Annotated in this window: 39 protein-coding genes and 1 tRNA gene (1 of these 40 only partly in view); 18 read left to right on the top strand and 22 right to left on the bottom strand. The window is 60.9% G+C overall.

Annotated elements, in window-relative coordinates; all coding sequences use genetic code 11:
- A protein-coding gene (locus HMPREF2894_RS06570) for a 2,3-butanediol dehydrogenase (protein WP_049362194.1) crosses the window boundary here: on the top strand, positions 1 to 81 show its end. Its footprint begins 1,005 nt before the window's first position; only the last 81 of its 1,086 coding nucleotides appear in the window; the start codon falls outside the window, past its left edge; the stop codon is at positions 79 to 81.
- Positions 82 to 283: 202 nt separating this feature from the next.
- Here HMPREF2894_RS06570 and HMPREF2894_RS06575 read toward each other — a convergent pair.
- A tRNA-Leu gene (locus HMPREF2894_RS06575) sits at positions 284 to 369 on the bottom strand.
- Positions 370 to 591: 222 nt separating this feature from the next.
- On the opposite strand from HMPREF2894_RS06575, the gene pepN reads away from it, so the two are divergent.
- Both pepN and HMPREF2894_RS06585 read left to right on the top strand, forming a co-directional pair.
- Positions 592 to 3,264 carry an aminopeptidase N gene (pepN, locus tag HMPREF2894_RS06580; RefSeq protein ID WP_070678400.1) on the top strand — a complete coding sequence of 891 codons (2,673 nt, stop codon included), beginning with the start codon at positions 592 to 594 and terminating at the stop codon, positions 3,262 to 3,264.
- Between the two features lie 388 nt (positions 3,265 to 3,652).
- Positions 3,653 to 4,909, top strand: coding sequence for an HIRAN domain-containing protein (locus HMPREF2894_RS06585; RefSeq protein WP_049347610.1), 1,257 nt, complete (start codon positions 3,653 to 3,655; stop codon positions 4,907 to 4,909).
- A gap of 171 nt (positions 4,910 to 5,080) precedes the next feature.
- Here HMPREF2894_RS06585 and HMPREF2894_RS06590 read toward each other — a convergent pair whose 3' ends face one another.
- From HMPREF2894_RS06590 to HMPREF2894_RS06615, 6 genes are all read right to left on the bottom strand, one after another.
- Positions 5,081 to 6,271, bottom strand: a complete 1,191-nt coding sequence (locus tag HMPREF2894_RS06590; protein WP_070678404.1) for an LCP family protein — start codon at positions 6,269 to 6,271, stop codon at positions 5,081 to 5,083.
- Positions 6,272 to 6,597: 326 nt separating this feature from the next.
- Positions 6,598 to 6,852 (bottom strand): type B 50S ribosomal protein L31, encoded by a 255-nt coding sequence (locus tag HMPREF2894_RS06595; RefSeq protein WP_005506069.1) that lies wholly within the window; start codon positions 6,850 to 6,852, stop codon positions 6,598 to 6,600.
- A gap of 252 nt (positions 6,853 to 7,104) precedes the next feature.
- Entirely contained in the window at positions 7,105 to 7,983 is an 879-nt protein-coding gene (locus tag HMPREF2894_RS06600) for a TrmH family RNA methyltransferase (RefSeq protein ID WP_012903560.1), read from the bottom strand.
- A complete protein-coding gene (locus tag HMPREF2894_RS06605) occupies positions 7,980 to 8,768 on the bottom strand; it encodes an ABC transporter ATP-binding protein (RefSeq protein WP_012903561.1) in 789 nt (262 codons plus the stop codon). The genes HMPREF2894_RS06600 and HMPREF2894_RS06605 overlap by 4 nt, the downstream gene beginning before the upstream one ends.
- A 226-nt stretch (positions 8,769 to 8,994) precedes the next feature.
- Positions 8,995 to 9,738, bottom strand: a complete 744-nt coding sequence (locus tag HMPREF2894_RS06610) for an SDR family oxidoreductase (RefSeq protein ID WP_005506073.1) — start codon at positions 9,736 to 9,738, stop codon at positions 8,995 to 8,997.
- A gap of 72 nt (positions 9,739 to 9,810) precedes the next feature.
- The gene (locus HMPREF2894_RS06615; RefSeq protein WP_005509097.1) at positions 9,811 to 10,527 is read right to left on the bottom strand and encodes a beta-ketoacyl-ACP reductase; all 717 of its coding nucleotides are present in this window, start codon (positions 10,525 to 10,527) and stop codon (positions 9,811 to 9,813) included.
- 286 nt (positions 10,528 to 10,813) lie between these two features.
- On the opposite strand from HMPREF2894_RS06615, the gene HMPREF2894_RS06620 reads away from it, so the two are divergent.
- Positions 10,814 to 11,041 carry a hypothetical protein gene (locus HMPREF2894_RS06620; RefSeq protein WP_012903564.1) on the top strand — a complete coding sequence of 76 codons (228 nt, stop codon included), beginning with the start codon at positions 10,814 to 10,816 and terminating at the stop codon, positions 11,039 to 11,041.
- Positions 11,042 to 11,196: 155 nt separating this feature from the next.
- Positions 11,197 to 11,925 carry a metal-dependent hydrolase gene (locus tag HMPREF2894_RS06625; protein ID WP_012903565.1) on the top strand — a complete coding sequence of 243 codons (729 nt, stop codon included), beginning with the start codon at positions 11,197 to 11,199 and terminating at the stop codon, positions 11,923 to 11,925.
- Positions 11,926 to 12,712: 787 nt separating this feature from the next.
- On the opposite strand, the gene abc-f is transcribed toward HMPREF2894_RS06625, so the two are convergent.
- Positions 12,713 to 14,311 carry a ribosomal protection-like ABC-F family protein gene (gene abc-f, locus HMPREF2894_RS06630; RefSeq protein WP_049341260.1) on the bottom strand — a complete coding sequence of 533 codons (1,599 nt, stop codon included), beginning with the start codon at positions 14,309 to 14,311 and terminating at the stop codon, positions 12,713 to 12,715.
- Positions 14,312 to 14,603: 292 nt separating this feature from the next.
- Between abc-f and HMPREF2894_RS06635 the strand changes: the two genes are divergently transcribed.
- From HMPREF2894_RS06635 to HMPREF2894_RS06645, 3 genes are read left to right on the top strand one after another with little or no spacing between them, the layout of a single operon-like run.
- Positions 14,604 to 15,245, top strand: a complete 642-nt coding sequence (locus HMPREF2894_RS06635) for a biotin transporter BioY (protein WP_070593270.1) — start codon at positions 14,604 to 14,606, stop codon at positions 15,243 to 15,245.
- A gap of 32 nt (positions 15,246 to 15,277) precedes the next feature.
- Positions 15,278 to 16,165, top strand: coding sequence for an energy-coupling factor ABC transporter ATP-binding protein (locus HMPREF2894_RS06640; RefSeq protein WP_070678407.1), 888 nt, complete (start codon positions 15,278 to 15,280; stop codon positions 16,163 to 16,165).
- Complete coding sequence (locus HMPREF2894_RS06645; protein WP_070678409.1) at positions 16,155 to 16,829, top strand: energy-coupling factor transporter transmembrane component T family protein; 675 nt, start codon at positions 16,155 to 16,157, stop codon at positions 16,827 to 16,829. The genes HMPREF2894_RS06640 and HMPREF2894_RS06645 overlap by 11 nt, the downstream gene beginning before the upstream one ends.
- Positions 16,830 to 16,908: 79 nt before the next feature.
- Here HMPREF2894_RS06645 and HMPREF2894_RS06650 read toward each other — a convergent pair whose 3' ends face one another.
- Entirely contained in the window at positions 16,909 to 17,763 is an 855-nt protein-coding gene (locus HMPREF2894_RS06650) for a DUF4253 domain-containing protein (protein WP_070678412.1), read from the bottom strand.
- A 549-nt stretch (positions 17,764 to 18,312) separates the two neighbouring features.
- Between HMPREF2894_RS06650 and HMPREF2894_RS06655 the strand changes: the two genes are divergently transcribed.
- Positions 18,313 to 18,813: an HD domain-containing protein gene (locus tag HMPREF2894_RS06655; protein ID WP_005509108.1), complete on the top strand. Its 501-nt coding sequence runs from the start codon at positions 18,313 to 18,315 to the stop codon at positions 18,811 to 18,813.
- Between the two features lie 96 nt (positions 18,814 to 18,909).
- Here the strand turns inward: HMPREF2894_RS06655 and HMPREF2894_RS06660 are convergent, their stop codons facing one another.
- From HMPREF2894_RS06660 to HMPREF2894_RS06680, 5 genes are all read right to left on the bottom strand, one after another.
- Entirely contained in the window at positions 18,910 to 19,239 is a 330-nt protein-coding gene (locus HMPREF2894_RS06660) for a metal-sulfur cluster assembly factor (RefSeq protein WP_005506103.1), read from the bottom strand.
- Positions 19,240 to 19,278: 39 nt separating this feature from the next.
- Positions 19,279 to 20,037 carry a Fe-S cluster assembly ATPase SufC gene (gene sufC, locus HMPREF2894_RS06665; RefSeq protein ID WP_005506105.1) on the bottom strand — a complete coding sequence of 253 codons (759 nt, stop codon included), beginning with the start codon at positions 20,035 to 20,037 and terminating at the stop codon, positions 19,279 to 19,281.
- Between the two features lie 19 nt (positions 20,038 to 20,056).
- Positions 20,057 to 21,331, bottom strand: a complete 1,275-nt coding sequence (sufD, locus tag HMPREF2894_RS06670; protein WP_070678415.1) for a Fe-S cluster assembly protein SufD — start codon at positions 21,329 to 21,331, stop codon at positions 20,057 to 20,059.
- Entirely contained in the window at positions 21,331 to 22,788 is a 1,458-nt protein-coding gene (sufB, locus tag HMPREF2894_RS06675) for a Fe-S cluster assembly protein SufB (RefSeq protein WP_070543473.1), read from the bottom strand. The genes sufD and sufB overlap by 1 nt, the downstream gene beginning before the upstream one ends.
- A gap of 221 nt (positions 22,789 to 23,009) precedes the next feature.
- Positions 23,010 to 23,858 (bottom strand): helix-turn-helix transcriptional regulator, encoded by an 849-nt coding sequence (locus HMPREF2894_RS06680; protein WP_070678418.1) that lies wholly within the window; start codon positions 23,856 to 23,858, stop codon positions 23,010 to 23,012.
- Positions 23,859 to 24,034: 176 nt separating this feature from the next.
- Between HMPREF2894_RS06680 and HMPREF2894_RS06685 the strand changes: the two genes are divergently transcribed.
- From HMPREF2894_RS06685 to HMPREF2894_RS06720, 9 genes are all read left to right on the top strand, one after another.
- A complete protein-coding gene (locus HMPREF2894_RS06685) occupies positions 24,035 to 25,168 on the top strand; it encodes an ABC transporter ATP-binding protein (RefSeq protein WP_070678421.1) in 1,134 nt (377 codons plus the stop codon).
- Positions 25,165 to 26,067, top strand: coding sequence for an ABC transporter permease (locus HMPREF2894_RS06690; protein ID WP_012903578.1), 903 nt, complete (start codon positions 25,165 to 25,167; stop codon positions 26,065 to 26,067). Before HMPREF2894_RS06685 ends, HMPREF2894_RS06690 begins: the two co-directional genes overlap by 4 nt.
- Before the next feature lie 703 nt (positions 26,068 to 26,770).
- A complete protein-coding gene (gene tkt, locus HMPREF2894_RS06695; RefSeq protein ID WP_049349671.1) occupies positions 26,771 to 28,873 on the top strand; it encodes a transketolase in 2,103 nt (700 codons plus the stop codon).
- A 171-nt stretch (positions 28,874 to 29,044) separates the two neighbouring features.
- Entirely contained in the window at positions 29,045 to 30,145 is a 1,101-nt protein-coding gene (tal, locus tag HMPREF2894_RS06700) for a transaldolase (RefSeq protein WP_049349673.1), read from the top strand.
- Positions 30,146 to 30,537: 392 nt separating this feature from the next.
- The gene (zwf, locus tag HMPREF2894_RS06705) at positions 30,538 to 32,085 is read left to right on the top strand and encodes a glucose-6-phosphate dehydrogenase (protein ID WP_049347574.1); all 1,548 of its coding nucleotides are present in this window, start codon (positions 30,538 to 30,540) and stop codon (positions 32,083 to 32,085) included.
- The gene (locus HMPREF2894_RS06710; RefSeq protein ID WP_049349677.1) at positions 32,082 to 33,068 is read left to right on the top strand and encodes a glucose-6-phosphate dehydrogenase assembly protein OpcA; all 987 of its coding nucleotides are present in this window, start codon (positions 32,082 to 32,084) and stop codon (positions 33,066 to 33,068) included. Before zwf ends, HMPREF2894_RS06710 begins: the two co-directional genes overlap by 4 nt.
- Positions 33,061 to 34,152 carry a 6-phosphogluconolactonase gene (locus tag HMPREF2894_RS06715; protein ID WP_070678424.1) on the top strand — a complete coding sequence of 364 codons (1,092 nt, stop codon included), beginning with the start codon at positions 33,061 to 33,063 and terminating at the stop codon, positions 34,150 to 34,152. The genes HMPREF2894_RS06710 and HMPREF2894_RS06715 overlap by 8 nt, the downstream gene beginning before the upstream one ends.
- A gap of 120 nt (positions 34,153 to 34,272) precedes the next feature.
- Positions 34,273 to 34,524: a toxin HicA gene (locus tag HMPREF2894_RS08960; RefSeq protein WP_083309920.1), complete on the top strand. Its 252-nt coding sequence runs from the start codon at positions 34,273 to 34,275 to the stop codon at positions 34,522 to 34,524.
- On the top strand, positions 34,517 to 34,861 hold the full coding sequence (locus HMPREF2894_RS06720) for a type II toxin-antitoxin system HicB family antitoxin (protein ID WP_070635253.1): 345 nt from the start codon (positions 34,517 to 34,519) through the stop codon (positions 34,859 to 34,861). Before HMPREF2894_RS08960 ends, HMPREF2894_RS06720 begins: the two co-directional genes overlap by 8 nt.
- Before the next feature lie 138 nt (positions 34,862 to 34,999).
- Here the strand turns inward: HMPREF2894_RS06720 and HMPREF2894_RS06725 are convergent, their stop codons facing one another.
- The 8 genes from HMPREF2894_RS06725 to HMPREF2894_RS06760 form a co-directional block, all read right to left on the bottom strand.
- On the bottom strand, positions 35,000 to 37,621 hold the full coding sequence (locus HMPREF2894_RS06725; protein WP_070678427.1) for a TerD family protein: 2,622 nt from the start codon (positions 37,619 to 37,621) through the stop codon (positions 35,000 to 35,002).
- A gap of 504 nt (positions 37,622 to 38,125) precedes the next feature.
- Positions 38,126 to 41,089, bottom strand: coding sequence for an endonuclease (locus HMPREF2894_RS06730; RefSeq protein ID WP_070678430.1), 2,964 nt, complete (start codon positions 41,087 to 41,089; stop codon positions 38,126 to 38,128).
- Positions 41,090 to 41,167: 78 nt separating this feature from the next.
- Positions 41,168 to 43,933 carry a DUF6493 family protein gene (locus HMPREF2894_RS06735; protein ID WP_070678433.1) on the bottom strand — a complete coding sequence of 922 codons (2,766 nt, stop codon included), beginning with the start codon at positions 43,931 to 43,933 and terminating at the stop codon, positions 41,168 to 41,170.
- 69 nt (positions 43,934 to 44,002) lie between these two features.
- Complete coding sequence (locus HMPREF2894_RS06740) at positions 44,003 to 45,412, bottom strand: SWIM zinc finger family protein (protein ID WP_070593254.1); 1,410 nt, start codon at positions 45,410 to 45,412, stop codon at positions 44,003 to 44,005.
- A gap of 169 nt (positions 45,413 to 45,581) precedes the next feature.
- Positions 45,582 to 45,839, bottom strand: coding sequence for a preprotein translocase subunit SecG (gene secG / locus HMPREF2894_RS06745; protein ID WP_049334137.1), 258 nt, complete (start codon positions 45,837 to 45,839; stop codon positions 45,582 to 45,584).
- 108 nt (positions 45,840 to 45,947) lie between these two features.
- Complete coding sequence (locus HMPREF2894_RS06750; RefSeq protein WP_049342829.1) at positions 45,948 to 46,412, bottom strand: hypothetical protein; 465 nt, start codon at positions 46,410 to 46,412, stop codon at positions 45,948 to 45,950.
- A 271-nt stretch (positions 46,413 to 46,683) separates the two neighbouring features.
- On the bottom strand, positions 46,684 to 47,460 hold the full coding sequence (gene tpiA, locus HMPREF2894_RS06755; protein ID WP_005509126.1) for a triose-phosphate isomerase: 777 nt from the start codon (positions 47,458 to 47,460) through the stop codon (positions 46,684 to 46,686).
- 244 nt (positions 47,461 to 47,704) lie between these two features.
- Complete coding sequence (locus HMPREF2894_RS06760) at positions 47,705 to 48,262, bottom strand: hypothetical protein (protein ID WP_070635262.1); 558 nt, start codon at positions 48,260 to 48,262, stop codon at positions 47,705 to 47,707.
- Positions 48,263 to 48,413: the final 151 nt, after the last annotated feature.

Below are 48,413 nucleotides of genomic sequence, written 5' to 3' on the forward strand. Positions count from 1 at the left end.
GGCTTCGACACCCTGATCAACCACAACGAGACCGCTGTGAAGATTCTGGTCACCACCGACCCGGAGCGTCTGGCTGAGTAATCTCTCTGAGTGCTGAGTAATTCAGTTTCAGCTGATGCAGCTACTCTTCTAGCTTCCTTAGCGTAGCTAGTGTGGGGTGAGGTTCCTTTCGAGGAGCCCCACCCCACTACTTTTTTGTACGCTTTTTACCGGGTGCACAAAACCGGGAATACAAAACCGAGCATACAAAAATCCCCGGTTCCGAAGAACCGGGGATTATCTGTGCGCGAGGGGGGACTTGAACCCCCACCCTCTAATACGAGGACTAGCACCTCAAGCTAGCGCGTCTGCCTATTCCGCCACCCGCGCAGGTGACTTTCGAACGTTTTCCTTTCGGTGCCGTTCGAAGCAACACGTAATACTATACGGGCTTTCTGGATACTCCGCAAATCGAAAGAGTATGTTCTGCATCACATATTCGAGGTTGGTTAGTTCCCCACACCCCGGGTAATCTTCTCGCACCTTGAGTAATATGACCGGCACGCCCACTCAACTGCCATATTTGCGGTCATAACGACTAGAATAAAGAGCATGAATAATGAGAACCTCTCCCGCGAAGAAGCCGCAGAACGTTCGGCTCTCATCAGTGTCGACACCTACGACGTGCATGTTGACCTGACTAACGCCAAGGACCCCGAATTCGAGTCCTACCCCACCGTCACCACCGTCCGATTCTCCTGCGACACCCCCGGTGCAGAAACCTTCATCGACTACATCCACCACAGCGTCGACTCCGTTAAGCTCAACGGCACCGAACTGACCCTGGCCGATGTCGTCAACGGCGCACGCATCACCCTGCCCAACCTGCAGGCAGAAAACGTGCTCACCATCCACGGTCGCTCCTACTACTCCCGCTCCGGCGAAGGTATGCACCGCTACTTCGACCCCTCCGATGGTCGCGTCTACCTGTACACCCAGTACGAGCCCTCCGACTGCCGCCGAGTCTTCCCGAACTTCGAGCAGCCCGACCTGAAGGCAGTCTTCAACTTCCGCATCACCGCACCCAAGGACTGGGTCGTCAGCTCCAACGGCGTACTCGAATCCCAGGTCGTAGACCCCACCGACGACTCCATCACCAAGCGAGTCTTCTCCCCCACCGCAAAGATCTCCACCTACATCACCGCAATCGTTGCCGGCGAATACTTCACCGCAACCACCACCTACAAGCCCAAGAGCAAGGTCAACAGCGGCGACATCCCCCTGGTCGCATACTGCCGCCAGTCCCTCAAGCCGCACTTCGACTACGACCACATCTTCAAGGTCACCGAAAACGGCCTGGACTTCTTCCAGGACCTCTTCGACTACCCCTACCCGTACCCCAAGTACGAGCAGGCATTCGTGCCCGAATACAACATCGGCGCAATGGAGAACCCCGGTCTGGTCACCTTCACCGAAGACTACATCTTCGTCTCCGGCGCAACCGAGGATGACCTCGAAGGCCGCACCAACACCATCTGCCACGAAATGGCACACATGTGGTTCGGCGACCTCGTCACCATGAAGTGGTGGGACGACCTGTGGCTCAAGGAATCCTTCGCAGACTTCATGGGCACCCTCGGCGCTAAGGAAGCCAACAACTTCAACGACGCCTGGGTCACCTTCGCGAACAACCGCAAGGCATGGGCATACATGCAGGACCAGCTGCCCACCACCCACCCCATCGTCGCTGACATCCCTCACCTGGAAGCAGCATCGCAGAACTTCGACGGCATCACCTATGCAAAGGGCGCATCCGTGCTCAAGCAGCTGGTCGCCTACGTCGGCTTCGACACCTTCATCGAGGCAGCACGCGTGTACTTCAAGCGCTTCGAGTGGGGCAACACCTCCCTGAACGACTTCCTGCAGGTACTCAACGAGGTGTCCGGCCGCGACATGCAGGCATGGGCTAACGCATGGCTGCAGACCTCCGGCGTGTCCGCACTGGGCACCAAGCGCGTCTACGGCGAAGACGGCCAGCTCACCGACCTGATCCTCACTCAGGAACTGCCCGCACAGCAGCCCGCAGGTCTGGGCCGCCCCCACGTTGCAAAGCTGGAAACCTTCGCGCTGACCGACGGCAAGCTCACCTCCACCGGCCTGCTCTCCCTCGAGTACCCGGCAGAGCCCGTCTCCGAGCACCGCGTGGAGCTCACCGACGAGCAGAAGAAGCTCGTTGGCGAAGCTGACCTGCTCATGCTCAACGCAGAAGACCACACCTACGCCAAGGTTGCTCTGACCGACGAAGACGGCCTGCAGGCAGCTATCGAAGGTGTCTCCACCCTCGAATCCGCGCTCTCCCGCGGCCTCATCTGGGGCTCCCTCTGGGAGAACGTGCGCGATGCACGCCTGCCCGTCACCACCTACGTCGACGCAGTCGTACGCAACGTCTCCAAGGAACCGAGCGCATCCCTGCTGGGCACCATGGTCAACAACGCACAGGTCGCTATCGCAACCTTCTCCGCACCCACCGGCCGCGAGCGCCTCTACGACGCTCTCTACGACGCATTCGCAGCCGCACTGGCACAGGCTAAGCCCGGCTCCGACGAGCAGCTGATCCTGCTGCGCGGCCTGATTTCGGTCTCCACCAACGCGACCAAGGGTGAAGAGCTCTGCCGCGATATTGCCCGCGGTGCTTTCGAAGACACCACCGGCGATATTGCTGACGCAACCGGCATTCCTTACGACCAGAACCTGGGTTGGAGTGCACTGGGTGCGCTCGCAAGCCGCGACCTGGTGACCGTTGAGGATCTGGACCGTGCGGCGAAGTACAGCCCCTCCTCGATTTCTTCGAATGGTTACGCGTACGCGATTGCTGCCCTGCCCTCTGCTGAGCGTAAGGCTGCGGCGTACAAGACCATCATGGAAGACGAGTCGCTGTCGAACGACGCTCTGGCTTCGACCATTAACGGTTTTGCTCGCGGTCCGGTTGAGCTGCGTGAGTCCTACTACGACTCCTACTTCGAGGCTCTGCTGCCCCTTTGGGCGTCTCGTTCGATTGGTATGGCGACCCGCATTGTGCGTGGCCTGTACCCGAAGGCTCCGTACAACACCGGCTCCACCGAGGGTCTGGGCGTTGAGGGCAACCCCTCCGTGGCGCTGGCTCAGCGTTGGCTGGAGGCGAACCCCGAGGCTCCGTCGGCTCTGCGTCGTCTGGTTCTGGAGGCTCAGGACCACGGTCGTCGTTCGATTGTGGCTCAGAAGTTCAACGCCTCCCTGCAGGACTAAGCTACATGGTTTGAGGGCTTGTGGCGGGGTGTGAGCCGGTATCTAGACTAGGTTCCGCTCTCCCCCGCTAGGTTCTCTAGCCTCTTTGAGAGACTGCCGTTCGGCACGCCCCCGGTAACGTACCGGGACGCGCCGGGCGGTGGTCTTTTTCTGGCTCATCTATAGAATTCATAGCGGCGGTATGCCGTCTAAATATTTCCCTCATACAGTGGTTCACATACTGACAAGGGCACTTATTACCGGGGCAGTTTCACCAGGGCACAAAACTATATGCACCCGGTGCTAAAAGACAGATAAATGTCACCCGTTTTTGTGAGCTGTCCACACTGAAAGCATGAGAGAATAGACTAGGTATCCGCTCGCTTAGACACATCAGAAGGAGTTTTCAGTGGTCGATTACGCACTCGGTGACCGCGGTAGCGTTGACATTGTCACCGATGATTACTACGAAGCAGAAACCCTCCAAATCTTTGAGGAACTGCACATCGACCGTGAACGTATCTGGTACGGTGAAGCGCGCCTCGTTCCCGAACCGGATAACCCTTACGAACCTAATAGCATCGCTGTCTACATTGACGAATTCAAGGTAGGCCGCATGAGCCCGGCAGACTCCGCCGCGTACTGGGATTCCATTACCCGCGTGGTCGCCTCCGGTTACGAACCCATTGCGCACCTGCAGCTTTCCGCCGTTGCCGTGCGTGCTGAAGGCGGCGGCATGCACGTGAAGAGCACCGGTGTGCTCTCCCTGTCCGCACCCGGCTCTCTCTTCCCCCTCAACGACGCACCGACCCGCGCGACCCTGCTGCCCCAGGGCCCGTCCATGAAGGTACTCGACGAGAAGGAACACTCCGAATACCTGCACAGCATCCTGCCGCCCAGCGGTGAAGGTCGCGTGATCCTGACCCTGGAAGCGAACCAGCTCAAGACCTCCGACGGCCGCTTCGTTGACAGCGTGGAGGTGCGCCACGACCGCAAGCTCGTGGGCCGCCTGAGCACCCAGATGTCTGAGCAGCTCGCACCCGTCATTCGTTACGCGTTTGAGAACGACCGCCTCACCAGTGCGTGGGGCACTATTCGCGGTAACACCCTCGAGCTGTCGCTGACCGTTCAGGCTGCACGCCCCGCCGACATTCCGCAGGAATGGTACGAGACTCTGCCCAATAACGTTCCGGCACTGCTACCCGCTGGCGAAGAGTACGAGGTGCCCGCCGCATTCGTACCCACCGAAGGCGAGCGCCACTACCTGGAGTCCTCCGCACAGCAGGCTCCGAAGAAGCGTCGCGGTTTCATGAGCTCCCTGACCGGTGGTTCCATTGCTTCTGAGTCGACCCACCATGAGCCCACCGCCGAGAAGCCGATGATCGAGTACAGCCTGGAAGAAGAGGAGTACTACGAGCCGAACGAACGCGACCGCCTGGTGAACCTGGTCAAGGGTGCAGGCCTCGCCGTTCTGGTCGCCGGCCTGATCTCGATGCTGTGGACCCCGATGCTCGGCATCCTCATCGCTATTCTGGGTGGCGCTGTCGCGGCTGTAGCGTTCTACTTTGGTCGCCAGCCCCACTACGACGACTACGAGGAATACGACGAGTACGAGGAAGAATACGAAGAGACTGACGAGGCTGAAGAAGCAGACTCGAAGGCATAAACTCCTTCCCAACAGGACGTAAAAATACGAAAGGGGCGACTACCCCACCATCACGGTGAGGTAGCCGCCCTTTCACGTACCCTGTTTTCCCAGGAACGGTTAACTAGGAACGGTTAAACACAGCGGGGGTGAAAGCGCATACAAGCGTTCACCCCCGCAAGGAGTTAGATCTTAGTCCTGACCGTAAGTAGCCATGAACTGATCCATCGTGTCATTCTGCAGTGCGCTTGCCAGGTGGGCATTTGCAGCCTGGTTAACCAGAATGATTGACTGACCGTCATAGGACCAACCCGGGCCAGCGTTCGGCAGAGTGGTCATGCGCATCGTAGTGTCACCGCTGGTCAACACCGGAGCCGCAATCTGAGCAATCTGCGCCGCATTCAGACCGGAGTCCACACGCATGTAATCAGTCAGAGACTCGATAGAAGACTGGAAAGAAGCAACATTGCTCAGCGCGCCCTTAGCCTTCATCGTGTTGTATAGGCCGCGCAGGAATGCACGCTGGTTACGAACACGCTGGTAGTCACCATCAGCGAAAGAGTAACGTTCACGAACAAAGCTCAGAGCGCCACTGCCGTTGAGGTGCATCAGACCCGGGGTAAAGGTCCAGACATTACTGGTGAATGCGAAGGGAACCTGGACGTCCACGCCACCAATGGCATTCACGAGAGACTTGAATCCTTCAAACTCAATTTCAGCCACATGGTCGATCTTGACGCCCACCAGGTTTTCGATGGTAGCAACCTGTAGGGAAACACCGCCGTAGTTTAGCGCCGCGTTCACCTTAGCCGTACCGTAACCGGGAATATCAACCCAGGTGTCACGCATAATCGAGATGATGTACACACCCTTGCCGTCAGCCGGGATGTGCATCAGCATGATGGTGTCCGCACGGGAACCGCTCACCAGAGCTGCATCAGCACCAGTACGGGTATCGCTACCGAGCAGCAGAATGTTCTTGCCGGGTCCCTTAATAACGCCGTAATTGTATCCGTTGTCCAAGATACCGTCGCCGTCCTTATCGTGTTCGCTGGCGTTCGCTGCAAGAGCCGCAGCAGCATCGGAGCTGTTCTCACCATTAGCACCGTTCTTGCCGGTATCCGAGTTGGTGACGGTCGGAGCCTTCAGCTCCGTCACGTTGAGCTTCTTAGCCTCGCCAAGCTGCTCCTTAATTTTGCTGAGATCTTCATCCACCTTAGTGATGGAGTCAAACTTCTCGGTCTTGCTATCCCAGGTGTGGCCAGCACGCCAAATAAAGAAACCAATACCGAGGGTAATAACCAGCAGAAGAATCAGCAGGATCAGCAGAATACGCTTGACCCATTTCTTCTTCTGCGACGGTTCAGAGTGAGCGTCGCTCATTAAGTTGTCCTTTGTTTGAGGTGGTGATACGCGAGACGCGCAGCGCATCCAGCGAAGTCTCTCGAGTGCAGAGAGCCGGAGAATACCCGCCGATATGGGGCGGCGCTGGAGGGCACAGAAAATGCACAACTCGCAAAATACTTTCCCATTGTAACGCTGTCAGCGGGTCTGCGCACCGGCGAACGAAAGGTTTTACACTACAACTTTCCTCACGTTCACGCGATTTATTTTGCTATGTGCCGCAGAACGCACAATGCCCCGCCTCCCTGAAAACCAAGGAGAACGGGGCATTGATTTCGCTAAAAAGCAAAACTGGGACAGAAGATTTACTTCTTGCCGAAGTTGCCGAAGCGTGCGTTGAAGCGCTCGACGCGACCTGCGGAGTCCATGATGCGCTGCTTACCGGTGTAGAACGGGTGCGACTCGGACGAGATTTCAACCTCGACGATCGGGTACTCGTTGCCGTCTTCCCACTTCTCGGTCTTGTCCGAGGTCATGGTGGAACGGGTCAGGAAGACCTTGCCGGATGCGAGGTCGCGGAACAGAACCAGGTTGTAGTCCGGGTGGATTTCTGCCTTCATTGATTACCTTCTTCTGCTACTGGATTTTGCCAGTAGCCCTTATATAGATGGAGTAGGTTTTTCGATGTGCAGCTATCGAGAAAATCTCAGAGCGCATCACCATTGTGCCCGCATAGGGCGCACACAACCCATTAAGGGTACCACCTTCACGGATTAAATCCCAGTACGTTCCCTCACAGGCACCAACCGACACGCCGCAAGGGCACCCGAAGAAGGCACTCACGCGGGTTAATAACCAGGTGAGACCTCAGGTTATGAACGCGGGCGGGTCTCCCAGAACGCCACGGCGCTCGCCGCCGCAACATTCAAAGAATCCACACCGTGCGACATCGGAATCATCACCGTATCGTCACACGCCGCCAAGGTGCGGGGCGACAGACCGTGCCCCTCCGTGCCCAGAATCAGCGCAAGCTTCTCATCCCGGCGAGCAGACAGCTCCTCCAGGGTCAGCGAGTCCTCCTCCAAAGCCAACGCCGCGCTCTTAAAGCCCAGCTCGTGCAGGGTCTGCAAGTCAGCAGGCCACGACTCCAGGCGAGCCCACGGCACCTGAAAAACAGTACCCATCGACACTCGAATCGAGCGGCGGTACAGCGGATCAGCGCACCGCGGAGTCACCAGCACAGCATCCACGTTCAGCGCGGCAGCCGAACGGAAAATAGCGCCCACATTCGTGTGGTCCACAATATCTTCCAAAATCGCCACGCGAGAGGCACCCTGCAGCAACTGCTCCAGAGGCTGCGGCTCCGGACGAGCCATCGCCGCCAACGCACCACGATGCAGATGAAAACCGGTCACCTGCTCCAGCTGCTCCTCACTACCCACATACGCGGGAGTGTCAGGATGGGCGCGCAGAACATCCGCCAAATCATCAGCCCACTTCTCACTCATCAGGAAAGAAACGGGCTGATGACCGGCAACGAGCGCACGACGAATCACCTTCGAGGACTCCGCAATGTAAATACCCCACTGCGGCTCCATGGCGCTACGGAGCTTCACATCGGTCAGCTGCGTGTAGTAGCGCAAAGCCTGCTCGGGTGCCTGCGCCAGAGCCGTGACCGACTCGATGGCGTAGACACGCTCGGCACGCTCAGCGATCTGTTCGGCGCTCAGCTGCTTCGGGGCACGGCTCATGCGCGCTTGAACGCGGAGTAACGACCCGCGGAGGTGACGGTCAGAGCCAGGTCCATATCGTAGGTTGCGGCGAGGTTAGCCTCGGTAATGGTGGACAGGATCGGGCCGGCAGCAACCACGCCGCCGTCACGGATCAGCAGGGCGTGGGTGAAGCCCGCCGGGATTTCCTCGAGGTGGTGGGTGATGAGCACGGTAGCCGGTGCGTAGGGGTCAGCGGCAAGTGCGGTCAGACGCTCAACCAGGTCCTCACGGCCAGAGATGTCCATGCCTGCGCCGGGCTCGTCCAGCAGCAGCAGTTCGGGGTCGGTCATCAGTGCGCGAGCAATCAGCGCACGCTTGCGCTCGCCGTCGGAGAGGGAGCCGAAGGTGCGGTCAGCGAGGGTGTCGACGCCCCACTCAGCCAGCAGTTCGGTGGCACGCTCGTCGTCCATGACGTCGTATTCTTCCTTCCAACGGCCGGACACAGCGTACGCTGCGGTCACGACAACGTCGGAAACCTTCTCGTTGGCGGGAATCTGGGTAGCCGAAGCACCGGAGGACAGACCAATGCGCGGGCGCAGGTCGAACACGTCAACAGCGCCGAGGGTCTCGTCAAGGATTTCAACCTCGCCGCTGGTCGGGTGCAGGCGGGCTGCCGCAATCGAAAGCAGAGTGGACTTACCGGCGCCGTTGGGGCCCAGAACGACCCAACGTTCACCTTCGTTCACAGTCCAGGAAACGTCGTTGAGAATCTTGCGGCCGCCGCGAATCACGGAGACATTCTGAAGGTTGAGTACGGTGCTCATGGTTCTTCTTCCAGTGAGTTAGATGGATGGGATGCGCCCCACCCCGCAACCCGTGCCGGGTTATCGGAGCGGTTGGCGCATAGTGCGCGGGTACCCCACATTGGGTTCCTCGCGCTAAACCTTAGGGGCTATAGGTGCCGCCGCGTCAGGGGCGGCGCGCCTCATCAAATGTACCTTGTCAGAGGGGCGGGCGCATCCGCGACGGCACCCATAGCAGCTGAAGTTATTAGTCGATGAAGCCGCGTGCGCCGCCAACCAGCTCAACGTGGCCGGTTTCAACGTCTGCGGTGACCATCTTCGCGATTTCCTGCGCGAACTCGTTGACGGTGTAGAGCTTGCCGGCGGTCTCGCGGCGCTGCTCAATGGCGCCGGGGTGCAGGCGGTTCAGCAGGGTTGCGGTGACGGTGCCTTCAATCATGTCAGCGGACACGACGACCAGGGAGATACCCTTCTCGGAAAGTGCGGGGATCTCGGCGATCAGTGCGTCTTCGCCTGCGCGCTTGGACTCTGCGACGGGCTTGTACTCGTCCATGGTCTCAACCTCGCGGATGAAGTGCGCCTGGTGGCTGGTCACGAACACGATGCGTGCGCCTTCGGGCATCTTCTCTGCAGCCAGGCGTGCCAGGTTCAGCTGTGCGTCACGGTTCAGGCGCATTGCGTAGTCTTCGCCCATGCCGGTTTCCATGCCGCCCGAAGCGTTCAGAATCAGGTAGTCCAGGGAACCGAAGGTCTCCACGGCGGTGTTGACGAGGTTCTGCAGGTCCTCATTGTTGGTCACGTCAGCCTGCACCGCGATTGCCTTGCCGCCAGCCTCTTCAATAGCCTTGACGATCTTGTTCGCGCGCGGTGCCTTGGAGCGATAGTTCACCACAATGTTCGCGCCCTCAGCGGCGAGAATCTGTGCGGTGTCTGCGCCAACACCGCGGGAGGAGCCGGTAATGATAATGGTCTTGCCGGTCAGCTGTGCCATAGTTTTATGTCCTTAAAGTCTAGAAAGGGTGCGCCCACGCTCAGGCGCTTCGTGCAGTCCGTACGGGTGGGGTTAGTGACCCATACCCAGGCCGCCATCAACGGGGATGACAGCGCCAGAAATGTAGCTAGCCTCATCGGATGCGAGCCAGCGAATCACGCGAGCGACCTCTTCTGCCTCCGCGAAACGACCAGCGGGGATGGACGCCAGGTAGTTCTTCTTGGTTTCCTCGGGCAGAACCTCGGTCATTGCGGTGTTAATGAAGCCCGGTGCCACCACGTTAGCGGTGATGTTACGGCCGCCCAGCTCACGGGTGATGGAGCGTGCCATACCGACCAGTGCAGCCTTAGATGCGGAGTAGTTGACCTGGCCGGGGGAACCGTACAGACCCACCACGGAGGAAACCAGGATGATGCGGCCGCGCTTGAGCTTCAGCATGCCCTTGATGGCGCGCTGAACCACGCGGAAAGAACCGGTGAGGTTGGTGTCGACCACGTCGGTGAAGTCGGATTCCTTCATGCGCATCAGCAGCATGTCGCGGGTGATACCTGCGTTGGCGACCAGCACCTCCACGGGGCCGAACTCTGCTTCAATTTCCTTGAATGCTTCGTTAATGCTGTCGGCATCGCGTACATCTGCCTTGACGGCGAAAAATTCTTCGGGGGCTTCACCGCTACGGTAGGTGATGCAGACATTGTGTCCTGCTGCCTGGAATTCCTTGGCAATTTCGTAGCCGATGCCTCGGTTGCCGCCGGTGACCAGCACGGTCTTGGGAGTGTTCTCGCTCATGAGCTTCCTTGATGAGTCGACCCCTCGCGATCGGAGCCGATGCAGCGGCTACGCGGTTGGGGTGTGGACGGATGGACAGACAAACCCTATTTTACCGCGTTTTAGCGCAAAGGTGCCGCAGGCTACACTCCGCTCTTGAACACTGAACACCCGCTCCCCTTCTTTTACATGCCTCATCGGGCGCGTACACTAGCTGAAGCGGAACAGCCCGCACCCCTTTTCTGCCCGGTCTCGCGGGCACGGAATAACACCGCACGTCGAGGCGCAATAGTAAGGATAAGAAGACATGGATCTGCTCGGTTCACTTTCTCAGGATGCACAGCCTGAGTACGCCAAGTGCTCCCGCAAGGGCTGCCAGCAGACGGCAGAATTTCAGCTGCTCTGGAACAACCCGAAGGTGCACACCCCCGAGCGCCGCAAGATTTGGTTGGCGTGCTCCGAGCACGTGGGCTGGCTGGAGAATTACCTGCGCGAGCGCGAATTCTGGAAGCAGACTCTTCCGTTTGAGAGGTAGTGCCGATTGAGAAGTGATGCCGCTTGAGGGGATAACCCCACCTATCGAAAGTAATTTCGATATATGCTATATTTGTTCTAATTAGTTCGAGTGAACATCCCGGAACCCAGGCAACCACACTCGCAGGGCAATCACATTCAAGGAGGCACCTCCCCATGATGGGCTATTCGCACACCGTCAGCGCCGCAGCTGGCTGGCTAGTGCTCGTCGAGACGGGAGTGGTGCAGGTTCCCGATACCCCCACCCTCATCGTGACCACCCTGGCGTGCGCCGGTGCGGGCATGCTCCCGGATATTGACCACCACAACGGCAGTATCGCCAACTCCATCCCACCCCTTTCACGCTGGGTAGCACGTATTGTCGGGGCGGTCAGCGGCGGACACCGCAAGGGAACGCACTCCATTTTGGGTCTGATAGCTTTCTGGGCGGTTGCCTATTTCAGTGCCAACCTGAGCTACAACGGAATCCCCTGGGCTTCACTGCTTCTTGCCGCATTCTCGGGCGGTCTAGCCTTGCGCGTGCTCGGCGCACCGGGTGGATGGATCGGTGCCGTTGCCCTTGGATACGCAGCCTATACAACCGATTCGCTGGCGCTGCTCCCCTGGGCTATTTCAGTTGGCGCCACCATTCACCTGATTGGCGACCTGCTGACAACCCGCGGCCTGCTGCCCCTCTACCCCATTGTCATCAAGCCCCTGGTGGCATCCCCCCTATGGAAAAAGAGCGGCTACATGGCGCTGCCACTCCTGGGTGATGCCGGCAGCGTACGCGAGAAGGCACTCGTTCTAGCACTGACCGGGTACATCGCCTGGTACGCGGCAGCCATGATGGGCTTTACCGAATACCCCCTACAAATGTTCGGACTGGGTATTCACGCCGCATAACTAAATTCTCACTGAGGACAGCAAAGCGCCCCGTCACTTCCCTATGGAAGCGGCGGGGCGCTTTTCTAATCCTTATCCCGACCTATCGGGGTGAGAGATTAAGCGTCCTGGATGGGCCAGAAGACGTCAACCTCAACGTTCTCTTCACCGGAGGTGGGGTACTTCTCGAACTCAGTGTTGTGCATTGGCAGTTCTCCTTCGTGAGCGGGCGGGAATCTCTTCTCCCCCGCGCTAGCTCACCATCGGTAGTGAGCCCTAATGTTTCGCGTTTGCGTCCTCGCAGTGGCGGGAACAGTTACAAGTCTACGCCCCATGTATGTTGTGTTTCTACCATTTTTCCCACAATGTATGTAGAGACACATGAAAAATTCAAAAAGCCCACACAGACCCCCCGAAATATCGCCTGAGAGCTTTTCTTTCCCTCAGAAAAACCCACAAGGCAACATTATTTCCCGTCAAATACGCCGCAAGTTTCATGTGTCAGAACCCACAAATCACATGCACGGGAACGCAATTACACCACATATGATCAGAAAACAATACAACCCCACGGGTCAGGTCACATTTTTCCGCACTATTCGCGAGAAAAATACCGACAATATCTCCGCAACACATTTTCAGAACACAAAAAACACGCCCTGGACAATACACCCCGGCCAATACGCCACAAACAATACGCCCCGGACAATAAAACAACGCGCAATACACGTAAAGAGGCCCCGGCACCACACGGTACCGGAGCCTCCCCCGTACTTTCATGTCGGCTTTGATGTTCAGCGGATATTGCTTACGCCAGCGAAATCAGGTCCTGGTATTCCTTCGACCATAGGTCCTCCACCGCATCCGGCAGAAGCAGCACACGCTCGGGGTCGAGCGCCTCCACGGCACCCTCATCGTGAGAAACCATCACGATAGCGCCCTGGTACGCCTTCAACGCGTTCAGAATCTCCTCACGCGAGGCGGGGTCCAGGTTGTTGGTCGGCTCATCGAGCAGTAGCACATTCGCACTCGACGCCACCAGGGTCGCCAGGGACAGACGGGTCTTCTCACCGCCGGAAAGCACACCGGCAGGCTTATCCACGTCATCACCGGAGAACAGGAACGAACCCAGAATCGTGCGCACGCGGGTGTCATCCAGATCCGGCGCGGCAGACTTCATGTTCTCAAAGACAGTGCGGTCGCCATCAAGAATTTCGTGTTCCTGCGCAAAATAGCCCAGCTTCGCGCCGTGACCGTACACAACCTCACCCGTATCAGGCTCGGTGGAACCAGCCAGCATGCGCAGCAGAGTGGTCTTACCGGCACCGTTCAGGCCCAGCACCACCACTCGCGAACCGCGGTCAATCGCCAAATCAACGTCCGTGAAAATCTCCAGAGAGCCATAGGACTTCGACAGGCCCTGCGCAGAGAGCGGAGTCTTACCGCACGGCGCCGGATCCGGGAAGCGAATCGCCGCAACCTTATCGCTCTGACGCTCCTCCTCCAGGCCGCGCAGAAGCTTCTCAGCACGCTTAATCATCTGCTGAGCAGCAACAGCCTTCGTCGCCTTCGCGCGCATCTTATTCGCCTGCTCCATCAGAGCATTCGCCTTCTTCTGCGCATTCGCACGCTCACGCTTGCGGCGGTGCTCGTCCTGCTCACGCTGAGTCAGGTAGTTCTTCCAGCCCATGTTGTACTGGTCAATCACGCAGCGGTTCGCGTCCAGGTAGAAGACGCGGTTGACGACCAGCTCCATCAGGTCAACATCGTGGCTAATGACCATCAGGCCGCCCGAGAAGTTCTTCAAGAAGTCACGCAGCCACAGAATCGAGTCGGCATCCAGGTGGTTGGTCGGCTCATCCAGAAGCATGGTGTCCGCATTGGAGAAGAGAATACGCGCCAGCTCCACACGGCGACGCTGACCACCCGACAGAGTAGACAGCGGCTGGGCGAGCACACGCTCCGGCAGGTCCAGGTTGGAGGTGATGACCGCCGCCTCCGACTCAGCCGCGTAGCCGCCACCGGCAATGAACTCAGCCTCAAGACGGTCGTAGCGGCGCATACCCTTAGCGCGCACCGCCGGGTCTTCACTCGCCATATCGTCCTGCGCCTGACGCATCTTACGCGCCACACCGTCCAGGCCACGCGCCGAAAGGATGCGGTCACGCGCCAGCTGGCTCATGTCATCCACCTTCGGGTCCTGCGGAAGGTAGCCGATAGTGCCGCTGCGGGTCACCGTACCGTCAGCGGGCAGGGTCAGACCGGCAAGCACCTTAGTCATAGTGGTCTTACCGGCACCGTTGCGGCCCACCAGACCAATCTTGTCACCCTTATCGATGCGGAAGGTGACCTCTTCCATGAGCAGGCGCGCGCCTGCACGCAATTCGAGGTTCTGTACAGCAATCATGGGTGCCTTTCCGGATGGCGGTCTGGTGTGTGGGTTGATAGTGCTCGGTAGGCGGGATTCGCCGGGTTAGAAGCGGCGAGCGCGCAGAGCACCTCATCAATTTTAGTGCAGGCGTGCCGAGTGCGCATGTGGGGCACCTTTTGTTTTTGTGGTATGCGGTGTACTATACATACCGAACACTATTTGTAGAACATTGTTCAAAACTGGGTTGTGACAAGCAAGTCAACCACCGCCACCCTCAACTCTGTAGAAAAATCTGCAGAGCAACACGTATCAAAGGAGTACCACCCCAATGACCGATTCCGTGCGCGAATCAGCCCAGGCACCGCAGGCAACCCAGGCACCGCGCCGTAACGTAGCGGCAAAGACCTCCCTCGCCACCGATCTCTCCCTCATCGCAGTGTTCGCGGGCTTCATCGCCGCGCTCGCCATCATGCCCGCCGTCAGCTTGGGCGGCGTTGCGGTTCCCTTCACCTTCCAAACCCTCGGCATTTACATCACCGCTCAGGTACTCGGCGGCAAGCGTGCCACCGCCTCCGTGGCGCTGTACCTGCTGGTTGGTTTCGCTGGCCTGCCCATCTTCGCTAAGGGCGGCGCCGGCTTGGGTACGCTCGCCTCCCCGAGTGCCGGCTACCTGCTCGGCTTCCTGCCCTTCGCCGCTATTGCCGGTACCCTCGCCTACCTGTTCACCCGCAACACCCGTTCGGTTGGTGCAACCTTCCTCATGGCTCTGGTCGCGAACTTCTGCGGTTTTGTGGTTCTGACCGCCTGCGGTATCGCCGGTATGATGGTGAACGCCCACATGACTTTTGACGCCGCATTCAGCGCGGCAATGGTATTCGTTCCCTGGGATCTGGTAAAGTCCACGATCGCGGTTCTGGTTGGTTTGTCGGTACGCCGCGCCTTCCCGTCCCTGGCTTCTACCCAGCGTTAAAGGCACACGATGTGCCACACGAGAGGATAGCTATGTTTTTTCGCCGCTCCACGCGCCAGCCTGCACCGCAGCAGGTGCAAGGCGAGCAGGCGGTGAGCGCCTCTACCAGCATGCCCGCCCTTGAGCTTGAATCGGTGAGTGTTTTCACCGAGCTGCCCGAAGGCGGGCATCGCCGTATCCTCAAGGATGTGAGCCTGCGGTTCACGGCGAAGCGCACCGCGGTGCTGGGTCTGAACGGTAGCGGCAAGTCCACCCTACTGGGGCTTTTCAATGGGCTCACCCACCCGGATGAAGGTATTGTGCGTGTGAACGGTGTCGACACCCTGGATGCGCCGAGCCGCGGCTCGACGGGCGCTCGCGGTCATTCCCAGGGCGCTTTTGAGGGTGTGGGCATGCTCTTCGCCCAGCCGGAGGCGCAGCTGATTATGCCCACCGTTGCCGAAGATATTGACCTGAGCCTGCGCCGTGCCGCCGCCGTTGAAGGCAGTGCCCTCAGCGGTGAGCAGCGCCTCGAACGGATTCGTGAACTGCTCCGCGAGCGCGGCCTCGAACACCTTGAAAACCAGAGCGTTTTCACCCTCTCAGGAGGCGAAAAGCAGCTGGTCGCTCTCACCAGTGTGCTGGCGGCGCGCCCGCAGATTCTTCTGCTCGATGAGCCGACCACCCTGCTGGATTTGCGCAATCGCGCGCGGCTGCTCAAGCACTTGGAGTCGCTGGATCAGATGCTGGTGCTCAGCACGCACGATCTGGATTTGGCGGCGTCCTGCGATGAAGCCGTCATTATTCACGATGGGCGCCTGCTCGCTCAGGGGGATGCGGAGCAGCTGGTGCAACAGTACCGCACGTGGTGTGCTGAGGGGTTCCCGAACGAGGGTGCTACCGAAGATCTGGATTCGGCAGGAGGCGCCCATGGGCGCTAACACGCCGCGCGTGAATCCTCGCCCCGCCGCCCAAGGCTCGGATTTCAACCCCGGTACTCTGCTGGTGGGTTTCTACCAGCCGTTGAACACGCCGGTGCATCGGGCGCCGCTGTGGTTCAAGAGCACGCTCTTCTTTGGGCTGTTTCTGCTGTTGGCGGTGACCGGTTGGCAGGTGGCGCTGGTGGCTTTGGTGGCGTCCACGTTCTGCGCGTTGTGGGCTGGTGTGCCGGCCTCCCAGCTGTGGCTGGTGGTTCGCACGCTGTCTCTGCTACTACTGATTATGGTCGGCTATTACGTGTTGACGGGTCAGTACGCCTCCGGCGCGGATGCTATCGCGACCATGCTGACGGCTTTTTATGCGTCCCGCGCTCTGCTGGTGAGCACTCCCCTGCCGGTTCTGATTGACGGCTTTGTGAGGCTGTGTTCGCCGTTGCGTTTCGTGGGTCTTTCCCCCGAGCGTCTGGGTCTGCTGATTGCGTTAATGGTCCGGTCGATTCCGGCGCTCATGGACCGTTGGGGTGCGTTGCGCAGGGCGGCGGTGGCGCGTAACCTGCCCAAGCGCATGTATTGGCGGCTGCTGATTCCGTGGGTGGTGCAGGCGGTTGATTACGCGACGGCGACCGCTCGTGCTTTGCGCGCGCGACACGTGGACGAGCTGAAATAACGCAGATACGCGAGAGGGGCGGGGTGAACCGTGTAGGTTCATCACGCCCCTTCGCTTTAACTCGCCTAGCTAGGCTGGTTTAGGGTGTTTCAATGAGGAGCACCGCCGGGAGCTGCTCCCACCACAGGTACCAGTCGTGCTGACCGTAGAGCGCCTCCACAAGCTTGTCGAAGCCGCGGTAGACACGCACCGGCATCGCCGAGGAAACCATCGTATGCTCAACCGCCAGGATCTCGGCGTCGCGGCGGGTCGTGACCGGCACCGGCGTGTAGAACTCGATAAAGTCCGAGGCGATAACAGCCGGGTAGGCGTCATCGCGTTCAAACCAGTAGCGGGCAATGGACAGCATCGCCTCGGGGCTGGGGCTGGAATCCCACCCGCCAAAGGGCAGGTAGGCAAATACCCCGGATACATCCCGCAGCGGCAGATCCATGATGAGCAGTTCCGCGGCACTGTCAATGTCGGTGGTTTTGACCTTCTCATTGATGATGCCGGCGGTCAGCTCGAAGGGGTACTCCGCTTTCAGGGGCGTACCAATATCGTCTTCGCCGAGTTCGCCGTTTTCCATGAGGCGGCGGTAGGTCTGCAGGTAGGTGCTCTCGTTCAGGTGCCGGAACGCCTCGTGCGCGGCAACTTCTACACCGACCTGATCCAGGTAATGATGCTGGTCGGTGATGAGCTCATGTGCGTACCGCTCAACGGTGTCGGCGGTGATGTCCTGCACTGGGGTTGAGGTACGTAGGGAGACGTTATTCTCAATGGTTCCGAGCAGGGTCGGGTCGAGGGCAACCACGATGGGGGTTGTTCCCCGATTCTTGCCCTCGTAGAGGTGTTCGAGGTATCGCCGGTTAAGTTCGGCTCGTGGGGCGCCGTGGCGGATTCGCTCGTGTGGGTAGGGATACAAAGCGACGAAGCGCTCGTAGAGCTCTGCCATGGTGTTCTCCGATGTTTGGTTGCCCCCAGTTTATCGCGTATTTTCGCACAAAAATACGGGTTTTTGGATGTTTTATCAGGGCGTGGAGGGCGTGTAATTTTTTCGTTTGATGAGTGTGTATCGGTGTGTGCTAAACACGCTTAAACTGCCTTAGTGTTGGGCGGTTTGTGCACCGATTTTCGCCAGAAAAAGACAGAAATTTTTTGCCACCATATGAGATTTTGGGCGGTTTACGCTGGGCGGCACCAAAGGGTACGGCGGACACTTTCGTGGAGGTGTCGGGCGCCTCCTGAATGCCTGTTACCAACCGCAGATACACGGCAGAAAGGGCACCAAACCCACAAGTTCAGAGGGAAAAACACCCTATTTTCTTCTTCTGCGCGTCATATTTGACGTATTAGGGGTGTCTCGGGCGAGTTCTACCGCCACCGCGTAGCTGCTGGAGTAAAGTGTTGGTACCAGCTACCGTTCCGTATCGGCTTAGCGCAACGTACCGGCACGGTCGCGGGTGCCGTCAACTCGCAGGAGTCTAAACCAACGGAGGTTCTCATGTCGAATAACTACTACAAAGAGATGGTTCGCCTGGCAGACAGCATCGCTGACAAGGCGCATGAGGGGCAGACTGATCGTAACGGCTGGCCCTACATCTCCCACCCTCGCCGTGTGGCTCTTGGGGCACGTAAGCTTGTGTCTGAAATGGCTGCAGCCACTCATCCCGATTCGTCTTTGGAGGAACTGAAGACTGAGGCTCAGATTGTGGCGTTGCTGCACGACACGGTGGAGGATACCGGTGTTTCCCTCGCATATCTGGCCCGTTACTTCTCGGCGCGTATTGTGGATGCGATTGATGCCTTGACCCGCCGCCCCGGCGAATCCTACGAGGCGTACCTGGGTAGGGTGCGTGTGAATGATTTGGCTCGCCTGGTGAAGCTTGCCGATGTCGCGGATAATACTGACCCGCGCCGTCTGGCTCTGCTGCCGGAGCCGACCCGCTCGACCCTGATGATCAAGTACGAATACTCGCTGAAGCTGCTGCACCTGGACGACTAGGTAGACGCAAAACCCAGAAGACACAAAAATACCCGCCCGGTGCCGAAGGCTTACACCTTCCGCACCGGGCGGGTACCTTATCTGCGAGTCAGGAGCTTAGATGTTGAAGCCCAGCGCGCGCATCATATCGCGGCCGTCCTCAGTAATACGCTCCGGACCCCACGGCGGCATCCAAACCCAGTTCACACGCCAAGAATCAACCAGGTTATCCAGGTTGCTCTGAACCTGCTCCTCAATAACCTCCTGCAGCGGGCAGGCTGCGGTGGTCAGAGTCAGGTCCAGAATGAGGGTTCCATCCTCATCCCAGCGCAGACCGTAGAGCAGACCGAGGTCAACAATATTGACGCCAAGCTCCGGGTCAATAACCTCCTTGAGGGCTTCCTCAATCTCTTCCTGAGGAACACGACCCTGCACAGTCTCAGTCATAGTCCTATCTTTCTGTCAGAATCCGGTCAGGGAAGAAGCTTACTTCTTACCCACGTAAGCTACGTAGCCCTCTTCTTCCAGGCGGTCAGCCAGCTCGGGGCCGCCCTGGTCAACCATCTTGCCGTCCACGAACACGTGCACGAACTGCGGCTTGATGTAGCGCAGGATGCGGGTGTAGTGGGTAATCAGCATGACGCCCATGTCGTTCTCGTCGTGCGCACGGTTCACACCCTCAGACACGATTTTCAGTGCGTCAACGTCCAGACCGGAGTCGGTCTCGTCCAGGATGCCGAACTTGGGCTTGAGCAGCTCCAGCTGAAGGATCTCGTGGCGCTTCTTCTCACCACCGGAGAAGCCCTCGTTCACGTTACGTGCGATGAACGCGGGGTCAATCTCCAGGTTCTTCATGGCTTCCTTAACGTCCTTAGTCCAGGTACGCAGGGAGGGAGCCTTGCCGTCCACAGCGGTCTTAGCGGAACGCAGGAAGTTAGACATGGTCACGCCGGGGATCTCAACCGGGTACTGCATAGCCAGGAACAGGCCTGCGCGTGCACGCTCGTCCACGCTCATCTCGGTGATGTCCTCACCGTCGAGCAGGATCTGACCGGAATCAACCTGGTACTTGGGGTGGCCGGCGATGGTGGAAGCCAGAGTGGACTTACCGGAACCGTTCGGGCCCATGATTGCGTGAATCTCGCCCGAGTTGATGGTCAGGTTAACGCCCTTCAGGATGGGCTTGGTGGTTTCATCGTCGAGGATAACCGAGACGTGAAGGTCCTTGATTTCAAGAGTAGACATTGATTTCTCCTGGTAAAGCTTAGTTGTTGCTGAGGGCGAGCTCTGCCTCAAGGGCCTCGGTGAGCTGCTCTTCAAGTTCGGGAACACGAATCTGCTGAATGATCTCATTCAGGAAGCCGCGCACGACCAGACGGCGTGCCTCAGCCTCCGGGATACCGCGAGCCTGCAGGTACCACAGGTGCTGCTCATCGAGCTGGCCAGTGGTGGATGCGTGGCCGGCGCCCTCAATCAGGCCGGTCTCAATCTCCAGGTTCGGCACGGAGTCGGCGCGGGGGCCGACTTCCAGCAGCAGGTTACGGTTCAGCTCGTAGGTGTCGGTGCCTTCTGCATCCTTACCAATCAGAACGTCACCAACCCATACGGAGTGCGCACCCTTACCCTGCAGCGCGCCCTTGTAGGTCACGCGGGACTTGCAGTTGGGTACGGAGTGGTCCACGAACAGGCGGGACTCAATGTGCTGACCTGCGTCTACGAAGTACAGGCCGTACATTTCAGTCTCAGCGCCGGGAGCGGTGAACTTGGTGGAGGGGGTCACGCGCACCAGATCGCCACCGAGGGACACCACAACGTGCTTGAAGCGTGCGTTACGGCCCAGCTTAGCGTAGTGTGCGGAGGCGTGGATTGCGTCGTCAGCCCACTGCTGCACGGAAACAACGTTCAGCTCAGCCTCGTCGTTCACCACAAACTCAACGTTCTGTGCCAGGACGGTGGAGCCGGTGTGGCGCAGAACCACAACAGCCTTCGAGAAGGGCTTAGCCTCAATCACGATGTGCTGTGCGGCTGCTTCGTTGCCGGTGCCGGTGATGTCGATTTCCACGTGCTCAGCCAGTTCAGCTTCGGCGGGGATGGTCACCACGGTTGCTTCGGTGAAGCTGGACCATGCGTTTGCTGCCACACGGTCCTCGGGGATACCTGCGGAGCCGATGCGTGCATCCTCGCGGGAGACGGTCTCAACCTGAACCTGCTCGGGTGCGGTCACCTTCGGTGCCGGTGCGGTGCCGGTCAGCTTCTCCAGGTGCAGGCCGCCCAGACGCTTCAGCGGGGTGAAGCGCCAGTCCTCTTCACGACCGGTCAGGGGTGCGAAGTCCTCCACGTTGTAGGAGGTCTTACGCTCTGCACGGGATGCTTCGAGTACCTTCTGGATGTTGTTCGGGTTGGAGCCCTGGTGGTGTGCCTCGGTGGCGCGCATCAGGGTGTCATCGTGGGCGAACTCGGTGGCGAGCTTCTCGCCCTCCTGGTCCATGCCGGGGATGATCGGGGAGTGGTAACCCAGGGTTTCTTCGTTGGTCGGCATTAGCCCACAGATCCTTCCATCTGAAGTTCGATCAGGCGGTTCAGTTCGAGTGCGTACTCCATCGGCAGCTCGCGGGCGATAGGCTCAACGAAGCCGCGGACGATCATCGCCATTGCTTCTTCTTCGCTCAGGCCGCGCTGCATCAGGTAGAACAGCTGGTCCTCGGAGACGCGGGAAACGGTCGCCTCGTGACCCATGGTCACATCGTCCTCGCGCACATCCACGTAGGGGTAGGTGTCGGAGCGGGAGATGGTGTCCACCAGCAGTGCGTCACAGACCACGGAGGACTTGGAGTGCTTAGCACCCTCACGAACCTGAACCAGGCCGCGGTATGCGCTACGGCCACCGTTACGTGCCACGGACTTGGACACAATGGTCGAGGAGGTGTTCGGTGCAATGTGAACCATCTTCGAGCCGGTGTCCTGGTGCTGACCCTCACCCGCGAATGCGATGGACAGGGTCTCACCCTTAGCGTGCTCGCCGACCATGTAAACAGCCGGGTACTTCTGGGTGACCTTGGAGCCGATGTTGCCGTCCACCCATTCCATGGTGGCGCCCTCGTGCGCAACCGCACGCTTGGTCACCAGGTTGTAGACGTTGTTCGACCAGTTCTGGATGGTGGTGTAGCGAACGCGTGCGTTCTTCTTCAGCACAATCTCAACCACTGCGGAGTGCAGGGAGTCGGACTTGTAGATGGGGGCGGTGCAGCCCTCAATGTAGTGAACGTAGGAGCCTTCGTCCGCGATGATCAGGGTGCGTTCGAACTGGCCCATGTTCTCGGTGTTAATGCGGAAGTACGCCTGCAGCGGGATCTCCACGTGGACTCCCGGGGGAACGTACACGAAGGAGCCACCGGACCATACGGCGGTGTTCAGCGCGGAGAACTTGTTGTCACCAATCGGGATGATGGAGCCGAAGTATTCCTTGAACAGTTCGGGGTATTCGCGCAGACCGGTGTCGGTGTCGACAAAGATCACGCCCTGCTGCTCCAGGTCCTCACGGATCTGGTGGTACACGACCTCAGACTCGTACTGTGCAGCCACACCCGCGACGAGGGAGTTACGCTCCGCCTCGGGAATGCCCAGACGCTCGTAGGTGGTGCGGATGTCCTCGGGCAGTTCCTCCCAAGAAGCCGCCTGACCCTCGGTCGAGCGCACGAAGTACTTGATGTTGTCGAAGTCAATTTCGGAAAGATCCGCGCCCCAGGTGGGCATGGGCTTACGCTCGAAGAACTTCAGCGCCTTCAGACGCATATCCAGCATCCACTGGGGTTCGTTCTTCTTCGCAGAGATGTCGCGCACGACGTTCTCGTCCAGGCCGCGCTTTGCTACCTGGCCTGCTTCGTCGGAGTCTGCCCAACCGTACTCGTAGTTGCCAATGCCCTCGAGTTCGGGGTTCATCTCCAGGATCTCTGAAATGACGGTGTCGTTGGCGTTCTGCCCAACTTTCTCAGTCATTACGGCCTTTCTTCGATGGTTATTACATTTCTCTCCGCCACCTGCCGGTTGCAGGCGCGGTAGTTTTAGGGGCTGATGCCGCTCTCGACCACGGCGTTTAACGCAGCGTGGGACGGGCGGGTTTCAGCGTGCGAGTCGCGCCCCTTGAGGGGTTCATCGGGGTGCGCCGCGGGGTACTGCGGTAAGCGTTACGCGGAAGGTTTCTCTAGGAATAAGTTTCTCTAGGATTCTTCTGCGTTCTTCTCACCCTCGGCGGTGACACGGTTCAGGGGCACGTGCGTGGTACACACGTGAGCACCCGAAGCCATGGTTGAAAGCCTACGGACATCAACGCCGAGCAGGTCAGAAATAATCCCGGTTTCCTGCTCGCAGAACACTTGGAAGTCTCCAGCGAGGTCGCGTACCGGGCAGTGACCCTGACAGAGCTGAATACTTGCCAGAAAATGCTCGGGAACGGTTCGCCCTGCAGGAGGCGCGGTGACCTGAGCGGTCGCCACGAAACCGTCCTTGCTCATTGCCTCTGCGAGCGCCTGCGCTCTGGCTGCCACGTCATCACCGGCGGCTTCTACGACGGGTCGGTAGCGGGCTTCCATTTCTGCGGCGCGGGCGGAGGCGAAAGCTTCGAGGGCTTCCTGCCCAACCGTGTCGCGGAGCATTTGCAGGGCGTCGCGGGCGATGATGAGGTAGTCGTTGCCGAGGCGTTCGTGGCCCTGGGGGGCGATCACGTAGCGGCGGGCGGGTCGTCCAGCTCCGGCGCCGTGCTTTTTGATGGGCGCGACCTCAATCATGTTGTTGGATTCGAGGGCGTCGAGGTGGCGGCGTACCGCTGCGGGGGTGAGGCTGAGGAGCTCACCGAGGGTTGCTGCGGATACGGGGCCGTTGTTGAGGACTTCGCGCAGGACGCGGTCCCTAGTGCGTTCTTCTGCCTCGGCTTTGCGCTTGGATGTGCGTGCCGCGGAGGACTTGGTGCTGGGAGCACCAGTAGAGCCCGAGGCGGCGGTTCGGGTGCCGTTTCGGGTCTGCGCCTCGTTCGTTGAGGCGCGCTGAGGGGTCTTATTCACGGAATACACAAATAAAGTATGTCCTAATTAGTTTTTCTTTGGCTAGTTAGGTACCCCTACTTGCTAACTTTTCTACCTTAAGGTGAACTTTTGAGTCGTTACGGGTGTGCTTTAAACGTGAGTTAGGGCATAAGATGAAGGGGGCACACACGCTCCTTCATCGAAAAAATCGAAAGTGACTGTCTATGGAGACCACCACCGCGGGCCAGCAGGACCACCCTGGGCGTGCATCCGCCGCGCCAACGGCACACGCTGAGCACCACACGGAGCCCAGCGCCTCCCCCATCGCACGACGACGCATCGTCGCCGAAGAACCGGCGCTCACCATTAAAGACCTCATCAAAGAGTTCAAACCCTCACGCGCCTTCCGCACCAAATACCCCGAACGGCTCACCGCCAGCGGGCTCTACCGCGCCGTCAACAAGGTCAACCTGCGCGTCTTCCCCGGTGAAGTGGTCGTCCTGCTCGGTGCTAATGGCGCTGGCAAAACCACGACCCTCGCCTGCGCTCAGGGCCTGCTCAAGCCAACCCGCGGTACCGTGCGCCTCCTCGGCGAAAACCCGCTGCAGGCGGACCCGGAGCTACGCGCCAAGGTCGGCATTATGCTCCAGGACGGCGGCCTGCCCAACGCCATGCACCCCATCCCGCTGCTCGAGCATATTTCGACCATGTACACCGACCCGTACCCGGTCGAAGAGCTCGCAGAACGCCTGGGCATTGACGCTTTCAACGGCACCATGATTCGCCGCCTCTCGGGTGGTCAGAAGCAGCGCGTCTCTCTCGCCGCCGCCCTCATTGGCCGCCCGGACGTGCTCTTCCTCGACGAACCCTCCGCAGGTCTGGATCCGCAATCCCGCAACGTTGTCTTCGACATTATTCGTGAACAGCGTGAACTCGGAACCGCAATCGTGCTCACCACGCACCTGATTGACGACGCGCAGAAGCTCGCCGACTACGTCTACATCATTGAAAACGGCACCACGGTTCAAGAAGGTACCGTCTCCGAGCTCATCGCCAGCGACGGCACGAACCGCCTGCAGTACACCCTGGATGCACCCACCCCCACCCGTGAGCAGCTGCTGCCCGCGCATCTGCGTGCCGGTGTGGAGCTCATCGAGAAGGTGCCCTACACCCCGGCTCGTGACGGTGCACCCTCCGTACCCGGCGCGTATGAGCTGGTCGGCGCACTGCGTCCCGAGCATCTGGCGGCATTCACCTCAGCGCTCGCCGAGCGTTACCTCATGCCGATTTCCCTCACCATGGAACCGAAGACTCTTGAGGATGTCTTCCTCGACATTTCAGGACGTGATATCCGATGAGCAACACCGCACGCACCGAGAACAACCGGGCTGCAGAAAATCCGGTAGAAGAGAACCGCGCAGAGGGGATCCGAATGGAAGAACGTGCCGCGAACACCCGCCCCAAGGTCTCTTCTATTGATGAAGATGAGGAGTACATTCCCCCGCGCGCGAACTACCCGCTCGTGCGCGTGATTGAGCAGGGCCGCTACGAAACCATGGCGATGCTACGCAACGGCGAACAGCTGATGCTCAACATTATTTTCCCCGTCATGGCGCTCATTGCCCTGCGCTTCACCGGTCTGATCGATGAATACGCAAACTCGGTGGGGGTCTCCCGCATGGATGCGGCGGTCCCCGGCGTTCTGGCGCTCTGCGTGATTTCTACGGCGCTGTCCGGCCAGGGCATTGCCACCGGTTTTGATCGCCGCTACGGCGTGCTGCGGTTCCTGGCGACCACTCCCCTGGGCCGTAACGGCCTGATTATGGGCAAGTGCATTGCGGTGCTGGTGGTCGTGGCGATTCAGTTCACCCTGGTGGCGGTTCTGGGGTACGGCCTGGGGTGGCGCCCGGACGCTATCGCCGTCTCGCGCTCCATCATCACGATGATCATGGGTGCTGGCGCATTTACGGCGCTGGGCCTGCTCATTGCCGGTACGGTGCGCGCGGAGGCGACCCTCGCCATCGTGAATATTGCCTGGGTCATTCTTGCCGGTGCCGGCGGCGTGGTGTTCCCGTTGAAGTCCTTCCCCGACTGGTACGCCGGAATTGTGGCGTGGTCGCCCTCGGCGGCTCTGGGTGATGCGTTGCGCGGTAACTTCATTCAGCATCAGTGGCTTGCCGACCCGCACTGGGTCCTCATTGTGTGGACCGTGGTCATTGGGTTTGTTGCCTCACGTAAGTTCAAGTGGTCCGACTAGAGGCAGCACAAATACAGACAGTGCAAGCGCAGACAGTGCAAGAGCAGACAGAGCTTCTTCTCATCGCAAATTAAAAGACGGGCGCCGGATATGTTCCGATCATATCCGGCGCCCATACATATAACACAAACCTTTAGTCTCAACCACGCACAAAGTGCACGGTCCGAGACTAAAAGAAAGCACCCTCCTCCAGAACCTTTTATCTCACCACCACAGTAAGATAATCAACGGTTCTTACGCGGAGGAGGGGCTTCAATCACCGAGATGCAGACCGACCCAACCACTGTTTCGGTCTACAACCTTCCTGCTCAACCTTAACATGAGCTTCACCACTTACACAAAAATTGTTACGTTACTGAACAATATTCAGCGCATAGCTCAGAAACACAGCTCAAACGTGCACCGCGAAATCCGCGGAGCCCGCGTTGTAGCGTCGCTTTTTTCTCCATCTCAGCCCCGTATCACCCTGTGAATGTCTGCATTCACACACCGGATACTTCCGCCCAGTGAACTATCCTGTTAAAACGAAAGGGTCGAAACAAACCTCCAGGCTCCCCGCACCTACCGGGTACTTACCAAGGCACCTACCCGGGTACCTACCGGCGCGGGAATAAGCGCCCCCGAAGGCACGTTACACCCGATGAACAGCGCGCTAGCACACGCCTGCTGGCGCATCCACTCACGTTGTGAAAGGACACCCCACGTGGCAGAAAACCTCCAGTGGACAGAAACCGATCAGCGAGCCGTTGACACCGCCCGCATCCTTGCCGCCGACGCCGTGGAGAAGGTCGGCTCCGGCCACCCCGGCACCGCGATGAGCCTGGCCCCGGTCGCCTACCTGCTGTTCCAGAAGGTCATGAACCAGGACCCGGCCGACGACCGCTGGGAAGGCCGCGACCGCTTCATCCTGTCCCCCGGCCACACCTCCCTCACCCTGTACACTCAGCTGTTCCTCGGCGGCTACGGCCTCGAAATGAGCGACCTGGAAGCCCTGCGCACCTGGGGTGCCCTCACCCCCGGCCACCCCGAATACAAGCACACCAAGGGCGTAGAAATCACCACCGGCCCGCTCGGCCAGGGTCTGGCATCCGCCGTTGGCTTCGCCTACGCACAGCGTCGTATGCGCGGCATGTTCGACCCCGAGGCTGCCCCGGGCACCTCCCCCTTCGACCACCACGTCTACGTCATCGCCTCCGAGGGTGACGTGCAGGAGGGCGTGACCGCCGAGGCGTGCGCGCTCGCAGGTCACCAGGAGCTCGGCAACCTGATCGTCGTCTGGGACCGCAACCACATCTCCATTGAGGAAGACACCGACGTCGCCTTCACCGAGGACGTGGCCAAGCGCTACGAGTCCTACGGTTGGGACGTTCAGCGCGTGGATTGGACCCGCACCGGCGAGTACGTCGAGGACGTCGCCGAGCTGTACGCCGCCATCGAGCGCGCGAAGGCCGTCACGGACAAGCCCTCGTTCATCGAGCTGCGCACCATCATCGGCTACCCCGCACCGCACAAGCAGAACACCGGCGCAGTGCACGGCTCCAAGCTCGGTGCTGAAGAGGTCGCCGCAACCAAGGAGGTGCTCGGCTTCGACCCCGCCAAGAGCTTCTTCATCGAGGAGAACGTGCTGGCACACACCCGTCAGCTCGTTGAGCGCGGTGCTGCGGCACACAAGGCATGGGACGAGAAGTTCGAGGCCTGGGCCAAGGCTAACCCCGAGCGCGCCGAACTGTACAAGCGCCTCGTCGCAGGCGAACTGCCCGCAGACTACAAGGCTGCCTTCCCTGTGTTCGAGGCTGGCACCTCCGTGGCAACCCGCGCGGCGTCCGGCACCGTCATCAACGCTATCGCTGACACATTCCCCGAACTGTGGGGCGGCTCCGCTGACCTCGCCGGCTCGAACCTGACCACCATCAAGGGTGCAGAGTCCTTCAACCCGGCATCGCGCAGCACCGAAGACTGGACCGGCAACCCCTACGGCCGCGTGCTGCACTTCGGTATCCGTGAGCAGGCTGCCGCAGCCATCGTTAACGGTATTGTGCTCTCCTCCCCGACCCGCGCGTTCTCGGGCACCTTCTTTGTGTTCTCCGACTACCAGCGCCCGGCCGTTCGCCTCTCCGCGCTGATGGGCGTTCCCGCACTGTACGTGTGGACCCACGACTCCATCGGTGTGGGCGAAGACGGCCCCACCCACCAGCCGATCGAGCACCTCTCCGCCCTGCGCGCCATCCCCGGCTTCGATGTTGTTCGCCCCGCGGACGCTAACGAAACCGCCGTCGCATGGCGCACCATCCTGGAGAAGTCCGACCGCCCCGCAGGCCTCGTGCTCTCCCGCCAGAACCTGCCCGTCTGGGCTCGTGAGGACGTGCACGCGGACGCTGAGGGTGAGAAGTTCGCTTCCGCTGAGGGCACCGCACGCGGCGGCTACATCATGGCTGACACCGAGGGCACCCCGGACGTCATCCTGATTGCTACCGGTTCCGAGGTTGAGCTCGCCGTTCAGGCTCGCGCAACCCTCGCAGAGCAGGGCATCGCGGCTCGCGTGGTTTCCATGCCTTCACGTGAGTGGTTCGCTGAGCAGGACGCAGAGTACCGCGAGTCGGTTCTGCCCTCCTCGGTTGCCGCCCGCGTCTCCGTCGAGGCTGGCCTGGCGATGAGCTGGTACGACCTGCTCGGCACCGCTGGCCGCGCCGTGTCCATCGAGCACTTCGGTGCATCCGCCGATGCGAAGACCCTGTACCGCGAATTCGGTATCACCGCGGAGGCTGTCGTGGCCGCCGCTAAGGAATCCATCGAGGCCGCTAAGTAGGCAGTAACAACGCCGCGGTAACTGCCGCGCACACTGCGCTCCCCCTGTACGGGTGGGGTGCGGACGCAACGGGTAGGCTCCGGCTGACCGCTCAGCCGGAGCCTCCCGCCGCCCAGAAGATTTCACTGATATCTCAAATTTCAATTTCGACAAAGAATCGAAGGTTTTCACATGTCTGAGTCCACTCAGAAGCTTTCCGACGCCGGTGTCTCCATCTGGCTTGACGACCTCTCCCGTGAGCGTCTGACCAGCGGCAACCTTGCCGAACTCATCAAGACCCACAACGTCGTCGGTGTGACCACCAACCCCACCATCTTCGCTGGCGCGCTCTCCAAGGGCGCCGCATACGCTGAGCAGATGCGTGAGCTTGCCGCCGCCGGCGCAAGCGTTGAAGAGGCAGTCTTCGCCGCAACCTGCGACGACGTACGCGCAGCCTGCGATGTGTTCGCACCCGTCTACAAGGCGTCCAACGGTTTTGACGGCCGCGTCTCCATCGAGGTTGACCCCCGCCTGGCACGCGATGCCGAAGGCACCGCCAAGATGGCACGTGAACTCTACGAGCGCGTGGGCCGCGAAAACGTCATGATTAAGATTCCCGCAACCCAGGAAGGCCTGCGCCCCATCGCGGAGACCCTGGCTGCTGGCATCAGCGTGAACGTGACCCTGATCTTCTCCCTGACCCGCTACCGCGAGGTCATCAACGCCTACATGCTCGGCCTGGAGCAGGCGCTGGAAAACGGTAAGGACCTGTCCACCATCCACTCGGTCGCATCCTTCTTCGTCTCCCGCGTAGACACCGAAATCGATGCACGCCTCGAAGCGGCAGGCGGCGACGCTGTACAGCTCAAGGGCAAGGCAGGCCTGGCAAACGCACGCCTCGCCTACGAGGTGTTCGAGGAAATGTTCTCCTCCGAGCGTTGGGCACGTCTGCAGGCACACGGCGCGAACGTACAGCGCCCGCTGTGGGCATCCACCGGCGTGAAGGACCCCTCCCTGCCGGACACCCTGTACGTCACCGGCCTGGTTGCACCCAACACCGTGAACACCATGCCCGAGGCAACCCTGAACGCTGTTGCCGATCACGGCGAGGTTACCGGCAACACCATCGTGCCGAACTACTCCGAAGCGAATGAGGTTCTGGACGCTATCTCCGTTCACGTCTCCTACCCGGAGGTCGTGGAGAAGCTCGAGGTTGAGGGCCTGTCCAAGTTCGACGTCTCCTGGGAAGAGCTGCTGCAGACCGTCCGCGAAGCACTCGAGCAGGCTAAGTAGAACCAGGCGACACAGCCGAATCTACAGCTGCTGAAATTCGGAAGCCACTGAAGTTCAGCAGCCACTGAAATATAGCGCATGACCAATGCGTTCCCGGTGTGCACCACCCGACGCACACCACCCGATATGCACGCCCACCATATTGTGGGCACAGCACCAATCCGCCGGGACTCTCGTAGAGATTCTGACCAGGATCCTGACCAGGATTCCCGCAGGGCTTCACTGCCCGAGGCGTCCCAGAGAATCTCGGCGGGTTAGGTGCCCCTCATATCGTCCCGTCAAAACCGGTACAATACAGGGTACACACCTTCCAGAATGCGGCATCGCCTCCGCGCGACAAGGTACGAACCGCGCGCCGCACGAACCAACCAAGGCAATCAAAGGAATATATTGTGACTATCGGTCATGAAGCGAACCCCCTCAGGGACACTCGCGACCGCCGCATTACCCGCATTGCGGGGCCGTCCGCGCTCGTCTTCTTTGGCGTAACCGGTGACCTGGCCCGCAAGAAGCTGCTTCCGGCAGTGTATGACCTCATGAACCGCGGTTTGCTCCCCCCGAGCTTCGGCCTTGTCGGCTTCGGTCGCCGCCCCTGGAGCGATGACGATTTCCGTTCCTACGTACGCGAATCCGTTGAAGCACACGCCCGTACCCCCTTCCGCGAAGACGTATGGAACCAGTTCCAGCAGGGCATGCGATTCGTCGTAGGTGCCTTTGACGACGACGCAGCCTATGAACAGCTCAAGAGCACCCTTGCCGAACTCGACGAGCGTGGCGCCCACGGCAACCACGCTTTCTACCTCTCCATCCCCCCGAAGGCATTCGAGCAGGTCCTCACCAAGCTCGCCGAACACGACCTCGCATCGCGCGATAACGACACCGTCAACCCCGTCGACGGTTGGCGCCGCGTGGTCATTGAGAAGCCCTTCGGTCACAACCTTGAAAGCGCACGCGAACTGAACTCCATCGTGGAGGCAGTCTTCCCGCCCGACGCCGTGTTCCGCATCGACCACTACCTGGGCAAGGAAACCGTTCAGAACATCCTCGCGATGCGTTTCTCCAACCAGATGTTCGAACCGCTCTGGAACTCCCACTACGTGGATCACGTCCAGATCACCATGGCTGAAGACATTGGCATCGGCTCCCGCGCAGGCTACTATGACGGCGTGGGTGCGGCCCGCGACGTCATCCAGAACCACCTGCTGCAGCTGCTCGCCCTCACCGCCATGGAAGAGCCTCTCAGCCTCGACGCTAAGCACCTGCGCGCCGAGAAGGCGAAGGTCCTCGAAGCAGTCCGCATCGATGACCTGCCGAACTCCTTCGCGCTCGGTCAGTACGCCGCAGGCTACCAGGGCGGCGAGCATGTCAACGGCTTCTTCGACGAGAACGACATCCCCGCAGACTCCCGCACCGAAACCTTCGCAGCGCTGAAGGTGTCCATCGCAAACCGCCGCTGGGAAGGCACCCCCTTCTACCTGCGCGCCGGCAAGCGCCTGGGCCGCCGAGTCACCGAAATCGCCGTGGTCTTCAAGAAGTCCTCCGACCGTCTCTTCGGCGAACGTGAAAACCCGCAGGTCGGCCAGAACGCCATCGTCATCCGCGTGCAGCCCGACGAAGGCATGACCATCCGATTCTCCGCGAAGGTGCCCGGCACCCAGATGGAAATCCGTGACGTCAACATGGACTTCGGCTACGGCCACTCCTTCACCGAAGAGTCCCCCGAAGCCTACGAGCGTCTCATCCTGGACGTTCTGCTCGGCGAGCCGCCGCTGTTCCCTCGCCACGAAGAAGTTGAGCTCTCCTGGAAGATCCTCGACCCCTTCGAAGAGTACTGGGAAGAAAACCGCATTAAGCCTGAACCCTACGAGTCCGGTTCGTGGGGTCCGCGTTCAGCACACGAGATGCTTGAGCGTGACAACCGCGCTTGGAGGCGCCCGTGATCTCGCACCTGCATAACACCACCGTTTCCGCCATCAACAAGGAACTGAGCCACCTGACTGCCGCCAACGGTAGCCTCAGTAGCGGACGAGTTCTCACCCTTGTTGTTCTCGCGGAAAAGGGCCACTCCCGCGAAGCAATGCGCGCCGCAATTCGTGCCTCCCACGAACACCCGAGCCGCATTATTGTGCACATCTCCCACGACCCGCTCGACCCCGACCAGCTGGATGCAGAAATCCACCTCGGCGGCGACACCGGTGCCTCCGAGATGATTGTTCTGCGCGGCTGGGGTAGCGCATCCCGCCCGACCGAAGCACTGATCTCCGGTCTGCTGCTGCCTGATTCCCCCATTGTGGTCTGGTGGCCGCACTCGGTTCCGGAGAACCCAGCACAGCACTCCATCGGTCGTATCGCTCAGCGTCGCATTACCGATTCTGCACGCGCTGAGGACCCGAAGGAGGCCCTCAAGCACCTCGCCGAGGTGTACCGCGCCGGCGACACCGACCTGGCGTGGACCCGCCTCACCCTGTGGCGCACCCAGCTCGCAGCGCTCATGGAGCAGATGCCTTCCTCCCCCGTACGCCGCGTGGTTGTGTGGGGTTCGAGCAAGTCCCCGTCCGTGGTGCTGCTCGGTACGTGGCTCGGCTGGAAGCTTGAAGCACCCGTGCACCTCGCCACCATTGGCGCGGCAAACCGCGGCCTGTACCGCGTCAGCATTGAGCGTGAAGACGGTTCGGTGACGATGTTCCGCCCCGGCATTTCCGTGGCGACCATCTCCACCCCGTACGCGCCCGATCAGCAGATTGCGCTGCCGGTGCGTACCCTCGCCGAGTGCATCTCTGAGGAGCTGCGCCGCCTCGACCCGGACGACACCTACGGTGACGTGCTGAAGCAGGCGCTGCGCACCGTCACCCTCGTCGATGACACCTGCCAGCCTGAAGACATGCTGGACCTCGAAGAATACCCGGAGGTTTTCGATGCCTAAGATTCAGAACATGGGCGCATCCACCCCCACCCTGGTGGCGCACCCGACCCGCGACGCTCTCGCAGCGGACGCGGTGACCCGCATCCTCGACATCATTGAGCACGTGCTCTCTGAGCGCACGATTGCCCACATTTCGCTGACCGGCGGCACCATGGGTATCGCCACCTTGAAGGCATGGGCTGAGAACGAACGTGTGAAGGATATCGACTGGTCCCGCGTGCATTTCTGGTTCTCCGATGAGCGTTACGTGCCCGAGCGTAGCCCCGAACGTAATGACGGTCAGGCTATTGAGGTGCTGCTCGCTCCCCTGCTGTCGCACGGCCTGGTCGTAGGCAATGTGCACCGCATGGGTCCGTCCGATATTTTCACCGGCCTGGAAGCTGCAGCTGAGCACTACGCCTTTGAGATGCGCGACTACGCCGGTTCTGCACCGGCTGTGAGTGTGCAGATGCCCGAGGGCGCAACCGAATTGCCGCTGGCTGGCGGTCACGGTGGCGGCGCAGGTCACGAGCACGGCGGCTCCGGCGGCTGTGGTTGTGGTGGCGGCGGTTGCGGTTCTTCCGCACCCGAGCAGTCCATCGAAGAGACCACTTTGGAAGACTTCGACGCTGAGGCTGCTGAGCCCGCAGGTGGTTGCGGATGCGGCGGCGGAGGCTGCGGTGGTGGCGGTGGCCAGTGGCCCGCACCGGTCTTTGACATCACCCTGCTGGGCATGGGCCCGGATGGTCATATTGCTTCTCTGTTCCCGGGCCGTAAGCAGGTTCTGCTGGGTACCGGTCTGCCGGAGGATCCGGTTGAGGGCGGTAAGGCTGTGACCGTGATGGTTTCTGATTCGCCAAAGCCGCCGGCTGAGCGTGTGTCGGTGACCCTGCCGATTATCAATAATTCGCGTCACGTGTTCTTCCTCATCACCGGTGAGGATAAGCAGGATGCGACCAGCCGCCTTCTGGCTGGCGCGAAGCTGGACGCTGAGGACCTGAACGCGGAGCTGCTGTTGGAAACCCCTGCGGTGGGTGCGCGCGGTAAGAAGCAGACCCTGATTTTTGCAACCGAGGAGTCGCTGGCTCCTGAGAACCGCCCGTAAGGTTCTGGTTCTGAACTGCATATCAAATAAAGGGTGGAGCCCCGGATAGTTGCTATCCGGGGCTTTTCTCTATGGTTTTTGAACCAGTCCGAAATGGTACTAGAAGTGGTACCATAAAGTATGCCGAGTATTGAAGATTTAGTCGCGAAGATGGCTACCAGCCCTCAAAACGTTACTTTCACTCAACTTCAAAAGGTATGCACCCATTTCTTTGGAGCGCCGCGTATCCGCGGATCTCACCACTACTACAGCACGCCCTGGCATGGTGACCCTATTGTCAACATTCAACAGGGAAACTCTGGTAAAGCAAAGAAATACCAAGTCAAGCAGGCTCTAGCAGCCATTCGAAAACTGGAGAATAACGATGACTAATACTCTCCCCCGCCAAGAGCTCTACACCTACCGCGTCGAGTGGTCTGAAGACGACCAGGAATTCGTCGGAACCGTAGCCGAATTCCCCAGCCTCTCATACCTGGCCCCAACCTCTACCGAGGCATTCGCGGGTATTCGAGAAGTCGTCGCCGATACCCTTGAGATTCTTGAAGAAGATGGCCGCGAGGCACCCGAACCGTTCTCTCTGCGTTCCTTCTCAGGACGATTCAACTTGCGTGTTTCACCGCAATTGCATCGTCGTCTGGTTCAGCAGGCAGCGCTTTCTCACCAGAGCCTGAACCAGTACGTGAGCCAACAGCTCGAAGCGGTCGCCTAAGTAAGCCTGTACATCTTCATCATCCAACGAAGATTCCAAAATGTTATGACATGACAAAAGAGTGGAGCCCCGGATAGTTTCGACTATCCGGGGCTCCACTCTTGCTACGCCCGCCTACTGTTCAGCAGCGGCAGGATTCTACCCATCCTGTTCCTGCGGCTCCTGTTCCTGGGCCTCCTCCGCTTCGCTCTCGAAGCCCACGTACAGTGCCGCCAGCGACGGAACCGTCGCCTCCAGCACCTGCTGCGCCTCCTCGGGGCTCGGGGTGAGCTTCGCGCCGGTCAGCTGCAGGTACTCGCGCACCGTCATGGGCTGCGCCCAGTCAAAGTGCTCACGCACGGCGGTGATGTTCGCGCCAGACTGCAACACGTTAATACCGTGGGCAAGACCGATATCCGTCACCTTCACGATGGCGTCGGTCTCCTCCGGGATGTCGTACGGGTCGCGGTTCTGCAGATCCACGATGAACGGCAGCACACCGCGGCTCTCAGCGCGCAAGGTGAACTTGGTGTGCACCTGGCTCACCTCGTGCACCTCGCCCACGCCCACGGCGGGCACCACCATGAAGCCCGCCTGCAGGTCGTTCACCGCGGCCAGGGTGTGTGCCTCCCCGAAGCCGGAGTACAGCTGCACCACCGGCACGAGGTAGCACACCTCCGCCTTGAGCGCCTTGCGAGCCTCAATGTCGATGTACTCCCAGGCGCCGCCGGTACCGTCGGTAATGTCGCCGGAGTGGTGCGCGTAGATGGCGCCCTGGCTGTTCTTCACGGTCTGCGACCAGTAGCTGATCTTGTCCATGTAGTTGCCTTCGGCGTCGAACATCATCAGCGACAGGTCAATGTCCACGCCCTCATCCCAGAAGCAGAAGAGGCGGATCACGCCGGTGGGCGGCAGGTGCACCGTCGAGGTGTTGTAGCGGCCCATGCCGTCCAGGGAGGGGCGGGCGCTGCGGGTGTTCAGCGGCATGATCGTATCACCCACCTGCTCGGGCAGGTAGATGCTGGTCTCGGCAAGACGGCCGGACAGGCCAATCTCGACCAGACGCTCCAGCAGATCCAGCACCGCCGGGCTGTACTCGCGCGCCGGAATCATGGTGGCGATACCGGTCTTGGACAGGTTCATGCGCTGCGGGGCGGCAGGCTGAGCCTTCTGAGTGGAAGCCGCGACACGCTGAGTGTTTCGCGGGCTCTCGGGAACAGAGGTGTGCGGGTTAGACAGGCCGGCGTTACGGTCAAAGAACGAGCCCAGCGGGTTCGGGATGCCCGCGTTCTGCATGAGGTTCTGAACCCTCGCGACACCCTCCGGATTGCGGCGCGCGTAGTCAGCGAGCTCCCGGTCCTCCTGCACCGCCACCGGGTTGGCGGGGCGCTCCTTCGGCGGGTTCGCGAGCGCATTACGCTGCAGGGTCACCAGGTTGCGGATCTGCACCAGGATGGGCGCGGAAACGCGTGGCGCCACGGCGGCAAACGCGTCAAAGATGACCTGCTGGCCGGGGCTCGGCGCGGTGTCGATGCCGTAGCGCGGAGCCTCGAAAGCATCCAGGGCGCGCACCAGCTGGCGCGCAAACACGCCGGGGCGGGTAGAGAGCAGACGTGCCACGTTCTGCGCATCCCGGGTTGCGTAGGCGCGGTCCACCAGCGATTCGAAGCTGTACACTTCGCCGCGGTACAGGTCGTCAGCCCAGCGGCTCAGCGCGGTCAGTGACGGGTAGTCGCCGGGGTGAATCGCCTTGACGAGGCGCTTGTACATTTCGGCGGCGGGTGCGCTGTCGTAGCGGGCACCGACCGGGTCAGCCTCCAGTACCCGGTTGAGCAGGTGCGCGATGCGGGTGCGTTCGCTACGACGCAGCTTCAGGCGCGGCGCGATGCTCAGGCTCAGGTCCCCCACCGTGCCGTTGTAACGCAGGCGCGAGTAGGCGGCGGCGAGGGCGAGCGCCTCCTTCATGGTGCGTAGGTGCTCAGCGTCTTCGGGGTGCAGGCAGGCGGCGATGAACACGCGGTTTTCGCGGCTGGTGTTCTCCGGTCGGGCAGCCGGCAGCGCGTCATGCTGGGCGAGGAAACGGCGCAACGCCACCAGGTCGCGCTGGTCGGTCTGGTTGTACGCCTGCTGCTGACCGAGCAGCTGCTGGTAGAGGGCACCCGCCATGATCAGGGCGTTCTGCACGCCGCTGACCATCTGCAGGGGTCGGCGGTTGCGTTCCATACTGGTGAAGTTGGAGCGGCTCATCGGCTGCTGCCACTCGTAGGGCACGTAGTTCTCGGGCAGGCCGCCAAGGATTCGCTCGGTGCCGTCCGGGTTGTAGTACGGGTTGGAGAGGTAGTGCATGATCTGCTCGGTGTAGCGCTGCTCGTCGGTGAGCGTCAGGGCGCGCAGATCAAAGTCGCGGCGGAACACGCGGCCGGGACGGTAGCCGTATTCGTAGGACCAGATGGTTGCGAACAGGGCAAATTCGTTGGCGCTGGCGTTCAGCGCCTGGGCGAGGGACTCAGGGCTGAGGGTCAGACCGCAATTGCTCAGGACGGATACTCGCCCCAGGTCGGTGTCGAATGCGCCGGAGTGGTGCAGGTCGTTAATGCTCGAGTAGTTCGAGCGGTAGTAGGGGCCGTACAGGTCGGTGAAGACGTACACGCCGTAGCGGCGCATCAGGATGAGGCGCACGAGGGGGCTGAGGCCCTCGGGCGCTTCGCCGTGAAGGTAGGCGGATTCGTTGAGGTAGGGTGATTCCTGCAGGTAGGGGGATGCGTCGTAGGGGGTAGTCACGGGTCGTCCTTTCCGTTGGTCTCACCCGACTGTCACCGTCGGTGGTGTGTCTATGTTCTTATCGTAGCGGCGTGGGCGCGGGTTGTCGCGGGGTTTGGTCATCGGTGACCTGCGGGGGTACATATTCGCGGGGTAACAGGCGGTTACGTATCGCGGAGCCTGGGCGGCACTTATCCGTTGCTTGTTGATCGGTCGCTTGCTGATCTGTTGGCCGCTTATCTGTCAGCCGCGTGGGAACTGGGTTAAAAGAAAAAATGGCGGGAAGCGAAGAATCCGATAAATATAGGAAAGATATTTCAGAAAGTAGGACTCTTCATGATCCGCCATTACCTATAGAGTACTCCCGCCCCGCGACGGTGGTCAAGCCGTTTCGTCACGGGGCGGTAACACGGGGCGGTGAGTGGGGTTGGGTGCACGAGGTTGGGCACACAGGGTTGCACGCGTAGGGGTGCAGTTACGGCGGCGCAGTTACGGGGTACTCCCCTATGACTCCCCTACCTTGAGCTACCCTTCAGCACCTGCCGGTGAGGTGCCTTCACCCGAGCTGTCCCCGCTCGAGGTTTCTCCACCCAGCAGGGTGAGCGCGGCTTTGCGGGCGGCAAGCGCCTCCTCAGTCACGCGCGGGGTCACCGCAACCAGGGCGCGCAGGCTCTTCGCCAGCACCGTGGAGCCCTTCATTTTCGGCTCCAGTTCGGCGGGGATTTCAACCGGCGTGCCGTACAGTTCGGCAAGCTCCACCGCCAGGCGCACATAGTCGCCGCCCTTCGTCAACCCGCCAACCATCGGCAGCAGCAGGCGCAGAACCTGCAGCACACGCCAACCCGCCAGAACACCGATAGACGACACCTCACGCAGGGTCGCCACCAGGCGGTTAGGAAGAACCATCCCGTCCTCCAGAGCCCACTTCAGGGTCTCTGCGAAGGTGGATGTATCCAGCAAGCCCGCCTCAAAGAGCGCCGCGATGGCTTCTGCCGCCGCCAGACGGTACTCGGGGTTCTTCGCGCTCGCCACGTAACCGAGCAGGGTGCAGGAGGGGGCGCCCACCTGCACGGTGGACTCCCTCAGCGCGCGCATGAGCACGGGGACGGGGTTTACGGTCTTCTCCTCAACGCACTGCGAAGCGGCAAACAGGAAGTATGCCGAAAGCAGGTCCGGGTTGTTCTGAAGCAGCCAGGACGCCCACTCGGTGAGCGCCGGGAGGAAGTCACCCAGCCAGCTGTCAACTCTGTCGAGATTCAGCAGATACACGAAGGGGATCAAGGCGGTGTTAAGAGCTTCGTAGGCGATGGCTTCCTTGGGGCTCATGCCAGCGGTTGCGTGGCTCAGCGCCTCGCGAGCCTCATCCGCGGTATCCGCAATGTCGCCCTTGACCTGCCACATGGGCTGGTACTTCACGAATTCCTCAACGTTAAAGTTTTCGAAGCCTGCCTCGCGGAGACGACCCGACCTGCTGGCCTCCTGGTATTCCCAGACTCGATCATTGTCGAGACCGCGGTTGAAGCCGCTCCAGGGCATATCCATGCCAGAAACAGTGCGATAAGTCCAGTCACTGTAGGTCAGCTGGCGGGCGGGTAGTGGTGCGCTCAGCAGGCGCACTGTACGACCATCCGTGTGGTACTCTCCCCCGGCGGCGACGGCACGCATCTGCTCGCGGAAGATCTCGTAGAGGTCACGGTAACCCTTCAACGGCTTGTAGTCAGCATTCCAGAGATGGTGTTTATTCTGAATAGTCAGACGTATCATCTCTTCCTTGCCCAGGAGCGCGTTACTCGGGCGGGCTCGTGCAACCATCTCACTACGGTCGGAATACTGCAGGAGCGGCGTCAGCTCGGGTAGCTCCCACGACTCGTATCCCGCGGCCTCGGCGTTAGCTTCCAACACGGCGCAGAGCGCAGGCATGTACGCGACGTTGTTGTAGTAATATTCGCTGGCGATCTTGCGCAGGGTACGAAGCTGCTGCTGATCCGCCGGCGCCAGCTTGTCGGTCGCGGCAAAGTGGTAGAGACGTGCCAGGTTCTCTCCTCGGGTGCTGGGAGATTCGTCCCCGGTAATTCGACCCGAGGTGGTGTTCGACTCTTCCGTAATGAGGGTGCAGAACTCTTCCAAATTTGCGATGGATGCGACGGGTTCTCGGTGCTCAACGCCGGGCAACAGCACCGGCGGTACCTCTATGGAAGCGCCCGCCGCCTCCGCCGCCTCCGCCTGGGGCAGGCGGTCTTCGGGCAGGCAGGCTTCCGCGGCACCGCGCAGTTCCAGGGGTAGCACCTCGTAGGCTTCGAGGACGCGGTCAGCAACATAGTTGGCGAGCGCCACCTGCTCGGCGGTTTGCGCCTTCTTACGCTTGGCTTTACTCAAACCAGCGTACTGGGTGGCGATGAGCTTGAGCAGGCGCAGGGCGCCGCGCTGAATCTTCTTTTCGGTGCGGTAGAGGTTCGCGCCGAGTGCGTCGATGAGCTGTTCCAGGTCAAGCTGTTCGAGGGGTTGCAGATCGGGGGTCTTCTGCAGGGCGGCGGGTGCGCAGGCTTTGAGCACGTTCTGCAGCATGGTCTGAGCGAATCCGACGGAGGCACTGGGCTCTGCGGTGAGGACAGCCATGAGCTGCCCGAAGCGTGCCCGGTTTTCTGCGTCGGTGGGCTGCAGGTCGGTGTAGACGGAGTGGAACGCAGCCGAGTTGAAGGCACTGAAATCGCTGGTCAGGCCGCGCAGCAGGGCGTCCAGAATCTCGTCGCGAATGTCGAAGTATTCGCCCATGAGGCGGCACAGTTCCGCGCTTTCACCCATGTAGTTGCCGTAGCCCTTGAAGAGCACCCCCTCGGTGCGGAAGACCGCCCAGAACTCCTGGTCGAGCAGGGTCATGTCACGGGTGAAGAAGGTTTTGAGCTGGGCGTGGTTGCTGGCGCTGTCCTTCTTCACGCAGGGCAGGGCCTCGTGCAGGAAAAGGACCAGGTATTCGGGGGCATCGCAGCTCAGATTGCGGGCGCGAAGCAGCGTGTAGCAGGTTTCCCAAATTTTCTTCGAGCGCGTCCAAGAGTTCGGCAGGCCCTCAATAAAACGCAGAATCCACTCCTCGGGGCGTTCAGAAGCGCCGAGCAGGAACGCGTCAATCAGCCGCTGGTCGGGTTTACCTTCCCAGAGAAGGGTGCGCATGGTTCGTCCGGCGGAGCGGTGGTATTCCCACGGGTCACCGTCGGGGGTGCGCACGAGCGCCCCAGCAACGTAGGCGGCAAGCGGGGTGCGGTTAATGTGGTCGCTACCGATCACGCTCTTGGGGGTGAGGGTTCGGGCGAGGGAGGCGCGCTCCTCCTCGGTGGAGCCGCTGATGACGGCGTGGTATTCCTGCACGTCAGTTGATTCTGCCGCCATGAGTGCTTTGAGGGCGGCGCGGCGCTCTTCGAGGGTGCGCTCACCTGCGTTGTGCTCACCGGCGCTGCATTCGTTAGGGTTATGCGGCTGGGCGGTATCAGTCATTGGTACCTGCTTTCAGAGTTGATGGTGAATGGTCGTGAAAAGTTGAACGGAAGTGTCGAATGAGGGCTGGTTGAGCGGTTAGCCCTGCACCTGGTTGAGGATATTCCGGGCGTACCGCGCCTTCTGCGAAGAACCAGTCAGCGTACCCAACCAGGCACGCAGCGACTCATCCACGAGCTCCGCACGGGTGGCAGGGTCGAGAGTCGCCAGCGCCTGGCTGAAAGCACCCAGTAGCTTGCCGAGCGAGTTCGCCCCGGTATCCAGGTGCGGTATGAGGCGCGCGAAGAAGCGCACCGCCGCCCGCGCATCCAGCTGGGCGAAGTCGGTGAGGGCGAGCGCCCAACGGTTCAGCATCGCCAGCGGCACAAAGTTCACGAAGCCTGCCGTGGCGTCCTCAAGGCTGAGCTGGTCGTCCAGCACGCGGTGCATGATTTCCACGGCGAGGGAACGAATCTCGACGCGCTGCTCCGAGAAGCCCGCGGCAAACACGAACGCGCAGGCGGGACCCCACACGCCGGGGTGCGCCGCCAACGCCAAATACAGGCTTCGGTCGAAGGCGCTGTGATCCAAGATGTACCAGTTGCTACTGGCGCAGTAGAAAGCCAGCGGTTCTGCCCGCGAGGGGTAGAGCAGGGCGTACTGTCCTTCTTCGCTGTGGTGGGCGGTGGCGAGGCCGCGGAAAGCATTCAGCTCGGGGGTGGAAGCACCGTGCGCCACCCCGTTCAGCTGAAGGCCCCAGCTTTTCTCCCTCTGGGATACCGTGATGGATTCCAGGTAGGGGTTGACGCGCCCGGTGGCGAGGGTGCCGTCGAGGGCGGAGCGGAGCACGCGAATCTGGGTAGGAGCAGAGCGCGGAGCGTCTTCCTCAGCGTTCTTCACGTATTGCTCTTCGAGGCTTTCAAGCAGAGTCAGCGCCTCAGCTCGGCGGCTCTGTGCATCCTGTCGCTGCTCGTCGGTAGCGTACGGAGGCAGCACCTCCGGCACACGCACACGCAGTAGCGCCGCCGTGAAATCCTGGCGCAGGATGGGGGCTCCATCAGCCAGGTTCTTGGCGTACCGGCGCACCAGGGTATCCGGATGCACCCACCCGCCGAACAGTTCGGGGGTGGCGAGCGGGGTGTAGCTCTGCCTGCTCTGTAGCACGCCGAGGGAATCCTTGAATCCGGTGCTGAAGAACGTGGCGTGGCGGGAGTACATGGTGTGCAGGTTCGGCACCGTACCGGGGTCTTCCTTCGGGGTCATCTCCGATGCCTTCGGGCGCTCACGCAGCTTCCCGGCGGCGGCAAGAACCGTCAAGTGCGCGCGCATGTCGAACCATGTCAAACCCCAGTGGTTCAGCTTTTTCAGGCAGAGGGACACAAGCTGTTCGAGCAGTTTGGGGCTCTGCGCGGTGCCTTCGGCGCTGAGCAGGTAGGCGGTGAGCAGTTCCAGTTCCAGCTCGCATCCGGCGTGCGTTTCGGGCTGGTCTGCTTCGCTGAGAGTGTCGGGGGTGGCGCAGGGCGCGACATGATGGTGCAGGAGCGCGCGGGCGCGTTCTTGCACGTCGGATGCGGTAATGGCGCGCACGGGGGTGTCCCAGTACCGGTGGATTGCGGTGCGGGAGGCGGCGAGCGCCTCCGCGGCGGCGGCCTCAATGTCAGCGGCTTCAGTGAGGGCGGCGCTGTCCTCGCCGCTCCCCCGGCTATTCTCCGGGCTGTACCCATCTTCGAGGAGCGGCGAACCCTGAATCTGCGCCACAACCAGCGGATCCAGCTGGGAGCGGTAGTCGCGGTAGAGTTCGCGGGCACGCTCGGCAAACACGACAGCGTCGGCGCTCGCGTTGTCTGCGGCGCCCGCCTGCACCCATTCTTCGAGGTGGTTGAGGGCGGCGGCTTGAACCTGCGCGTGGGTGTGGCTGAGCGCCATGACTACAGCGTCTTCGCAGGCGGCAGCATCGAGGGTGCCCGCCCGGTACAGCGCCTGGAGCATGGTCAGGATTTTGAGTGCGTTTGCTTTGGTTCCGGCGCATACGGCGGGTGCCGCGTAGGCGAAGGCGGTAGCATCCAGCGCCTGCGGGTTTTTGCTCCAGAGGCGGTGAATATGCTGCACACCAAGGGTTACGCTCGGACCGATGGGTGAGGAGAAAAGCGTCAGAAATTCGCTCTGACGTGCCTCGATTTCTTCGGCGGTGAGTTTGAGCCCGGTGACCAGGCGTGAGAACCAGCCGACCCGGTACGCCGGAAAGTCGCTCATGAGGGAGCTCAGGAGCGCATCAATCAGGCGGTCACGGCTAATCAGCCCGGTTTCGGTGGCTTCGATGAGGGCGCAGGACCAGCCGGGGTTGTTGACCTTCTGCCCGGGCTTGTAAGAGTCTCGCTGGGTGAGGGATACGTCCCGGTTACCTTCGACGGCGAGCATGCCCCAGATGAGCTCTTCGCGGAGCTGTTCGTCCTCGCGCAGCAGCGGGAGGATCAGCTCGCGGTCGCAGTTAATGAGGGCGGTGTAGTATTCCTCGTTGTGTTCGAGGCGCGCCCCGCCGTAGAGCTCAGCTAGGCGCATGGCAACGCCTCCGGTGAACCAGCCGAACTCTGCGTAGGCTTTAACGCGGTCCTGCGTGACGGTTCCGGGCGTGTTTTTACCGAGCTGGGAGCCGTAGGGGGTGGTGGTGATGTCGAAGTACTGCCAGCGGCGGTAAATCTCTTCGAGGGTACCGCCGACCGCCAGGATATTGGCGAGATTGCGGTTGAAGTGCATGATGTCGCTCCAGGTTTTCTGCTGCCTGGTGAGCGGGTGAATGACTTCGCCGGGGAGCGGCTCAGTGATGACCCCTTCGGGGAAGGTGTGCGTTTCGGGGCGTTTGCTCATGGTGGTCTTTCGGGTGGAAGCTGAGGCGAGCTTTTGGGGCGTCGTCTTTTAGTGCGGTGCGTGGTGTGTCTAGCCGGCGGCGTGTTCGCGGTAAAGAATGCTGACCGCCAGGGCGTGCTTGCAGGGGCCGCGCGTACCGCGGTACTTCAACCACCAGGGGCAGGAGCAGAGGTACCCCTCCACGGCGTACGGGTTGGCGGGTAGCACCACGGTGTACATGTTCGCGCCGCTGCGCACACTGTACTCACCGGTGCCGTGTTCCCCCGCCCCGACCCGCTCAATGGCGCCGGAGTCGGCAAGCTTTTTCGCGCCGACCAGGCGCGGGTGCATGGCGGTCAGTGCCTCCGGATGCACGGGCAGCGGGCGGTGGAAATACTCGCCAGCGTGCACGTCAAAACCAACCTGACCGGAGGAAGCCAGCAGGGCGAGGGCGTCGCGGGTTGCCGCCTCATCCAGGCCGGCGCGGGCAGACATGACGGGCACGTCAATGCGCGGCTCGAAGGAAAGCAGCACGCTGAGCATGTCAGCGTTCTGGGCGGTGTTCGGGTTAGACAGCGCCTGCAGCACGGATCCCTCACCGGAGAACCCGCGTGACTTTTCAGGGCTCAAACCAATGCTCAGGCGTGCGCCGGGCAGATGCGCCACCCACACGCTGGGCACGGGCGCGTTACCGGCGCTCACGGGCTCACTGTACGCGTCCAGGCGCTGAATGTGGCGGATGAGCGGCTCAAGCACGCGCAGACGCTCGGGGCCCGCCACGCATACGGATCCGGCGGTGGCGCGGGTGGCAAGCCGCAGGGAACGCACCGCACGGGTCGCCCACAGGACCGCCTTGGTACTGGAGTTACGCGGCAGGGAGTGGATGAAGGTTCGGGCGGCGGCAGCGTCCAGGCTGTGCACCGGGCTCATGCGGGATGAGAGCATCTGCGTTTCTGCAAAGCCTTTGAGCCAGCGGATGGGCAGCGGCACTTTTTCTTCCATGACGGAGCCGTCAAGGGTGGTGGTGAGCAGCCCGTCGTCGCCGACGTTCAGGTGGATGGGCTCCCCTGCTCTGAGGGAGGCAAGCGCGGCACGCAGGGGCGGGTTGACGTCTACGTTGGTGACGCCTACGGCGCTGTGGCTTGCGTCGAGTGCGCTGGAGTCAACGTCGAGGCGCGCGTACACTCCGCAGCAGGCGCTGAAGGATTCGAAGCGTAGGCCTTCGGCGGTGCTGGTGACGACGGGGTCTGCGGCGCGTAGGGCTCCGGCGAGGGAGCTGGGCGGCACGTAGAAGCGGGTGCGGGCGACCCTGGCGACGACCAGTAGTGCGGTGGCGTAGACGTCTGCTCGTTCGAGGAACCCGGAGAAGAAGTACGGGTGAGCGGCGGCACCTTCGGGGGTGCTACCGCCGCTGGTGGCGAGGCTGAGCGCGCGGGAGTCGGCGCCGTCGATGAGGGCTGACGGGGCGGTGTACGTGTAGTCGAGGGTGTAGACGCTCATGGCTTCTTTGCCTTTCGTATGTGGTGTATACGTCCTATCATGCCGTAAAGATTCGCACCCCGCTACCGCTTTCGTCATTGCCGTTTGGTGCATAAAAAATCCCCGACATTCTCGGTTGAGAAGTGCCGGGGAGAAGCTCTATCCGTTCACCCGTGAAGGTGGGTTCAGGCTAGACGACGATCTGGCCGTTGAAGCGCAGGGCCAGGCCGTACAGGACCACTGCGATAACCCAGATGACGATTACGGTCACGGTCAGGCGAATCAGGTTCTTCGACGCCATACCGGAGGAGTTCAGGGAGTTGGTCATACCGCCACCGAACATGTCGGAGAGGCCGCCGCCCTGACCGCGGTTGAGCAGCACGAGCAGCACTGCAATCACGCTGGTGATGGCAATAATGACCATGAGTACGTTCATGATGACGTCCATGGGGACCTTCCTGTAGTCATTCTTCGGGCGGGGTCTGCGGCTTTCGCATTGCAGACAGACGGTTTAACTATACGCTACCGTCGCCGTCCGGTCACGTTGATTAGGTTTTTAGGCGGCGCGGTTAGTGCGGCGCTGGTACTCGCTGGGGGTCAGCTGCAGGGCCGCGGGCCGGTCGGTGAGCACGCGCTGGGCGGTGAGCTCATCGCCTTCAGTGTCGTAGGCGCGCACGTACCCGCCGTCGATGAGGTAGTAGGTGAATTGTTGCGCGGCCGCCCAGTAGGCGCCTCCTCCGGCGTAGAAGCCCTGGTCTACCCAGTCGCGCAGGGTGAGGGTCACGGGAATTTCGGGAGAGGAGGTGCGGCTGTAGAGCCAATCAAGGAATTCGTCTCGGCGGCTCTCGAAGTACTGGTATTCGGGCGAGGGCTCCCTGTACTCTTCGCCGCCCGCGTAGCCGAGGTTGCCGCCGTCATTGCCGGGCAGGCGCGGGGCGCTGACCCTGCGGTTGCGGATGTAGAGGAAGAGCATCGTGCCGATGAGGCCTGCGATGATGAGGGAGAATCCGAAGCTGAACATGCCGTTAAGTGTACGGGGCGAACCGTGCGGCGGGCACGTTCCGGATGGGTTTTGCGCCGAGGGGCGAACACCCCCGGCATCTTGCCCGCCGGCCGCGCATAGCCGGTTAGTGGGACTCCCCTGAGCGCAACTCCCCGCCACTTTGCTACCGAAGCTTACAGACTTACGGAGACGCACCCGTAAAGAAGCGCGGTTAAAAGGCGCGGCGCCCGGTCGGGTGGGTACCCGCCGGGCGCTGTAACGCTATGAGACGCTGTGGTGCGTCGGGGTTTTATGCGTCGAAGCGTGCGATTGCTGCGAATTCGTCAGCCTGCAGGGATGCGCCGCCGACGAGCACGCCGTCCACATCTTCCTTGCCCATGATGGAGGGTGCGGAGGAGGACTTGACGGAGCCGCCGTAGAGAACGCGGACCTTCTCTGCAACGTCTGCGGAGTAGAGCTTAGCGATTTCTGCGCGGATTGCTGCGGACATTTCCTGTGCGTCGTCTGCGGTTGCGACCTTGCCGGTGCCGATTGCCCAGACGGGCTCGTATGCGATGACGAGGGTTTCTGCCTGCTCTGCGGTCAGACCTGCGATGGAGCCGCGCAGCTGCTCGAGGGTGTACTCGACGTGGGTGCCTGCTTCACGGATTTCGAGGGGCTCACCGACGCAGAGGACGGGGGTCAGGCCGTGCTTGTATGCTGCCTGGACCTTTGCTGCGCACAGCTCGTCGCTTTCGTGGTGGTAGGTGCGGCGCTCAGAGTGGCCGACGAGCACGAAGGTTGCGCCGAGCTTGGAGAGGAATGCGCCGGAGATTTCGCCGGTGTATGCGCCGGAGTCGTGGACGGAGAGGTCCTGGCCGCCGTAGAGGATGTCCAGCTTATCGCCCTCGACGAGGGTCTGCACGGAGCGGATGTCGGTGAAGGGCGGGAAGACGGCTACTTCGGTTGCGGAGAAGTTGAAGTTTGCGTCGTCGAGGGTCCATGCGAGCTTCTGGACGAGGGTGACTGCCTCTGCGTGGTTGAGGTTCATCTTCCAGTTGCCTGCGATGAGGGGCTTACGCGACATAGTTCGCTCCTTAGCTTTCCCGCGCGGTATACCGGGCGGGGTTGTTGTTCGGAATTTTCCTTTTCTATTTTAGAGGGTTGGCGGCATATTTTCACTGGTTCGGCGTGGTTTTATGCTTTGCGTTGACTATTCTCACCCCGCGCTCGCTGATCGTGTGGAACCCCGGATACGAAGTACCGGCAGGGTGGAGCTTAGGGGGCTCTACCCTGCCGGTATTCTGCCGGTGGTGTTTGTCTACGGTGTGTTAGTACCTGCCGCCGTTGAGAGCGGACAGCAGAAAAGAAAAGGTAATGGCGATAATGATTGCTTCGAGTGCCATCACTCGTGCGCATAAGCCGAGGGACTGTGCCCAGGGCATCTTACGGGTGGCGATTGCTTCGGTAATCCAGGTGACGAGTGCACAGTATGCGAAGGCGATACACACCCAGATAATGATGCTCGCAATAATCAGCAGGGGCGCGTTAGGCCCTGTCGTGTACGTCAGGTATAGCGACATTAGAGGTATCCCGCCGATAGACACTCCAAGGGGAACCGCAACCAGGAGGCAGATAAGCGAGTAGAGGCCCATGCGCTTAGGCTCTGCGGGCGCGGGTGCTACCGCCTCGGCGGGAGCTGCGGATGCGGTGCTTGCTAGAGCCGGGTCATGCTCGGGGCTTTGGAGGGCGGTTGCGGTAGGTACTGCAGTAGCTTCTACCGTGGTGCTTTCTGTGGCATTGTTCTGCGCAGTATTCTCCGGCAAGGGGCTGCCCTGCATGGTGCTAGCCTGCGCGGGCGCGCTGGGGTTCTGGGGTGACTGTTCCATATGTCTCCTAGTGTGGTTGGTGTGGTTATCGGTGATGTCGTGCGGTTACCGGGAAGGTGGGATCTTATACCTCTAGCCCTTCGAGGGAGAATCCCGGAGGGTACAGCGGCGTGGCGTCCTTATCGTCTTCCACCAGCACCCAGCGGCCGCG

The organism is Rothia sp. HMSC066G02 (assembly GCF_001813145.1).
GTDB lineage: Bacteria > Actinomycetota > Actinomycetes > Actinomycetales > Micrococcaceae > Rothia.

What these genes read in the sequence shown, in the direction of transcription:
- pepN (WP_070678400.1), top strand. Translation starts at nt 592, where the DNA reads ATGAATAATGAGAACCTCTCCCGCGAAGAAGCCGCAGAACGTTCGGCT.
- HMPREF2894_RS06590 (WP_070678404.1), bottom strand. Translation starts at nt 6,271, where the DNA reads ATGAGCGACGCTCACTCTGAACCGTCGCAGAAGAAGAAATGGGTCAAG.
- HMPREF2894_RS06595 (WP_005506069.1), bottom strand. Translation starts at nt 6,852, where the DNA reads ATGAAGGCAGAAATCCACCCGGACTACAACCTGGTTCTGTTCCGCGAC.
- HMPREF2894_RS06600 (WP_012903560.1), bottom strand. Translation starts at nt 7,983, where the DNA reads ATGAGCCGTGCCCCGAAGCAGCTGAGCGCCGAACAGATCGCTGAGCGT.
- HMPREF2894_RS06605 (WP_012903561.1), bottom strand. Translation starts at nt 8,768, where the DNA reads ATGAGCACCGTACTCAACCTTCAGAATGTCTCCGTGATTCGCGGCGGC.
- HMPREF2894_RS06610 (WP_005506073.1), bottom strand. Translation starts at nt 9,738, where the DNA reads ATGGCACAGCTGACCGGCAAGACCATTATCATTACCGGCTCCTCCCGC.
- HMPREF2894_RS06615 (WP_005509097.1), bottom strand. Translation starts at nt 10,527, where the DNA reads ATGAGCGAGAACACTCCCAAGACCGTGCTGGTCACCGGCGGCAACCGA.
- HMPREF2894_RS06620 (WP_012903564.1), top strand. Translation starts at nt 10,814, where the DNA reads ATGGATCTGCTCGGTTCACTTTCTCAGGATGCACAGCCTGAGTACGCC.
- HMPREF2894_RS06625 (WP_012903565.1), top strand. Translation starts at nt 11,197, where the DNA reads ATGATGGGCTATTCGCACACCGTCAGCGCCGCAGCTGGCTGGCTAGTG.
- abc-f (WP_049341260.1), bottom strand. Translation starts at nt 14,311, where the DNA reads ATGATTGCTGTACAGAACCTCGAATTGCGTGCAGGCGCGCGCCTGCTC.
- HMPREF2894_RS06635 (WP_070593270.1), top strand. Translation starts at nt 14,604, where the DNA reads ATGACCGATTCCGTGCGCGAATCAGCCCAGGCACCGCAGGCAACCCAG.
- HMPREF2894_RS06640 (WP_070678407.1), top strand. Translation starts at nt 15,278, where the DNA reads ATGTTTTTTCGCCGCTCCACGCGCCAGCCTGCACCGCAGCAGGTGCAA.
- HMPREF2894_RS06645 (WP_070678409.1), top strand. Translation starts at nt 16,155, where the DNA reads ATGGGCGCTAACACGCCGCGCGTGAATCCTCGCCCCGCCGCCCAAGGC.
- HMPREF2894_RS06650 (WP_070678412.1), bottom strand. Translation starts at nt 17,763, where the DNA reads ATGGCAGAGCTCTACGAGCGCTTCGTCGCTTTGTATCCCTACCCACAC.
- HMPREF2894_RS06655 (WP_005509108.1), top strand. Translation starts at nt 18,313, where the DNA reads ATGTCGAATAACTACTACAAAGAGATGGTTCGCCTGGCAGACAGCATC.
- HMPREF2894_RS06660 (WP_005506103.1), bottom strand. Translation starts at nt 19,239, where the DNA reads ATGACTGAGACTGTGCAGGGTCGTGTTCCTCAGGAAGAGATTGAGGAA.
- sufC (WP_005506105.1), bottom strand. Translation starts at nt 20,037, where the DNA reads ATGTCTACTCTTGAAATCAAGGACCTTCACGTCTCGGTTATCCTCGAC.
- sufD (WP_070678415.1), bottom strand. Translation starts at nt 21,331, where the DNA reads ATGCCGACCAACGAAGAAACCCTGGGTTACCACTCCCCGATCATCCCC.
- sufB (WP_070543473.1), bottom strand. Translation starts at nt 22,788, where the DNA reads ATGACTGAGAAAGTTGGGCAGAACGCCAACGACACCGTCATTTCAGAG.
- HMPREF2894_RS06685 (WP_070678421.1), top strand. Translation starts at nt 24,035, where the DNA reads ATGGAGACCACCACCGCGGGCCAGCAGGACCACCCTGGGCGTGCATCC.
- HMPREF2894_RS06690 (WP_012903578.1), top strand. Translation starts at nt 25,165, where the DNA reads ATGAGCAACACCGCACGCACCGAGAACAACCGGGCTGCAGAAAATCCG.
- tal (WP_049349673.1), top strand. Translation starts at nt 29,045, where the DNA reads ATGTCTGAGTCCACTCAGAAGCTTTCCGACGCCGGTGTCTCCATCTGG.
- HMPREF2894_RS06715 (WP_070678424.1), top strand. Translation starts at nt 33,061, where the DNA reads ATGCCTAAGATTCAGAACATGGGCGCATCCACCCCCACCCTGGTGGCG.
- HMPREF2894_RS08960 (WP_083309920.1), top strand. Translation starts at nt 34,273, where the DNA reads ATGCCGAGTATTGAAGATTTAGTCGCGAAGATGGCTACCAGCCCTCAA.
- HMPREF2894_RS06720 (WP_070635253.1), top strand. Translation starts at nt 34,517, where the DNA reads ATGACTAATACTCTCCCCCGCCAAGAGCTCTACACCTACCGCGTCGAG.
- HMPREF2894_RS06730 (WP_070678430.1), bottom strand. Translation starts at nt 41,089, where the DNA reads ATGACTGATACCGCCCAGCCGCATAACCCTAACGAATGCAGCGCCGGT.
- HMPREF2894_RS06735 (WP_070678433.1), bottom strand. Translation starts at nt 43,933, where the DNA reads ATGAGCAAACGCCCCGAAACGCACACCTTCCCCGAAGGGGTCATCACT.
- HMPREF2894_RS06740 (WP_070593254.1), bottom strand. Translation starts at nt 45,412, where the DNA reads ATGAGCGTCTACACCCTCGACTACACGTACACCGCCCCGTCAGCCCTC.
- secG (WP_049334137.1), bottom strand. Translation starts at nt 45,839, where the DNA reads ATGGACGTCATCATGAACGTACTCATGGTCATTATTGCCATCACCAGC.
- HMPREF2894_RS06750 (WP_049342829.1), bottom strand. Translation starts at nt 46,412, where the DNA reads ATGTTCAGCTTCGGATTCTCCCTCATCATCGCAGGCCTCATCGGCACG.
- tpiA (WP_005509126.1), bottom strand. Translation starts at nt 47,460, where the DNA reads ATGTCGCGTAAGCCCCTCATCGCAGGCAACTGGAAGATGAACCTCAAC.
- HMPREF2894_RS06760 (WP_070635262.1), bottom strand. Translation starts at nt 48,262, where the DNA reads ATGGAACAGTCACCCCAGAACCCCAGCGCGCCCGCGCAGGCTAGCACC.